Annotated in this window: 56 protein-coding genes, 1 rRNA gene and 1 pseudogene (1 of these 58 only partly in view); 34 read left to right on the top strand and 24 right to left on the bottom strand. The window is 41.7% G+C overall.

Going from position 1 to position 57,318, the window contains the following annotated elements:
• The first annotated feature begins 170 nt into the window (after window positions 1-170).
• The 4 genes and pseudogenes from rrf (at window position 171) to HUS62_RS05745 (ending at window position 4,087) form a co-directional block, all read left to right on the top strand.
• Window positions 171-285, top strand: a 5S ribosomal RNA gene (gene rrf, locus HUS62_RS05730).
• Window positions 286-484: 199 nt separating this feature from the next.
• Window positions 485-1,439: pseudogene (locus HUS62_RS05735) on the top strand (IS630 family transposase).
• 483 nt (window positions 1,440-1,922) lie between these two features.
• Window positions 1,923-2,537: a trimeric intracellular cation channel family protein gene (locus tag HUS62_RS05740; RefSeq protein WP_175078853.1), complete on the top strand. Its 615-nt coding sequence runs from the start codon at window positions 1,923-1,925 to the stop codon at window positions 2,535-2,537.
• A 38-nt stretch (window positions 2,538-2,575) separates the two neighbouring features.
• A complete protein-coding gene (locus tag HUS62_RS05745; RefSeq protein WP_175078930.1) occupies window positions 2,576-4,087 on the top strand; it encodes a YifB family Mg chelatase-like AAA ATPase in 1,512 nt (503 codons plus the stop codon).
• A gap of 8 nt (window positions 4,088-4,095) precedes the next feature.
• On the opposite strand, the gene HUS62_RS05750 is transcribed toward HUS62_RS05745, so the two are convergent.
• Window positions 4,096-4,800, bottom strand: a complete 705-nt coding sequence (locus HUS62_RS05750; RefSeq protein ID WP_062564684.1) for a response regulator transcription factor — start codon at window positions 4,798-4,800, stop codon at window positions 4,096-4,098.
• A gap of 165 nt (window positions 4,801-4,965) precedes the next feature.
• On the bottom strand, window positions 4,966-7,461 hold the full coding sequence (locus tag HUS62_RS05755) for a S9 family peptidase (RefSeq protein ID WP_175078854.1): 2,496 nt from the start codon (window positions 7,459-7,461) through the stop codon (window positions 4,966-4,968).
• Between the two features lie 144 nt (window positions 7,462-7,605).
• On the opposite strand from HUS62_RS05755, the gene HUS62_RS05760 reads away from it, so the two are divergent.
• Window positions 7,606-8,670, top strand: coding sequence for a hemolysin family protein (locus HUS62_RS05760; protein ID WP_166338889.1), 1,065 nt, complete (start codon window positions 7,606-7,608; stop codon window positions 8,668-8,670).
• On the opposite strand, the gene HUS62_RS05765 is transcribed toward HUS62_RS05760, so the two are convergent.
• Window positions 8,667-9,887 (bottom strand): EAL domain-containing protein, encoded by a 1,221-nt coding sequence (locus tag HUS62_RS05765; RefSeq protein ID WP_175078855.1) that lies wholly within the window; start codon window positions 9,885-9,887, stop codon window positions 8,667-8,669. The two genes, HUS62_RS05760 and HUS62_RS05765, sit on opposite strands and share 4 nt — an antisense overlap.
• Window positions 9,888-10,062: 175 nt before the next feature.
• On the opposite strand from HUS62_RS05765, the gene HUS62_RS05770 reads away from it, so the two are divergent.
• From HUS62_RS05770 to HUS62_RS05790, 5 genes are all read left to right on the top strand, one after another.
• Window positions 10,063-11,079 carry a metalloprotease gene (locus tag HUS62_RS05770; RefSeq protein ID WP_175078856.1) on the top strand — a complete coding sequence of 339 codons (1,017 nt, stop codon included), beginning with the start codon at window positions 10,063-10,065 and terminating at the stop codon, window positions 11,077-11,079.
• 195 nt (window positions 11,080-11,274) lie between these two features.
• Window positions 11,275-12,519, top strand: coding sequence for an HlyD family efflux transporter periplasmic adaptor subunit (locus tag HUS62_RS05775; RefSeq protein ID WP_175078857.1), 1,245 nt, complete (start codon window positions 11,275-11,277; stop codon window positions 12,517-12,519).
• Window positions 12,520-12,736: 217 nt separating this feature from the next.
• On the top strand, window positions 12,737-12,943 hold the full coding sequence (locus HUS62_RS05780) for a hypothetical protein (RefSeq protein WP_175078858.1): 207 nt from the start codon (window positions 12,737-12,739) through the stop codon (window positions 12,941-12,943).
• Between the two features lie 312 nt (window positions 12,944-13,255).
• Window positions 13,256-15,418 (top strand): peptidase domain-containing ABC transporter, encoded by a 2,163-nt coding sequence (locus tag HUS62_RS05785; protein ID WP_175078859.1) that lies wholly within the window; start codon window positions 13,256-13,258, stop codon window positions 15,416-15,418.
• 129 nt (window positions 15,419-15,547) lie between these two features.
• A complete protein-coding gene (locus HUS62_RS05790; RefSeq protein ID WP_175078860.1) occupies window positions 15,548-15,694 on the top strand; it encodes a hypothetical protein in 147 nt (48 codons plus the stop codon).
• A gap of 540 nt (window positions 15,695-16,234) precedes the next feature.
• Here HUS62_RS05790 and HUS62_RS05795 read toward each other — a convergent pair.
• Both HUS62_RS05795 and HUS62_RS05800 read right to left on the bottom strand, forming a co-directional pair.
• A complete protein-coding gene (locus tag HUS62_RS05795; protein WP_175078861.1) occupies window positions 16,235-17,548 on the bottom strand; it encodes a short-chain fatty acid transporter in 1,314 nt (437 codons plus the stop codon).
• Window positions 17,549-17,663: 115 nt separating this feature from the next.
• The gene (locus HUS62_RS05800; protein ID WP_175078862.1) at window positions 17,664-18,617 is read right to left on the bottom strand and encodes a chemotaxis protein CheV; all 954 of its coding nucleotides are present in this window, start codon (window positions 18,615-18,617) and stop codon (window positions 17,664-17,666) included.
• A 145-nt stretch (window positions 18,618-18,762) separates the two neighbouring features.
• Between HUS62_RS05800 and HUS62_RS05805 the strand changes: the two genes are divergently transcribed.
• Both HUS62_RS05805 and HUS62_RS05810 read left to right on the top strand, forming a co-directional pair.
• On the top strand, window positions 18,763-19,827 hold the full coding sequence (locus HUS62_RS05805; RefSeq protein ID WP_175078863.1) for a potassium channel family protein: 1,065 nt from the start codon (window positions 18,763-18,765) through the stop codon (window positions 19,825-19,827).
• A 3-nt stretch (window positions 19,828-19,830) separates the two neighbouring features.
• A complete protein-coding gene (locus tag HUS62_RS05810; RefSeq protein WP_054563926.1) occupies window positions 19,831-20,043 on the top strand; it encodes a hypothetical protein in 213 nt (70 codons plus the stop codon).
• Window positions 20,044-20,069: 26 nt separating this feature from the next.
• Here HUS62_RS05810 and HUS62_RS05815 read toward each other — a convergent pair whose 3' ends face one another.
• Both HUS62_RS05815 and HUS62_RS05820 read right to left on the bottom strand, forming a co-directional pair.
• On the bottom strand, window positions 20,070-21,101 hold the full coding sequence (locus tag HUS62_RS05815) for a cytosolic protein (RefSeq protein ID WP_175078864.1): 1,032 nt from the start codon (window positions 21,099-21,101) through the stop codon (window positions 20,070-20,072).
• An 85-nt stretch (window positions 21,102-21,186) separates the two neighbouring features.
• Window positions 21,187-21,648, bottom strand: a complete 462-nt coding sequence (locus tag HUS62_RS05820; RefSeq protein WP_175078865.1) for an EVE domain-containing protein — start codon at window positions 21,646-21,648, stop codon at window positions 21,187-21,189.
• Window positions 21,649-21,727: 79 nt separating this feature from the next.
• Between HUS62_RS05820 and tesB the strand changes: the two genes are divergently transcribed.
• Entirely contained in the window at window positions 21,728-22,585 is an 858-nt protein-coding gene (gene tesB / locus HUS62_RS05825) for an acyl-CoA thioesterase II (RefSeq protein WP_054552365.1), read from the top strand.
• On the opposite strand, the gene plsB is transcribed toward tesB, so the two are convergent.
• Window positions 22,582-25,032, bottom strand: a complete 2,451-nt coding sequence (gene plsB, locus HUS62_RS05830) for a glycerol-3-phosphate 1-O-acyltransferase PlsB (RefSeq protein ID WP_058583715.1) — start codon at window positions 25,030-25,032, stop codon at window positions 22,582-22,584. The two genes, tesB and plsB, sit on opposite strands and share 4 nt — an antisense overlap.
• Window positions 25,033-25,464: 432 nt before the next feature.
• Here plsB and rpsJ point away from each other — a divergent pair, with 432 nt between their 5' ends.
• The 11 genes from rpsJ to rpsQ are packed head-to-tail and all read left to right on the top strand — an operon-like array spanning window position 25,465 to window position 30,432.
• Window positions 25,465-25,776, top strand: coding sequence for a 30S ribosomal protein S10 (gene rpsJ, locus HUS62_RS05835; protein ID WP_002957900.1), 312 nt, complete (start codon window positions 25,465-25,467; stop codon window positions 25,774-25,776).
• Window positions 25,777-25,803: 27 nt separating this feature from the next.
• Window positions 25,804-26,439, top strand: a complete 636-nt coding sequence (rplC, locus tag HUS62_RS05840; protein WP_036974218.1) for a 50S ribosomal protein L3 — start codon at window positions 25,804-25,806, stop codon at window positions 26,437-26,439.
• A gap of 17 nt (window positions 26,440-26,456) precedes the next feature.
• Window positions 26,457-27,062 carry a 50S ribosomal protein L4 gene (gene rplD / locus HUS62_RS05845; protein ID WP_062568199.1) on the top strand — a complete coding sequence of 202 codons (606 nt, stop codon included), beginning with the start codon at window positions 26,457-26,459 and terminating at the stop codon, window positions 27,060-27,062.
• Window positions 27,059-27,361 carry a 50S ribosomal protein L23 gene (gene rplW, locus HUS62_RS05850; protein WP_054552368.1) on the top strand — a complete coding sequence of 101 codons (303 nt, stop codon included), beginning with the start codon at window positions 27,059-27,061 and terminating at the stop codon, window positions 27,359-27,361. The genes rplD and rplW overlap by 4 nt, the downstream gene beginning before the upstream one ends.
• Window positions 27,362-27,378: 17 nt before the next feature.
• A complete protein-coding gene (gene rplB, locus HUS62_RS05855) occupies window positions 27,379-28,203 on the top strand; it encodes a 50S ribosomal protein L2 (RefSeq protein WP_058583716.1) in 825 nt (274 codons plus the stop codon).
• 16 nt (window positions 28,204-28,219) lie between these two features.
• Window positions 28,220-28,498 (top strand): 30S ribosomal protein S19, encoded by a 279-nt coding sequence (rpsS, locus tag HUS62_RS05860; protein WP_010376377.1) that lies wholly within the window; start codon window positions 28,220-28,222, stop codon window positions 28,496-28,498.
• Window positions 28,499-28,512: 14 nt separating this feature from the next.
• The gene (gene rplV / locus HUS62_RS05865) at window positions 28,513-28,845 is read left to right on the top strand and encodes a 50S ribosomal protein L22 (RefSeq protein ID WP_004588690.1); all 333 of its coding nucleotides are present in this window, start codon (window positions 28,513-28,515) and stop codon (window positions 28,843-28,845) included.
• 11 nt (window positions 28,846-28,856) lie between these two features.
• Window positions 28,857-29,558, top strand: a complete 702-nt coding sequence (gene rpsC / locus HUS62_RS05870; protein WP_054552370.1) for a 30S ribosomal protein S3 — start codon at window positions 28,857-28,859, stop codon at window positions 29,556-29,558.
• 12 nt (window positions 29,559-29,570) lie between these two features.
• The gene (rplP, locus tag HUS62_RS05875; RefSeq protein WP_036974208.1) at window positions 29,571-29,984 is read left to right on the top strand and encodes a 50S ribosomal protein L16; all 414 of its coding nucleotides are present in this window, start codon (window positions 29,571-29,573) and stop codon (window positions 29,982-29,984) included.
• A complete protein-coding gene (gene rpmC, locus HUS62_RS05880; RefSeq protein WP_054552371.1) occupies window positions 29,984-30,175 on the top strand; it encodes a 50S ribosomal protein L29 in 192 nt (63 codons plus the stop codon). Before rplP ends, rpmC begins: the two co-directional genes overlap by 1 nt.
• Window positions 30,175-30,432, top strand: a complete 258-nt coding sequence (rpsQ, locus tag HUS62_RS05885) for a 30S ribosomal protein S17 (RefSeq protein ID WP_054552372.1) — start codon at window positions 30,175-30,177, stop codon at window positions 30,430-30,432. The genes rpmC and rpsQ overlap by 1 nt, the downstream gene beginning before the upstream one ends.
• Window positions 30,433-30,627: 195 nt before the next feature.
• Here the strand turns inward: rpsQ and HUS62_RS05890 are convergent, their stop codons facing one another.
• The 5 genes from HUS62_RS05890 to HUS62_RS05910 form a co-directional block, all read right to left on the bottom strand.
• Window positions 30,628-31,512: a hypothetical protein gene (locus HUS62_RS05890; RefSeq protein ID WP_175078866.1), complete on the bottom strand. Its 885-nt coding sequence runs from the start codon at window positions 31,510-31,512 to the stop codon at window positions 30,628-30,630.
• Between the two features lie 129 nt (window positions 31,513-31,641).
• Window positions 31,642-32,835, bottom strand: coding sequence for a dipeptidase (locus HUS62_RS05895; protein ID WP_175078867.1), 1,194 nt, complete (start codon window positions 32,833-32,835; stop codon window positions 31,642-31,644).
• A gap of 60 nt (window positions 32,836-32,895) precedes the next feature.
• Window positions 32,896-33,153, bottom strand: a complete 258-nt coding sequence (locus HUS62_RS05900) for a YheU family protein (protein ID WP_054554495.1) — start codon at window positions 33,151-33,153, stop codon at window positions 32,896-32,898.
• Entirely contained in the window at window positions 33,150-34,130 is a 981-nt protein-coding gene (locus HUS62_RS05905; protein ID WP_054563919.1) for a hydrolase, read from the bottom strand. The genes HUS62_RS05900 and HUS62_RS05905 overlap by 4 nt, the downstream gene beginning before the upstream one ends.
• Window positions 34,131-34,272: 142 nt before the next feature.
• Window positions 34,273-34,413 (bottom strand): DUF3149 domain-containing protein, encoded by a 141-nt coding sequence (locus HUS62_RS05910; RefSeq protein WP_119852677.1) that lies wholly within the window; start codon window positions 34,411-34,413, stop codon window positions 34,273-34,275.
• Between the two features lie 472 nt (window positions 34,414-34,885).
• Here HUS62_RS05910 and HUS62_RS05915 point away from each other — a divergent pair, with 472 nt between their 5' ends.
• Together HUS62_RS05915 and HUS62_RS05920 are read left to right on the top strand one after the other, a co-directional pair.
• Entirely contained in the window at window positions 34,886-35,608 is a 723-nt protein-coding gene (locus HUS62_RS05915) for a hypothetical protein (protein ID WP_175078868.1), read from the top strand.
• A gap of 67 nt (window positions 35,609-35,675) precedes the next feature.
• Window positions 35,676-35,990 (top strand): hypothetical protein, encoded by a 315-nt coding sequence (locus HUS62_RS05920; protein ID WP_175078869.1) that lies wholly within the window; start codon window positions 35,676-35,678, stop codon window positions 35,988-35,990.
• A 60-nt stretch (window positions 35,991-36,050) separates the two neighbouring features.
• On the opposite strand, the gene HUS62_RS05925 is transcribed toward HUS62_RS05920, so the two are convergent.
• Window positions 36,051-37,691 (bottom strand): endonuclease, encoded by a 1,641-nt coding sequence (locus HUS62_RS05925; RefSeq protein ID WP_175078870.1) that lies wholly within the window; start codon window positions 37,689-37,691, stop codon window positions 36,051-36,053.
• Window positions 37,692-38,039: 348 nt separating this feature from the next.
• On the opposite strand from HUS62_RS05925, the gene HUS62_RS05930 reads away from it, so the two are divergent.
• The 5 genes from HUS62_RS05930 (at window position 38,040) to HUS62_RS05950 (ending at window position 43,763) form a co-directional block, all read left to right on the top strand.
• Window positions 38,040-39,854 (top strand): assimilatory sulfite reductase (NADPH) flavoprotein subunit, encoded by a 1,815-nt coding sequence (locus HUS62_RS05930; protein WP_175078871.1) that lies wholly within the window; start codon window positions 38,040-38,042, stop codon window positions 39,852-39,854.
• 48 nt (window positions 39,855-39,902) lie between these two features.
• Complete coding sequence (gene cysI / locus HUS62_RS05935; protein WP_119853731.1) at window positions 39,903-41,600, top strand: assimilatory sulfite reductase (NADPH) hemoprotein subunit; 1,698 nt, start codon at window positions 39,903-39,905, stop codon at window positions 41,598-41,600.
• A gap of 38 nt (window positions 41,601-41,638) precedes the next feature.
• Window positions 41,639-42,379, top strand: coding sequence for a phosphoadenylyl-sulfate reductase (locus HUS62_RS05940; RefSeq protein WP_062566680.1), 741 nt, complete (start codon window positions 41,639-41,641; stop codon window positions 42,377-42,379).
• Window positions 42,380-42,479: 100 nt separating this feature from the next.
• Complete coding sequence (locus HUS62_RS05945) at window positions 42,480-43,208, top strand: ABC transporter substrate-binding protein (protein ID WP_175078872.1); 729 nt, start codon at window positions 42,480-42,482, stop codon at window positions 43,206-43,208.
• 12 nt (window positions 43,209-43,220) lie between these two features.
• Window positions 43,221-43,763 (top strand): DUF4124 domain-containing protein, encoded by a 543-nt coding sequence (locus HUS62_RS05950; RefSeq protein ID WP_175078873.1) that lies wholly within the window; start codon window positions 43,221-43,223, stop codon window positions 43,761-43,763.
• Here HUS62_RS05950 and HUS62_RS05955 read toward each other — a convergent pair.
• The 5 genes from HUS62_RS05955 to HUS62_RS05975 all read right to left on the bottom strand — a co-directional run bounded on the left by HUS62_RS05955 (window position 43,760) and on the right by HUS62_RS05975 (window position 48,998).
• Window positions 43,760-44,005, bottom strand: a complete 246-nt coding sequence (locus HUS62_RS05955; RefSeq protein WP_058584005.1) for a hypothetical protein — start codon at window positions 44,003-44,005, stop codon at window positions 43,760-43,762. The two genes, HUS62_RS05950 and HUS62_RS05955, sit on opposite strands and share 4 nt — an antisense overlap.
• 81 nt (window positions 44,006-44,086) lie before the next feature.
• Entirely contained in the window at window positions 44,087-44,974 is an 888-nt protein-coding gene (locus HUS62_RS05960; RefSeq protein WP_175078874.1) for a hypothetical protein, read from the bottom strand.
• 188 nt (window positions 44,975-45,162) lie between these two features.
• The gene (gene acnA / locus HUS62_RS05965; RefSeq protein WP_175078875.1) at window positions 45,163-47,913 is read right to left on the bottom strand and encodes an aconitate hydratase AcnA; all 2,751 of its coding nucleotides are present in this window, start codon (window positions 47,911-47,913) and stop codon (window positions 45,163-45,165) included.
• 220 nt (window positions 47,914-48,133) lie between these two features.
• Window positions 48,134-48,553, bottom strand: a complete 420-nt coding sequence (locus HUS62_RS05970; protein WP_054563443.1) for a hypothetical protein — start codon at window positions 48,551-48,553, stop codon at window positions 48,134-48,136.
• Window positions 48,554-48,623: 70 nt separating this feature from the next.
• The gene (locus HUS62_RS05975) at window positions 48,624-48,998 is read right to left on the bottom strand and encodes an RNA-binding S4 domain-containing protein (protein ID WP_054563502.1); all 375 of its coding nucleotides are present in this window, start codon (window positions 48,996-48,998) and stop codon (window positions 48,624-48,626) included.
• 234 nt (window positions 48,999-49,232) lie between these two features.
• Between HUS62_RS05975 and HUS62_RS05980 the strand changes: the two genes are divergently transcribed.
• A complete protein-coding gene (locus HUS62_RS05980; protein WP_062566674.1) occupies window positions 49,233-49,520 on the top strand; it encodes a hypothetical protein in 288 nt (95 codons plus the stop codon).
• 53 nt (window positions 49,521-49,573) lie between these two features.
• Window positions 49,574-50,236, top strand: a complete 663-nt coding sequence (locus HUS62_RS05985) for a hypothetical protein (protein WP_175078876.1) — start codon at window positions 49,574-49,576, stop codon at window positions 50,234-50,236.
• Here HUS62_RS05985 and HUS62_RS05990 read toward each other — a convergent pair.
• The 5 genes from HUS62_RS05990 to glnA form a co-directional block, all read right to left on the bottom strand.
• Window positions 50,233-50,691: a cyclic nucleotide-binding domain-containing protein gene (locus HUS62_RS05990; RefSeq protein ID WP_054563446.1), complete on the bottom strand. Its 459-nt coding sequence runs from the start codon at window positions 50,689-50,691 to the stop codon at window positions 50,233-50,235. The two genes, HUS62_RS05985 and HUS62_RS05990, sit on opposite strands and share 4 nt — an antisense overlap.
• A gap of 25 nt (window positions 50,692-50,716) precedes the next feature.
• Window positions 50,717-52,102: a nitrogen regulation protein NR(I) gene (gene ntrC, locus HUS62_RS05995; protein ID WP_062566672.1), complete on the bottom strand. Its 1,386-nt coding sequence runs from the start codon at window positions 52,100-52,102 to the stop codon at window positions 50,717-50,719.
• Between the two features lie 18 nt (window positions 52,103-52,120).
• The gene (glnL, locus tag HUS62_RS06000; RefSeq protein ID WP_175078877.1) at window positions 52,121-53,191 is read right to left on the bottom strand and encodes a nitrogen regulation protein NR(II); all 1,071 of its coding nucleotides are present in this window, start codon (window positions 53,189-53,191) and stop codon (window positions 52,121-52,123) included.
• A gap of 80 nt (window positions 53,192-53,271) precedes the next feature.
• Window positions 53,272-53,793 carry a DUF4124 domain-containing protein gene (locus HUS62_RS06005; protein ID WP_282658451.1) on the bottom strand — a complete coding sequence of 174 codons (522 nt, stop codon included), beginning with the start codon at window positions 53,791-53,793 and terminating at the stop codon, window positions 53,272-53,274.
• Between the two features lie 133 nt (window positions 53,794-53,926).
• Entirely contained in the window at window positions 53,927-55,333 is a 1,407-nt protein-coding gene (gene glnA, locus HUS62_RS06010) for a glutamate--ammonia ligase (RefSeq protein ID WP_175078879.1), read from the bottom strand.
• Between the two features lie 508 nt (window positions 55,334-55,841).
• On the opposite strand from glnA, the gene typA reads away from it, so the two are divergent.
• Window positions 55,842-57,318, top strand: the 5' portion of a protein-coding gene (gene typA / locus HUS62_RS06015; protein WP_063529660.1) for a translational GTPase TypA. Its footprint extends 347 nt past the window's final position; 1,477 of the gene's 1,824 nt are visible here — the first part of the coding sequence; the start codon lies at window positions 55,842-55,844; its stop codon lies beyond the right edge, outside the window.

The following is a 57,318-nucleotide window of genomic DNA, read 5'->3' on the forward strand; positions in this document are numbered from 1 at the left end:
AGCCATTAAGCTAACCTGTACTAATTACCCGTGAGGCTTAACCATACAACGCCAAACGCGTTTTATGACAGCGTAACGAACAGAAGTTAAGAAACTAAAGTAGACATTTACTTGATATCAGATTTCCAGATTTATTAATTTGCTCAAAAGAGCGAATTAAACCAAATTTGCTTGGTGACAATAGCGTTTTGGACCCACCTGACCCCATGCCGAACTCAGTAGTGAAACGAAACAGCGCCGATGATAGTGTAGCAGCTGCTATGTGAAAGTAGGTCATCGCCAGGCTCCAAATAAGAGAAAGCCCGATTCGAAAGAGTCGGGCTTTTTTGCGTTTAGAGCTGTTAGCTTTCAGCCGTCATACCATTCCGCTTAAATGTCTGATCTAATATAGGCTATATAAAATCAACGGCTAATAACATTGAACCCAAACATATCTGAACAACTTTTAGCGCTTTCTCGAAAAGAACCAAATGCACGAAAACGCATGCGATTGCTCGCAGTGTCTTTATTTTATGATGGTAATAGCCGAACCGATATTGCAAAACGTCTAAACACAGCAAGAAGTAGTGTGAATAAATGGGTTTCTAGTTACCTAGAGCATGGACTGGGTGGTTTAGACAATAAGCCTATTCAAGGACGTCCATCAAGGCTGTAACCGCAGCAACTTGAACAACAGTCTGAATTTATAAAGCGCACGAACACAGAACTTCGTGGTGGCCGCCTTACCGGCGAAGACATTGTGCATTATATTCACGCTGAATTTGGTGTTCATTACCACTTAAATCATGTCTATAAAATTCTAAAGCAACTTAGCTTTAGTTGGATCACAAGCCGCTCTAAACACCCAAAACAATCATTACAGAGCCAAGAGGCTTTTAAAAAACTTCCAACTGGAAACGATCCTTCACACACCAGGACACCTTCCTCTTGATGGTATCGACGTATGGTTTCAGGATGAAGCACGATTTGGCCAGCAAAATCCGACTACGCGCATTTGGGCTGAAACAGGCGCTCGGCCACGGATTGTAAAACAACAGCAATTTGACTATGGGTATTTATTTGGTGCAGTGTGTCCAGCCACAGGCCAAACAGAAGCGTTAGTAAGCCCATTCGTAAATAAAGAAGCGATGACGCAGCATATGCGCGCGACACCTGTTGGAAGGCATGCTGTCGTGATAATAGATGGCGCAGGCTGGCACACATACGATACAGCTGCAGAATTTAAAAACCTAACCCTGATAAAGCTTCCACCTTATTCACCAGAGCTAAATCCAATAGAGCAAGTATGGAGTTGGATACGACAACATTGTTTATCTAATAGAGTGTTTTCGGGCTATGACGAAATTGTCGATGAAGTGTCAAAGGCATGGAATCACTTTATTTCGATACCGGATCGAGTGAAGAAAATGTGCAATCGGGAATGGATTAAATTGATTTAATCTTTAAGCGGAATAGTATTAGCAGCTTAAAAGAGCATGCGCTAGATGTGATCACTAAACCATTTAATAGAGAAGAGCTCTTTTTAAAAGTAGAGAACTGGATACATTGGGTTAGCTTATATTCGCCAGAAGCAAAATATGGCATGACGGCGAAAGAGTATCAATGTCATTACATATAACTGGCTGTTAATTATGAAAATGTCGCATTTGAGTACATTTTTGTCGGCATAATGCATACATATTTTCTACAGTTAACCTAATCTAGTTATATCTTCGTAGTTTTGGGGCTCTTTGTTTATCATTGACGGGCAAACATGACTGAGTACAGATTATGGTTAAGGACTACAGCGAGCCCCATCTATTTTTTACTTCCTTTGAGTTAAGGCTCTTAAATTTTCAAGAGCCGATTTTTATTACAACTTCGCTTAAAAGATTGAAAAGTTTATGTTACAACGGCACTAACATTACTTTTTAGTTACAAACATGACTGAACTTTACCATTGGTTTGATTTATTCGGCGTAGCCGTGTTTGCAGTTTCTGGAACGCTACTGGCGTACAACAAAAAAATGGATGGCTTTGGGGTTGTTGTGTTAGCCACAGTCACTGCTATTGGCGGTGGGACTGTACGTGACGTTATTTTAGATGTTCCTGTATTTTGGCTACATGATCAAAGCTATTTCTGGGCTATTTTATTGTCTGTATTTGTCACCACTCGATTAATCAATAAGCAGCGTTCTATTTCACTTAATGCGCTGCAAGTTGCTGATGCTTTCGGTTTGGCATTTTTTGCGGTGATGGGCACACAAAAAGCCATGCTCGCAGGTATGCCAGATACCACGGCGATTATCATGGGTGTAATAACAGCCTGTTTTGGCGGTGTTATCCGTGATGTGCTGGCTGGAAATATGCCGATGCTATTAAAAGGCGAGCTCTATGCCATTGCTTGTATCGCTGGTGGCATTGTTTATACATTAAGTATTTCGCTGGGTTTAGTGACCGAAGTAGCTATGATATTAGCCATGCTAATGACCTTATCACTGCGTTTAGCTGCAATGAAATGGAAACTGACATTACACGTTTTTAAATATCCCGACTAAACTTAATTTAAGGATGAATGATAGGGACATCATGGATCGTGTCTTTAGCTAGAATATTTTCACGCGCACAAGTGGGTGTGCAAGCTCCTGAAGTGATTGTTGAAGTACACTTAGGAAATGGCTTGCCAGCTTTTCATATCGTTGGCTTGCCTGAAGCGTCAGTCAAAGAGTCAAAAGATAGAGTGCGTAGCGCACTCGAAAACTCTCAGTTTGGTTTTCCAGATCAACGAATAACCGTCAACCTTGCGCCTGCTGATTTACCTAAAGAAGGTGGCCGTTTTGATCTGGCTATTGCTGTGGGTATTTTAGTCGCCTCTGGGCAAATAAACTGCCCTGATATTCATCGTTATGAGTTTTACGGAGAGTTGGCTTTAAATGGTGAGGTAAGAGGGGTTAACGCTATTTTACCTTCGGTGTTAGGAGCGAAAGAGCAAGGTCGCTGTTGTTTCTTACCCGCTGAAAACGATAATCTCGCAAGCCTTGTTTCGGGCGTTTCTCGAAAAGCCGTTTACTCCTTACAAGATGTTTGGAATGACTTATTAAATCAGCAACCTCTGCCACTTAATATTAGCTATCCTGAGCAGCAGTCGCAGCGTGACTCGCTACTCGATTTAAGTGATGTGAAAGGCCAACCTGGTGCCAAACGAGTACTCGAAATAGCCGCCGCTGGTGGCCATAATTTACTGTTTCTTGGCCCTCCTGGTACTGGCAAGTCAATGCTTGCCCAGCGTATGTCAACGATTATGCCAACCATGTCGGATGATGAAGCAATTAGCACTGCCGCGTTATATTCGATAATTGGTCAATCGGTTGATTTATCGAATTGGCGTGAACGCCCCTTCAGAAATCCACATCATACTTGCTCTGCTGTTGCCCTTGTTGGTGGCTCTTCGAATCCTAAACCGGGGGAAATTTCTCTTGCTCATAATGGCGTATTGTTTTTAGACGAGCTGCCCGAATTTGAGAGAAAGGTGCTCGATTCACTGCGTGAACCAATGGAAACGGGCGTGGTGACTATATCGCGAGCGGCACGACAAATGGAATTTCCATCGCAATTCCAGCTGATCGCCGCATTAAATCCAAGCCCTACAGGAAGTCATACTGATAAGCGTGCAACGCCTGATCAAGTATTGCGCTATTTATCTCGAGTATCTGGACCATTTATCGATAGGATTGATTTACAAATTGAGCTGCCGAGACTCACCAGTAGCCAATTACAGAGCACGAAAGTAGAAGAAAGCAGTGAACAAGTAAGAGCCAGAGTTGAAAGAGCTTATGCAATTCAACTTAACCGGCAAGGCAAAGTGAATGCGCGCTTGAATAATAAAGAAATGAGCATTCATTGTGAGTTGGCAGCTGCTGAGCTGCAGTTTTTAGCAAAAGCCAGCGAAAAACTGGCTTTGTCACCACGCTCGTATCATCGTGTTATTAAAGTTGCGCGTACCATTAGCGACTTGAAAGCACAGCCAGCAATTACCTTAAATGAATTAAAAGAGGCGCTGAATTATCGCGCCTTTGAGCGGTTAATTAGTCAATTAACGCAGTATTAGATAACTTGCTAAATAGACAGCATGTAACCTTTGCCGCGAACGGTAACGATACGTTTTTGGTCTTTTTCATCGCTTAATTTTTTACGTAAGCGGCCAATAAGTACATCAACGGTACGATCACTTGGGCTCCAGTCAGGTTGACCAATTTCTTCGGAAATTTTTTCACGCGATGTCGCTTTACCTGCATTTGCAATAAGGCAAATAAGTACCTTGTGCTCTGCTTCGGTGAGACGAGACTCTTCACCATTAGGGGTCACTAATGTGCGGTTATCTGGGTGCAGTTTAAAGTCGGCATATTCAATAAACTCTTCACTCTCATCATCTTGCTGAGAGCCTTTTATGCGCTTAAAAAGAGCGCGCATTCTTAGTTCAAGTTCAAGTAAGTCAACCGGCTTGCAAATATAGTCATCGGCACCTTGTGCAAGGCCTGCAATACGGTCAGCTTGCGAGTCACGACTAGACAGCACAATAACACCAATATCTGTTAGTGCATTAAGTTCTTTGGCAAGCAAAAGCCCATCGCGTTTTGGTAACACAATGTCGATAACGGCTAGAGAAACTGCTTCTTTAGTTGAAGCACGCGATTGCACAATGCTTAATGCATCGGCCCCCGTTGAATCTACCTCAATATTAAACTCAGTTTCTTTAAAATGATTAAGAATGCGTTTAACGAGTAGTTCGTCGTCTTCAACCAATAAAACTTGAATAGTCATTCGCTTTAATTTCACACTTGATTTGTTGTTATGTTAGCACTGTATGGCAAAGGCTGAGAAGTGTCATAGCGAGGTTTGTAACTATTTCTTACAATTTAATGGCTTAGCAATAGTTGAAAAGAATGAAAGCTGAGCACTCACATCGTGCCCAGCCAAATGATTAAACTACTTTTCAGGATAAAGGTATTGCCACCATTGTGGCTGATCTTTTAAGTTTTTATCGAAATAAGCCAACATGGTATTCCACCAGTCGAAACGTTTATCTCGAGCAAAAATTTGGTGATCTGCACCTTTGTACTCAATCAGGTCAACATCTTTACCTAATAACTTTAATGCGGTGTACATATTGTGACTTTCACCAACCGGTACGTTGGTATCTGAATCACCATGAAGGAGTAATAACGGCGTTGTTACTTTGTCAGCATGAAACACCGGGCTGTGTTGGCTGTAAAGTGTAGGATTGTTCCACGGGTAGCTATTTTTAGATGCCTCAGCTGAGTATAAGTAACCCCACCAACCTTGACCCCAATACGAGGTGATATTTGAAATCCCTGCATGGGCAATCGATGCACTGAAAATATCTGTTTTAGTTGCGAGTAGCATGGTCATAAAGCCACCGTAAGAGGCTCCTAAATTACCCACACGTTTACTATCTACAAAGCTATATTTATCTAAAAAGGCTTTTGTGCCGTCGATGATGTCGTTGGCGGTGTATTCACCCCATGCGTTGACGTGTTTAGCTGAGAACTCTTGGCCAAAGCCGGTTGCGCCAGTAGGCTGTACAACGTAAACAACATAGCCATGCTCAGCCCATAGGTTAAATGGGTAGCGACCGGTAAAACCACGAGTTACTGGCGAAGTGCCACCATAATAATAAACCAGCGCAGGATATTGTTTATTGCTATCTAAATCATGCGGTAAATAAACGCGACCCTTAATTTCAATGCCATCTTTATTAGTAAAGTTAAACTCTTCCAATGAGGCTACTTGCGTATTTTCATAGCCAATTGGCTTAGAGTCCCACATTACTTTAGCGCGGCTCTTACCTAAGCTTAGTTGTTTTAACTGCTGAGGTGTTGACGCTGTGGTGCCGGTAACCAAAATGCGCGGGGTGCGTTCGTGTGAGTAGCTAACTTGCTCAACAACATCAAAACCCGTATTCACTTTATTAAAACGCTTTTTGCTTAAGTCGAATTGATAAAGTTGTACGGTATCTTGCTCGGTAACTTTAATAAGCGCATCACCGTTTTTAAGCACATTTAACTGGCCGATAGCCGGGTTAAACTCTTTACTTAAAGGGGTTGCTTTTTTACCGTCTCGGCTGAGTAAATAAAGTTGACCGTCATAGTTATTAGCAAGCATCCTTTCAGGAAGGTTACGACCTAAGCCGTTATTAAAATCTGGTCCGGCAGTGACATAAATTCCGTCGTCAGTATATTTAGCCTGATTAAATGTATTGTATTGACCAAGTACCGAAGTAGTCGATGTAGCTAGGTTTAGCTCAACAAGTTCTGTTGCTGGCTGTGGTGATAGTTGCATAGCTTGTGCTGAGCGGCTCATTAAGACGCGACCGCTTTTAGCGTCAAAATCTTCAAGTGAATGGCTAAGTGGGCCTTGGCTTAAGATTTTGCTAAGACCTGTTGGTATATCGAGTAAATAGACTTGCGATGTAGTACGAGCATAAGACCAACGGTCTTGCAGGCCTTGGTAATGCTTAGTGAGCTTGCCATTGTCTGTTGGAGACTTCGACCAACTAAAAATTAAGCTGTTGTTATCAAAAAACTGAAAGCCACTTGCACCAGAGAGGTTTTTAGCAATGACGCTAAGTTGCATGGTTTTTAGGTTTAAACGCTTAAGCTCGCCATTTAATAAATACACTAAACTTTTGCTATCTGGGCTCCAAGTAATGTTACTTGGTTGGGCTGACTCAAAGCGATAAAGTGTATTGTTTTTTTCGTCTTTAAGTTCAGTAACATATTGCGCTTGATTAGCCGTTGCATCTTCGTAATGACGTTGGCTAGTAATGAAGTAATCACCATTTGGTGCCATTGAAATATAACTGACTGTTGGCGCATCAAATAATTGCTTAGCAGACAAACCGTGTTGTTGTTTAGCGCTAAATTGCACAGTATCTAGTTCTGACTTAGCCGTAAAATCAAGCTCAACCTCATTCCAGTTGGCTACTTGCTCAGTGATGATAACAAACTGATGATCGCCTTGGCTTAAAGCTAGTTCATAGCTTTTATTTTTTTCTGTTTGCTTTTCACCATCAATAAATAGCTGTGCGTTCTCAATGCCTCTAAGTGTTAATGAGCCTTGGCTAAAACGTTCAGTTGAGGCGGTAAATTTGAGTGCTTGTAAACCACCAAGTGTTAGCGCACTCACTTTGTCGAATGATTGCCAGTCAAGCTCATTACCAAAAACGCGTATGCTATCGGTGCTTTTTTGCAAGCTAGGTAATAGGTTAGCAATAATGGCATCGCGATGATCCGTTTGATATGGCTTAAGTTGCATATCTGCGCCAAGAGGGCCAATAAATTGCACCGCTGATTTATCAATGGCAGCGGCCATCGCTGTGTTACTTAACGCACATAACGCTAAGGCACTGATTGTTGTTTTTAGCTTGGCTGATTGGCTTAGCCAAGTAGTTGAAAGTGTCATAGTTTCGCCTGTTGAAGGTAATTTAAACCAATATAGCACGCTGCAAATTACCCAAAAAGTGCTCTGCGTTAGATTGCAGTCGGGTTTGAGCTTGTGGTTTTCAATTGCTATGGTGAGCAGGTTAACTTTTTAAGAGGGCTTACAGTGACATTGTTACTTGTTTATATGTTTGTTGCCATTACGGTTTCGTTTTTGTGCTCAGTGATGGAGGCGGTACTGTTAAGTATTACGCCAAGTTATGTTGCCATGCTCAGAAAACAGCAACCACAATTGGCAAAACGTGTTGGTAAGCTTAAAGACAACATAGACCAACCGTTGGCGGCAATACTCACGTTAAATACCATAGCGCACACGGCTGGTGCCGCTGGCGTTGGCGCACAAGCTGCGGTGGTGTTTTCAGATGCTGCGGTTGGGGTTGCCTCTGCAATTATGACGTTATTGGTACTGGTGCTTTCTGAAATTATTCCTAAAACATTAGGAGCTAATTATTGGCGAGGATTAACACCCATTGTTAGTGTGAGCCTAATTTGGTTGGTGTTTATTCTAAAACCCTTTGTGTGGTTTGCAGACATTTTAACGCGCTTTTTGGGGCGTAATTACGATGAAGCCTATTATATTCGCCAAGAGATTGAAGCCATGGCTGATATTGGTACTGAGTCTGGAGCGCTTGGGCAAGATGAATCTGAAATCATTCGTAGCCTGCTGCATTTTCGTCATGCCAAACTCGATACCTTAATGACACCACGTACGGTGCTTTTTAAAGTGCATAAAGACCTAACCGTAAACCAATACTTGGCGGAGCATGGTTCTTCTTCGTTCTCTAGAGTATTGGTTTATGACAAAAATGGTGATGATATTATTGGTTTTGTGCATAAAAATGACATTATGCTGGCTTATCACCGCTTGGGTGAAGACTATAAAATTAGCAAGCTTGTTAAGCCTATTTACACCGTACCAGAAACCTTGCATGTGCCGACCTTACTCGAAACCTTACTATCTGAGCGCACGCATATTTGTTTAGTCGTGGATGAATACGGTGATGTGCAAGGTATTGTCACTCTTGAAGATTTAATTGAAGCATTAATGGGACTTGAAATTGTTGATGAACATGATCAATCAGCCAATATGCAAAAAGTCGCCAAACAGCGTTGGCGACAACGTTTAGCATCGAGTAATACCATCGTCAGTGACGATAAGCGTAAACCTTAGCGGCGATGTCCTGCTGCAGTTTTTACCATTTGCCGCCATGAAAGTGACCAATTTAAAAGGTCTTCTTTGGCTTTCGGGCGGCACAGCAAAAAGCCCTGCATTAAAATAAACTCTTTGTAGCGGTCGAGGTATTCAAGTTCTTCAACGCGTTCAATGCCCTCGGCCACAATAGCGAGATCTTCTTGTATCGCTATATTCACCAAGCTACTAACAATCACTTGGGAAAACTGATCGGTTTCAATATTGCTAATTAAGGTGCGATCGATCTTAATTTCGGTAAACGGCAGCGTTTTTAGCTGCTGAACATTAGTAAAGCCAGTGCCAAAGTCATCAAGTGAAATACCAAAACCGCGCATTCGTAAACGGTTGAGTGTTTCGAGTTGTGCAGTGCTGCGTAGAGCATACTGTTCAGTAATTTCTAAAATAACTTCACTGGGGGTTAGGTTGTTAAGATGCAGTATTAAAGCCAGTTTATCTGGGCAGCTTAAGTCCTCGAGCTGCGAAGGGGATAAGTTAAACGCCAGTTTTAAATTAGGATCAAACTGCTCTTTGATTTCTGCAAAATCGTTAGTGGCTTTTTCAAACAATTGAAAAGTAATAAGGTTTATTAAATCTAGGTCTTCAGCGATACAAATGAAGCGCTCCGGTAAGATAATTTCCTCTTCTTGGCTTGTGTTGATACGGGCAAGCACCTCTATACTTTCAATCCGATTATCGTGGCGATTTATCTTAGGTTGATAAAACGGAATAATCTCATTATGACTGATGGCATGTAGTAGCAGTGACTCAGAAATAGGGGTTTTTGTGCGCTCAACATGAATGGCAAAGTGCTCAAGCTTTTGCAGTAGTAAATACACTTGATTAAGTTGCACGGGTTTAGTGACGTTACCAATTAAGTGAGCGTTATGCTTACGAGCAAGGTCTGCGGCAAGGTCTATAACTTTAGGATCCATCTCAGAAATAATGGCAATTGCACCTTGGTACTTCATAGCGCCTAAGTGGCGAATAAGCTCCATACCATCCATATCTGGCATATTGAGATCGGTAAAAATGGCATCAAAGAATCGAGGTGCTTTTTTAATTTTTTCTAAAGCTTCTTCTGCACTTAGGCAGGTTGTGATGTGCGGAACCTCAAGCTCATTCAAAATGGCATGCATAACAATCAGGATGGCTTTTGAGTCATCCACTACGAGAATGTGTCTATTTGACTTCACCATATTCACTCCATGAACAAGAACGCTATAGTTAAAAGTAGTAGATAAATGGTATTTCGTCATGTTTTTTGCCTGTTTTGTGGTGCGAAAAATATACCTCCTTGTACCTAAAGGAAATTCGTAATTTTGTAAGGCCTCAGTATAATAGCCGCACTTTTTATTCGTATTTATAAGAACTATGGTCAGACTTCAGCTGAGCCTCGCAGACGAAACCTTTATTTTGCATATAAACGGCTCACAGTTAATTCAGCTTTTTCATCAACAACAAGCTATTGCCTTCGATAATCCAGAGTCAGAACTTTATGAGTTTGATTTTCAGGGGCAGCGTATTGGCCTTGATACTAGTAAAGTGCACGAAAAAAGCTTAGCAATCTTTGTTAACCAGCAGCAGGTGAGCCAACTTGCTTTACCTGAGTTACAAGAAGCTGAACCAAAACGCGGCATTATTGGTTTGCTGGCACTGGGTTTTAAATTATTCAAAAGTGCAAAAGTCGTGAAAGCGGCTTTAGCGGGTGCCTCGGTGGCAGGCTATGCGTGGTTATTTTCCATTGAATTTGCCTTGATGCTAATTGCTTGCTTGGTGGTGCATGAATATGGTCATGTGCGTGCTATGAAATATTTTGGCATTAAAACTAAAGGTATTTACCTTATTCCCTTTGTCGGTGGTTTGGCTGTTTCTGATGATAAAATTACCACCAGATGGCAAGACGTGGTGATCTCACTCATGGGGCCCGCTTTTGGCTTAATTACCTCTGTGCTGGGAGTGGTGCTTTACTACGCCACTGAAATGGAAATATTCGCCGGGGTGGCGGTACTCAGTGCACTGTTAAACCTATTTAACTTGTTACCTATTTTGCCCTTAGATGGCGGCCATGTACTTAAAAGTATTAGTTTTTCGATGCGTTCATGGATAGGCCTTAGTGTGTGCTTATTAGGTGTGTTATTTGGCTTGTGGTTAAGTTACACCTTTGGCTTGATGCTACTGGTGTTTTTCTTATTTGTAGGGGCACTTGAGATTATCTTTGAGTGGCGCGGACGTCACTACTCACACCTCATCCCTCTCGATACTTATGGACAAGGTTTTTCAGCGGTAATGTACGCACTGGTTGTTGCAGGTCACGTTGCAGTAATGATGCACTTTGCCGACTCAGAAAGCCCAATCCTCAGCTTACCAATGAAGATATTAGCAAGTTAATTAACATTTAAGTACTAAGTTATATTCAGCTTAGTGCTTAAATTTAATTAATATATTTTAATTAAATTTCTATTTTATTTTAGTAATTAAACCTTTAATTTGTGCTGCGTTTCATATTTAGGAAAATTCTGATTTACAAAAATTAGAATGTCCCGCTAATTTTAAATTCAAGAGATATAGCAAAAGGATTTTGTTATGAGCTTGTTTAGAAAGGAAGCGATTGCACAGCAAAGTGAACGTTTAACTGGCGTAATCACTTTAGCGCAACCATTATCGATTAAATTAACTGTTGTAACCCTAAGCTCTGTTGCAGTTGCGGTTATAGTATTTCTTTTTACAGCAGAATATTCCCGCAAAGAAACTGTACGTGGTTTTCTCATGCCTAGTAAAGGCGTCATTCAAAGTTTTGCTAATCAAGGCGGAACAATTGAAAAACTTCATGTAAAAGAAGGTGACTCTGTCATTAAAGGACAAGCACTTGCTTCAATTGTTGTTCAGCAAAATGATAGTCAAGGTTTAGATCTCAGTTCACAGTTAGTTGAACAATTAACAGAGCAAATTAAACTTTTGAATCATGAGGTTATGCAAACGAAAGTGTTGCAAAAACAAGAAATACTAAACCTTGAAGCACAGCAAACGCTTTTAAATGAAGAAAAGCTTGCACTACAAAGTCAATTAACACTCGCAGATGAAAAGCTTGACCTATTGCAAAGTCAACAAGCTAATTTCAACCAGCTTAATAAGAGTGGCTTTTTATCGAATATAGAGCGTGAGCAGCAACAACAAGCTTTACTCGATGTTAAGCAAGAAAAGCAAAACTTAGCTCGAATACTGATGCAGCAAAATAATCAACTGAGTCAATTACGCTTTAATCTTGCTAACGTTCCACAACAATATGCACTTCGCATCAGTAACTTAAAACGAGAAATTTCAGATACACAAAACCAACTATCGCAGTTAAAAAGCAACTATAGCTACACAATTACGGCTAGCAATAATGGTGTTGTTACAGGCATCCAAGTAGTCGAAGGAGAGGTGCTAAGCCAAGCAAAGCTTTTACTGCATATTATACCTGAGGGTTCTGAGTTAGTTGCTGAATTACTATTACCAACGCGCTCCGCAGGGTTTATAGAAATAGGCAACGAAACTCGATTACGTTTTGATGCCTTTCCATATCAACGCTTTGGTTTTATCAATAGCACAATTAGCCGTATTGATAAGGCACTTATTACACCAAACGAAGTGAGGTTACCTGTTACATTGCAAGAGCCTGTATATCGACTTAGGGCTACGTTAAATCAGCAGCAAATGTCTGCGTATGGAAAGGTCTTTGCGTTAAAAAGCGGCATGCTGTTTGAGGCAGACATAATGTTAGAACAGCGCACATTAATTGAGTGGTTACTAGAGCCACTGTACAGTCTTAAGGGACGCGTGAGCTAATTGTCAGATATAGGTCAGGGTTTATTCCGAGGAGAAGCAAAATTCATCTGTTTAATTTGCTGTAATGAGCATTATTAAACAGAGAATAGAAAGGCCTGCTTTAGTTAACTTTAGTGAGCAGCTAAAGCTGGCCGTTTGAGCGCTCATCTTTAAAGAAAAATGGGCATATTAACAACCCGGCGATTATAAAAACGTCGGATTTATGGAGTGTATCATTATGCGTGAATTAAACGTAAATGAAATTCAAGTAATCAATGGTGGTCATCCTGCTATAAAGTCTTTTTTAATAGGTTATGCAGCATCAAAGCTTATAGATTATGCTTTAAGTTCTTATGTAAATCATATGACACAAGCAGTTGCTGGCGGCTGGGGGAGTAATCCAGGTATGCCTACAGGTAATAGTGCAGGCTTTGGTACTTTATAAACACGCAGTGTTATTTGAGGAGAGGGTGCTCTCCTCAAAACCATTTAAGGTTATCTTCATGAGTCATTTTATTATATGTTTTCTAATCACATACTTAATAACAAGAGTTGTTTTCTTTGTTTTTGATTTTTCAAGCTTTAAACCTGATGGTGTTACTTTTTATTTTATAGATTTTTCATTTTTTGCTCTAGTTTATTTCGTTGTTTATATGGTGGTTAACTTTATTTTTGATAGGGTAAAGGGGTAGGTTTATTATAAACTTTTAGTTTTCTATGGGTACATAATGTTTTGCAGTTTATAAAGCAAAATTCAATGGAAAAAGTGATGCATTACCTTAACAAGTCAATATCTTTTTCAGTAGACAAAACCACTCCTTTATTACTCCAATCCGAAATAGCTGAATGTGGTCTCGCCTCTATGGCTATGGTGGCATGCTATTACGGCCACCAGCTTGATATGCCTGCCATGAGAAAGCGCTTTTCGGCGAATTTAAAGGGTATGAATTTACAGCAGCTAATTGAGCTGGGGGATAGCTTAGGATTAGCGAGTCGTGCGTTACAGTGCCCGCTTGAAGAGGTACATAAACTTCAGACTCCTTGTATATTGCATTGGGATATGAATCACTTTGTAGTTTTGACTAAAGTTTCTGGGAAGGGAAAATCAGCTAAATTAGCGATTAATGATCCAGCCCTTGGGAAGCGGAATCTAAATAGCGAGGAATTTAGTAAGCACTTTACCGGTATTTGTTTGGAGCTCACGCCAACCAGTAAGTTTGAAGCTAAACAAGAACAGGCACGAATGAGGTTTAGTCAGCTTTGGAGTGCTGTTACTGGTCTCAAAACTGGCTTAATTAAATTAATTGCGCTGTCGCTGGTTTTACAGCTATTTGCACTGATGACACCCTATTATATGCAGTGGGTCGTGGATGAAGTGTTGGTGAGCTTTGATGAGTCTTTGCTCACGGTGCTTGCGCTAGGCTTTGCATTAATTGCGATCATTTCAGTTATTACTAATGCAGTGCGGAGCTGGTTGATTTTGAGGCTTTCGAGTCTGCTAAACATGCAAATGGGGGTTAATCTATTACGTCATTTACTGCGCCTTCCTATGAACTACTTTGAATCCCGCCACATTGGCGATATTGTTTCCCGTTTTGGCTCACTAGCACAAATACGTGAGCGTATTACCACAGGGTTTGTAGAAACATTTGTTGATGGCGTTATGGCTATCACCGTATTGATTATGATGTTGGTTTATTCACTTAAGTTGACAGCTGTTGTTGTAGGCGCAATTACCCTTTATACGCTTGTACGCTTAGTGTTGTATCGACCACTGCATCAAGCCACAGAAGAAATGATTCAAAACTCCGCTAAAGAGCAATCAAACTTTTTAGAAAACATTCGTGGTATGCAAACAATTAAATTGTTTGGTAATGAAGCGCAGCGCCAAGGTATTTGGCAAAACCGTTATGCTGAGGTAATAAATAGTGAAATACGTTTAGGGCGATTAAATATTAGTTTTGAGTCTTTTAATAAACTACTGTTTGGTCTTGAGAATGTAGTGGTTATTTACCTTGCTGCACTTTTGGTTATGAGTAATAGCTTATCTGTCGGTATGGTGTTGGCATTTATAGCCTATAAAAATCAGCTAACAAGTCGCTTTGCAAATTTCATCGAGCAAATTATTCAATTTAAAATGATGCGCTTACACCTTGACCGTATCGCTGATATTGCGCTTACTAAGCAAGAAGCGAATCGCGATGGTGACTTGACCTACAGAGGGAGTAGCGACAATAAAGTGAAAGGTAAGCTTAGCCTTGAAAATATCAGTTTTAGTTATAGCGATGATCAAGCACCTATTTTAAAAGGTATAAATTTAACGCTAAATTCAGGCGAGTCTATTGCTATTACTGGCCCGTCTGGCGCGGGTAAAACGACGTTAATGAAAATCATGTTGGGTTTATTACAACCCACATCAGGTAAAGTGTTACTTGATGGCATGGATATTACCCAACTAGGCCTTAAAAATTACCGCAAACAAATAGCCGCAGTAATGCAAGATGACACGCTATTAGCTGGCTCAATCGCCGATAATATTAGCTTCTTTGACCCACAACCTAATTACTTAAAAATAGAACAGTGCGCTCGTCATGCAGCAATTCATAGTGATATTACTAAAATGACTATGGGTTATAACTCATTAGTGGGCGATATGGGTTCTAATTTATCCGGCGGACAACTTCAACGGTTATTACTTGCCAGAGCGCTGTACCAATCTCCCAGCGTCTTATTTTTGGATGAAGCAACTAGTCATTTAGATCAAGAGAACGAAGCAAAAATCAGTGAGCAAATTAAGCACCTAGAGATGACGCGAATAATGATTGCTCACAGGCAAGAGACTATCAATATGGCGGATAAAGTGTTTGAGTTACAAGGTGGAGCTTTAACAGGTACAGTAGCTCAAAATGAAACTGCGTAATCGAATGTGATTTTAGTAGCTTGTATTTTACAAGCTACTAAAGCAAAGGCTAGGCACGTTAAATTTTGTCGGAAACGGCCTAACCTATTAACAATCCGGCAAAAAATGCGAATACATGGAGAGTATATTATGCGTGAATTAACCACAATTGAAATTGGACTGGTTATTGGTGGAGTGTTATCGAATACAACAGTTAATGAAGGAGACTTTGAAAGGAAAGATAGGCCTGGGTTTGGCATGCCACACTTGCCTGTACCAACAGAAACTGATGATTGAGTTATTTTTTAGATAAGGAGTAATGTTCTCCTTATCTAAATATCATTTAAAGAATAGTAACCTGGTTAGTAACTATCACATGCTTAAGTGAGTAGCTTTTATTACGCGCTTATTTTTATGCTGAAATGATTAGATGAGTTTGCTCTACTATTAGCTATTGAAAGTTCTGTTTATGAAAAAATTTTTATTAATTTTCTTTATCACTTACATCATAACCAGAGTTGCTTTTTTTACTTTTGATTTTTCTATTTCAAAAAGTAGTAGCTTGGTAGATTATTTTATCGATATATCTGCGTTCATTTTAGTGTACTTCGTTGTTTCTAAGATCGTTTGTTTTGTATTAAAAAGAGATAAAAGAAGCGAGAGCAGTGATTCTAACTTTAAGTGATAGACTGTTGTTTTGGTAGAATGAAGTACTGATTCAGCGGTGATTTAAGACCGAATGAGAGTTTTGGTTACCTTTGGTAAACAAACCGTTTTGAAGAGGGACTCTCGCTATGAGCTTTTGCCCCTCTCTAATAGGTGATGTTTATAAAGCTTTTAAGGGTAAAAACTCAGCATTAACGATATAAACACGCCAGTGATAATCAGCTGCACAAGGCAAAAGCCCATGATGTCTTTTGCTTTTAAGCCGGCAATAGCAAGTACGGGGAGTGCCCAGAACGGCTGAATAAGGTTAGTCCAAGCATCGCCCCATGCGACAGCCATAGCAACACGTGGCATGTCAGCGCCAAGTGTTTGTGCTGCAGGAATGACAATCGGCGCTTGCACTGCCCATTGTCCGCCGCCTGACGGCACAAATATATTCACAAACCCTGCGCTTAAAAAGCTCCAAAAAGGCAGCGTTTCGGCTGTTGCAATGGCAATAAACCCTTCAGAGATTTGTTGAGCAAGTCCCGTTTTTACCATAATGGCCATGATCCCCGCATAAAAGGGAAATTGAATCACAATACCTGCGCCACTAGGGATTGCTTGCTGTAAGCTGCTAAGTAAATTATGCGGCGTTTGATGCAGTAAAATTGCGCTAAATAAGAAAATAGCGATCACGCTATTTAAGTTTAAGCCGCCTCCGTTTAGCACAAAATAATAGAATAAATAGGCAAGACCAAAGGCACCTATACCCATACCTAGCAAACGGCTATGTTCAATTACTTCGGCGGGGCGGGTAGGTGTATCTGCTTGCTTTGATTTATCTTCAAGCTTTGCGGGGTCAACATAAACGCTGTCTTTTTCGCTTGGCAACATATAGCGATTTACCAGCGGCATGATAATAAACAAGCCCACAACAATAGCGATATTAAATGCCGAAAAAATCGTGTTTTCGGTGCCTATTACCCCAATACTTTGCTCTGCAAAGTGGCCATCGGTTGCGATTGTCAGCGGCACTGAACCGGCTAAGCCGCCATGCCAAACAATAAAGCCCGAATAGGCACTGGCCACTAACAAACGGTAATCTACGCGGGTTTGCTTCGCAATTGCCTTGGCGAACAAAGCGCCAATTACTAAACCAAAGCCCCAATTTAGCCAACTTGCTAATAAAGACACGAGCGTAACGAGTATGATCGCTTTAGCAGGGCTGTTGGCAAGAGTCGCGAGTTTGTTGAGTATACTGCGCATCACCGGGGTACTCGCTAGCATGTAGCCCGTTAGCAGTACTAGCAGCATTTGCATGGCAAATTGTAATAGGTTCCAAAATCCACCACCCCAAGCCGCGAGCACTTGCGTGGGCGTTGACGGCGTAAAGAGGCTCGCAACGATAAAGCTCAGCAAGGTGAGTAATATAACAAATACAAACGGGTCGGGTAGATAACGCTCTACTAGTTTAGTGAATGGTTTAGCAACGCGATTTAGCATAGTTTTTATTGTTGTCGTCGAATCGATAATGCCAATAAATCATGATTAACGATGATTGGCAAATTGCGACGTCGTTGCTTTAGCTTATGCCTTTAAAAACTGATGCTAAATGCGCTTACTGTGAATCTTGCTCTAGCATGGCTTTTAAGCGGGCTTGAACTTCTTCTACTAACAGTATTGGCTGGAATTTTGATAAGAAGGCATTACAACCAACCTTCTCAACTAAAGCTTGGTTAAAGCTACCACTCAAAGATGTATTAAGCACAATATGTAGGTTCTTCATGCGGCTATCGTTACGAATTTCGTGTGTTAAACGGTAGCCATCCATTGCTGGCATTTCAGCATCGGTGATCACCATGAGTAGCTCTTTCTCAACATCTTTGCCTTGATCAGCCCAGCCTTTTAGCATTTCGAGTGCTTCAAGTCCGTTACGAGCAGGTATGATTTCGATGCCAAGTTGCGACAAGGTATCGCTTACTTGCTTACGAGCAGTTGGCGAATCATCGGCGTGAAGAATCTTGCGGCCTGCAAACTCGTTCACGATGCTTTTATCAAGAATGTCTTCAGATATTTGGACTTCGTACTCAACGATTTCTGCAAGCACTTTTTCTACATCGATAATTTCAACCAGCTGCTCTTGGCCATCGCGTTTTATTTTCGTTAAGGCTGTTAGGTAATGATTTTTACCAATTGCCGTTGGCGGCGGCATGATATCTGACCACGTCATATTGATGATTTGATCAACTTTACCAATTAAAAAGCCTTGCACGGTACGATTGTACTCGGTGATAACGAGGTTTGTATCTTCGATGTGTTTAGCTTCAGGCATGTTTATCGCTCTGCGCAAATCAATCACCGGAATTGATTCGCCACGAATATTTACAACCCCAGAAACTTTAGGGTGGGCGTGAGGAATTTTGCTAATTTGCGGTAACTTCACCACTTCTTTAACTTTAAACACATTGAGAGCGAATAAGTGGCGACTGTGTAGGTAAAATAGTAAAAGCTCTAAGCGGTTTTCACCGACCAGTTGCGTACGCTTATCGACGGAAGCAAGAACACCTGACATATTTCACCCTAAACACCTAATACAGAGATAGTATAGTCTACTATCATTTTTCATCGACATGCATTAGTAATTTTCCATCAGTTGCCAAAATGCAAGCATTACAGTACCGTATCGATAATTTCTTCCACTATAAATCGCAAGGATCATGCATCATATATTTAATCGTTTAGTGGTACTTATTCGCAGTCACATTGATCAAGTAAGTTGGCAGGCTGTGGTATTTACTACGCTTTTGCATATGCTACTTATTTGGTGGCTGCTTATGCTTGCAGGAGAGCAAGCGCTCACACCACTTAGTACTTATTTTTATTATTATGTAGTAACTACATCTACAGTTGGCTATGGCGATTTTAGCGCAAGCACCGAGCTTGGCCGTTGGATTGTCGCATTATTGCAAATACCTTTTGGTTTAGCATTATTTGGCGTTCTGTTAGGAAAGACAGGGCAAACAGTAACTTATTTAATTAGGCGCGCTATGACGGGTGATAAAAGCTTCGCACATATAAACAATCACATTATTATCTTTGGTTGGCACGATACACGTACTAAAAAGATGGTTGACTATATCTTGGCCGATCATAAACGCTTAGATCGTCGTATTTTATTGGCGGTTACTGAACAAATGGAACATCCGTTTTTAGCAAATCCTATGGTTGATTTTGCTCGTCTAAGTAGCTTTACTGACTTAGATGAGTTGAAAAGAATTGCCATTGATCGCGCCGATAAAATTATCATTGATGGCCAAGACGATGACCAAACGTTTACAACAGCCCTGCGCATTAGCAAGTTGGTCAATGAACAGTGCCACATTAGCGCGCACTTTACTGATGAAACTAAAATCGAAATGCTACATGAGCATTGCCACAATGTAGAATGTAGCAGTGCTAAGTCAGCCGAGATCTTAGTGCGCTCAATGCAAGACCCAGGTTCAAGTCGTGTGCAAGAAGAGCTGTTATCGACACTACATGGGGATACTCAATTTAGTTTACCAATTCCAAAAGGCGTGCAAGCAATGGAGTTTGGCAAGCTGTTTCATCACTTTAAATATAGTCATGATGCTATATTACTGGGTGTCGCACATAATTTGAGTGCAAAAAATATGGACTTAAACCCGCCACTTGATTACGTGGTAAGTGAGGGAGATATTTTGCATTATATTGCTGCGGAGCGTGTTTTGAGTGACGAAGTTGATTGGTCAACGTTGGTATAATTTATGAACGAAGTTGTGTTTTTAATTATTGTACTCAGTGCCTACATTTTACCTGTGGTCATTGTGCTCAATAGTAAACGCACTCAAGGCCACGAAAAGAATGCTTGGTTAATCGGTATCATCTTCTTTTCGTGGTTAGCTTTAGTAATGTACTTAACAATCATCCCTAAGCACGGACGGGTCAAGAAACACCGTAAAGTAAAACCAAAGGGTTAACTCTCCTCAAATTGACAGCTGCTGTGTCACTTCAACTGTTTTAGTTTATGGTCTATCACAGGATCATCGGGTGAGAGTTGCTGCGCTACTTCTAAGACCTTAATTGCATCGTTTGGGTGCTCATCTTGATGTTTGATTGCAACATCAATCAGCGGTTGTACATCAATCGCATCTTTTTGCTCTTGCATGTGCTCGGCTTTTTCTTCAGCTAAAATTGTATGCGCGGTGCTTAGTAAGGCTAAACGATGTGGCGAACTCTTGTTTGCCTTATTTAGACGACGATAATAGTCTTCTTTAAAGCGCAGCGTTTTGGTTTGCTGGCGGAATTGGGCTACATCAACTTGCTGGTGGCTAATAAAATCAACAGCAACATCTTTATAAAAGCCAAACTTATTTAAATATGTTGCATGAACACTGTGGCCCATACCAAACACGCGTAAGTGGGTTAGTTGTGGGTAACGTTTAGCATGAGCTCGGTCGATGCGATTAGTTGGGTCGTAAATAATATAACCCTTTGCATGGCCTAAATCTAAATCGTGGTAGTCACCGTTCCAATCAAATTTTTGCGCGATGTCGGTACTTGAACGATCATCCCATGGCGCTTTTTCTTTATTTTTTGTGCTAACTGGGTGAAAGAGTAAAACCTTGTCTAGCTTTAATAGATTGGCAAAGGCGCCAACGGCAAAGCCTCCTCGACTCAATCCATAACCTAACCGCTCTTTGAACCCGCCAATCAGTGGTGCTAGCTGTTCAATAAAAAACAACAGGTTACGGTGCCTAAACCAGTTGCTAATGCCTAAATGTTGAAAGGCGATGATATTCACATCTTGCTTTTTCGCGAGCTTATAAGCCCAAGGCGAAAAATCATCAGTGATATCATGTTCTTGATAATTTGTTCCAGCAGGAGAGAAGGTAATTAGCAGGGGCTTATTGGCATCAATGATATGGTATTTCACATAAACATCACCGAGCAAATCACCACCAGTCATAGGCACAAGGCTTTGTTGCTCATCGCGTGGCAGGTTGGTCCATTCCTCTAACCAATACAATAATTTCATACATCCCCCACGTTACCTCTAAAATAAAGGGGCAAAATTATAGCAAAAATAGCAGCTAATTAAAAATGGCTTCCATTTTAGAGTCTTAGCTTTCGCTCATTGCGATGATCTGTTGCCAGTCATGTTCGGTGACAGGCATTACTGACAATCGGCCGCCTTTTTTAAGAGCGATTTCGGTAATTGACTCATTGGCTTTAATCGCCTGTAGGCTAACTAGCTTTTCAAGGTGTGCTTGATATTGCACATCGACTACAAACCAGCGCGGGTTATCAGCAGTTGCTTTAGCATCGTAGTAATCGCTATTTAAATCAAACTGTGTTGGGTCGGCATAAGCTTCGCGAGTCACCGTAGCGATACCTGCAACACCCACTTGCTTACAACTTGAATGATAAATCATTACCAAGTCACCATGCTTGATACCATCGCGAAGAAAGTTGCGGGCTTGATAATTACGCACGCCATCCCACATAGAGGTTTGCTCAGGTGCGTTTTTTAGATCATCAATTGAAAATGCATCGGGTTCGGTTTTAAAAAGCCAATAAGCCATAATGAGGTGCTCTTACAAAGATTTACTTCCAATTAGTCTATAGTATCATTAAACGCTTGTCGGGATTGAGGATAAATAAATGAGCCAAGTATTAGATGACCTACTGTCATTAATGTCGTTAGAAGAGATTGAGCAAGGCTTGTATCGCGGGCAAAGCCAAGATTTAGGATTTAGAGCTGTATTCGGTGGTCAAGTAATGGGCCAAGCTCTATCTGCCGCAAAAGAAACATTACCACAAGGGCGTATTGTTCACTCTTTACACTCTTACTTTTTGCGCCCAGGTGATGCTGCAAAGCCGATTGTCTATGATGTAGAAAATATCCGTGATGGTAAAAGTTTTAGTACTCGCCGTGTAAAAGCAATTCAATATGGTAAGCCGATTTTTTACATGACAGCTTCTTTCCAAGGTGAAGAAGAGGGCTTATCACATCAAGCGCAGATGCCTGATGTACCACAGCCTGAAGAATTAAAGTCATCGCTTGAATTTTACCAAGCAAATGCAGAGCTTATTCCTGAACCAATTCGAAATAAGTTCATCCGAGAAGTACCAATTGAAATGCGTCCTGTGACCTTTCATAACCCATTCAAACCACAAGTGATGGAGCCAGTTAAGCATATTTGGTTTAAAGCTAATGGTGAGATGCCTGACGATCAGCGTATTCATAATTACTTACTTGCGTACGCATCTGACTTTGAATTTTTACCAACTGCATTACAGCCGCATGGGGTATCGTTTATGCAGCCGAATATGCAGGTTGCAACAATTGACCATGCAATGTGGTTTCACCGCCCGTTTAGACTAGACGATTGGATTTTATATTCGATTGATAGCCCAAGTGCGAGCTCTGGTCGTGGTTTGGTGCGAGGTCAGTTCTTTGACCGTCAAGGCAATTTGGTTGCCTCAACGATCCAAGAAGGGGTTATGCGTCAGCGTTAATCTTTTGTGTGCTGAGCTTGGCTTTGCACTATATCGTCAATTGACTGCCAGACCCGTGCTGGCAGCAATGCTTTAAGATATAAATACACTTCACACAGCTCATTGCTACCCGTTAAGCCTTGCTCTGTTTCGGTAATTAGCTTTTGCTCTCGCAAGCTTGAAATAAAACCAATAAGTACTTTTTTGTCGAAGAACTCAGGGGTTTTAATGCCGTGCAAGGTACCTAAGCGCTCTGCTAACACTTGGCTTTCGTGTTCAAGTTCTTCACGCTCAATACCACTGCTAGTTTGAATAAAACCAACCACGATAGCGTAGCGTTGTAGTGTTAAACTTAAGGCGCGACCGAGCATTTCGAGTTTCGCTAAACAGTCGTTGCTGTTTGTGATCTTGATATTATCGCCATCAATTTCAATCAGGTCTTGATCAACGAAGCTTGCGAGTACGCGAGTAATGTAGTTTTCATCTAACTCATGCAAGAACCACTCTTTGGCAAACAGTGGGTAAAAACGTGCGATCAAGGCTTGGCAATCAGCCATGGTAGTTTGATGTGCTTTGAATAAATGCAGCGCCAATAAGCTCGGTACTGCAAATAAGTGCAACACGTTATTACGGTAGTAGTTGAATAGTGTTTTTTCTTTATCGTTAATCGCGATAATTTCGCCAAACTCATCACTGATCACATCAAACTTATTAAGTTTAAGTGCATGCTCTAGCAGCTGCTCGGCGCTTTCGTCTGGTGTGGTCACCTTTTCGCTGTAGCTTGCGCTTCGCTGTAAATGTAAGTAAAACTCAAGCTGAGCAATCAGCTTAGGTTTACTTAACGCGTGTTTATCATTTACCAGTAATATCATCGCAAGTAGATTCACTGCATTGAGTGCAGCGGCGCTATTAATATTAACCATTACCTTATCAGCGAGGTTAGCGACTTGTGGTCCAAGCCATTGTGGCTTTTGCACGTCGGTTGGGTGGATCGACTCTCGCCAATCAGGTTGTTGATCATTGAGATATTGGTTTATTGATATAGGGTCGCCAAAGTTTAAATAACCACGACCATAGTTTTTAAGGTTTTTAATTGCTTTAAAGATACCTAATACCGACTCACCTTTTTTATCGTTACCGGCAAGCTCTTTTAAGTAAGTATTAATTTCCATTACGTGCTCATAACCAATGTATACAGGCACAATTGAAATAGGGCGGTCTATGCCACGTAACATGGCTTGTAATGTCATGGCGAGCATACCTGTTTTTGGCGGTAACAAGCGACCAGTACGGCTACGACCACCTTCAGTGTAAAACTTTACTGAATAGCCTTTGATAAATAACTGGCTCAGGTACTCTTTAAATACTGACGAATACAATTTATTGCCCGCGAATGAGCGGCGAATAAAGAAAGCACCACTGCGACGGAAAATCCCCCCTGCCGGGAAGAAGTTTAAGTTGATACCGGCAGCGATATGAGGCGGAACTAAGCCTAAATGGTAAATAGAATAGGTCAGCAATAAGTAATCCATATGCGATCGGTGACATGGCATATAGATAATCTCGTGGCCTTTATCTGTAAGCTCATGCACCTGCTCAGAAAATTTAATATCAATCCCGTTATAAAGCTTATTCCACAGCCAAGTTAAAATACGGTCTGCAACACGAATGGTGGCATCGCTGTAATTGGCGGCAATCTCATCAAGTAGCTTCAGCGCATTTTGGCGAGCTTGCTCTTGGCTGATGTTTTTTTCTTTCGCTTCTATTTGAATTGCTTTTTTTATTGTTGGTGAGGCAAGTAGCGAATTAAATAACTGCTCACGTGATGGCATTTTCGGGCCTGTCGCTGCCAATTTTTGGCGACGAAAGTGTACGCGGGCTACACGTAAAAGCTTATGTGGTAGTTCATCAACCTCAGCTTTTTCATTGACCAATAAAGATAAATCGAGCGGCTGACTAAAGCGAATAAAGTTATCGCGCCCAGAAAATAGCAACACAAAGAATTTACGAAACCAGCTGGGTGTTAATGAATGAGACACCAAAGTACCTAAACCTGGCTTTTCTTTGCCTGGGTTTCGGCCCCATAAAATCGTCACCGGGATCACTTGGACGTTTTTCTCACCTGATTGCATCAGGTGGTCAATAATTTGTTTGCCTTGCTGCAGGGCATTGCTTGGCTTGCTTTTATTACCAAATAGCGGTGGTGGGTTTTGAATACCGATAAAGCGATCAAGTTCTGCATTACCTAATAACTGCTCTTCGGTCGGGTTAGGTAAGCCGTATTTTTTACATACCCTTGCCAGTGCCGCTAAATCAGAGCGTGCATTTAGCCTAACAATATAAAAAGTAGGGTTGGCTGGGTTTAGATTGTATTGTTCAATCGGATTTTCTGGCAGCACCTTACTTTTTACAAACAAGCGGTTCATACCGGCAGAAATGAAATTTAAACAACGATTAATGATTCGCATCAACTCACCAAAGTTATTAGTAGATATTAAATAGACCGAGTCTGGTCAAAAATAAGCGGCATAGAATAACAATTATTAACTGGACTGACCATTTAAAAGCGATTTTCTAGCCTCTTTACTCGCACAAGTATAATTTAAAGACGCTAATGTTATTGATAAAGTTCGAAAATTAAACAAAATTTAATTTAGACCTTTGAGATTTTCAAAATAGTTGTTGCATTTATCACCAATCTATCTATAATACGCAGGCTTTCAAAATTCCCTCGGGAACTTGGAAGGAAAGATTAAGCTTGGATTTCAAGCTAATAAACAGGAATTCCGATTTGGAATTCATCGTAGATATAAGAAAGCAGCCGACATCTTAGTTATTAAGATTGTTTCGGTCGTTTTTTTTATGCTCTTTTTAAATGCTCTTTATATTGAGGTTTAAGAATGTCAAATCAACGCATTCGTATTCGCCTAAAAGCTTTTGACCACCGTTTGATTGACCAATCAACGGCGGAAATCGTGGAAACTGCGAAACGCACTGGCGCTCAAGTACGTGGTCCAATCCCACTACCTACACGCTTTGAACGTTTTACTGTACTAACTTCACCGCACGTTAACAAAGACGCGCGTGATCAGTACGAAATCCGCACCCATAAACGTCTGATCGACATCGTAGAACCAACTGACAAGACTGTTGACGCTCTAATGCGTTTAGATCTTGCTGCTGGTGTTGATGTTCAAATCAGCCTGGGTTAATCGGAAGATTAGAGAGGTTTTAGGAAAATGGCATTAGGTCTAGTCGGTCGTAAAGTGGGTATGACACGTATCTTCACTGAAGATGGTGTATCTATCCCTGTGACAGTTATCGAAGCGACACCTAACCGCATTGCTCAGATCAAATCTGAAGCAACTGACGGTTATAACGCGCTTCAAGTAACCGCAGGCACTAAAAAAGCAAGCCGTGTAAACAAAGCAGCAGCGGGTCACTTCGCTAAAGCTGGTGTTGAAGCGGGTCGCGGTCTGTGGGAATTCCGCCTAAATGGTGGTGAAGGCGATTTTGAAGTAGGCGCTGAGCTTACTGTTGAATTATTCAACGAAATCAACAAAGTTGACGTAACCGGTACTTCTAAAGGTAAAGGTTTCCAAGGTGGTGTTAAGCGCTGGAACTTCAGCATGCAAGACGCTACTCACGGTAACTCTCTATCTCACCGTGCTCCTGGTTCAATCGGTCAAAACCAATCACCTGGTAAGGTGTTTAAAGGTAAGAAAATGGCCGGTCACATGGGTGCTGAGCGTGTAACGACTCAAAACTTAGAACTAGTTCGCGTTGACGCTGAGCGTAACTTGCTTTTAGTTAAAGGTGCAGTACCTGGCGCTATCGGCGGTGACGTTATCGTTAAACCAGCTGTTAAAGCATAAGTCCTGGAGATTTAGTGATGGAATTAGCAATTAAAGACGCTTCTGGCGCTCTTGAAGTTTCTGAAGCTACTTTTGGACGTGAGTTTAACGAAGCATTAGTACACCAAGTAGTTGTTGCTTACGCAGCAGGTGCTCGTCAAGGTACTCGTGCTCAGAAGACACGTTCTGAAGTTAGCGGTGGTGGTAAAAAACCATGGTCTCAAAAAGGTACTGGCCGTGCACGTGCTGGTACAATTCGTAGCCCAATTTGGCGTTCAGGTGGCGTTAGCTTCGCAGCTAAACCACAAGATCACAGCCAAAAAGTAAACCGTAAAATGTACCGCGGTGCGATCAAAAGCATCTTATCTGAATTAGTTCGTCAAGAGCGTTTAATCGTTGTTGAGCAGTTTGGTCTTGAAGCACCAAAAACTAAAGAACTAGTTGCTAAGCTTAAAGAACTTGAGCTTAAAGATGTTCTAATCGTGACTGAAGAAGTAGATGAGAATCTTTTCTTATCGGCACGTAACCTATACAAGGTTGACACGCGTGATGTAGCTGGTATCGATCCTGTAAGCCTAATCGCTTTCGATAAGGTACTTATTACAGCTGCTGCTGTTAAGCAACTTGAGGAGGCGCTAGCATGATCCGTGAAGAACGTCTTTTAAAAGTGATCCTTGCTCCACACATCTCTGAAAAAAGCACTATCGCTGCTGAAGAGAACAACACGATTGTTTTCAAAGTAGCTTCTGATGCAACTAAAGCTGAAATCAAAGCTGCAGCAGAAAAGCTTTTTGAAGTAGAAGTAACTGGTGTTCGCACACTAAACGTTAAGGGTAAAACAAAACGTACTGGCATGCGTTTCGGTCGTCGTTCAGACTGGAAGAAAGCTTACGTTACTCTTAAAGAAGGTAGCGAGCTAGACTTTGTCGGCGGCGCCGAGTAATAAGGGGAGTTAGAATTATGGCACTTCAAAAGTGTAAACCAACTTCTGCGGGTCGTCGTCACCTGGTTAAAGTGGTTAACCCAGATCTACATAAGGGTAAACCTTACGCACCACTACTAGAGAAAAACTCTAAGTCTGGTGGTCGTAATAACAAAGGTCGTATCACGGTTCGTCACATCGGTGGTGGTCATAAGCATCATTACCGTGTAATCGACTTTAAACGCACTAAAGATGGCATTCCAGCTGTTGTTGAGCGTCTAGAGTATGATCCAAACCGTAGCGCAAACATCGCTCTTGTATTATATGCAGACGGTGAGCGTCGTTACATTATTGCACCTAAAGGCTTAAAAGCTGGTGATTCAATCCAATCTGGTATTGATGCACCAATCAAAGCTGGTAACACGTTACCAATGCGTAACATGCCTGTAGGTTCGACTGTTCACAACGTAGAATTAAAACCAGGTAAAGGCGCGCAAATCGCACGTTCTGCTGGTGCATACGTTCAAATCCTTGCTCGTGAAGGTCAATACGTAACTCTACGTCTTCGTTCTGGCGAAGTTCGTAAAGTTCCAGCTGACTGTCGCGCAACACTTGGTGAAGTAGGCAACTCTGAGCATATGCTTCGTTCACTAGGTAAAGCTGGTGCAAATCGCTGGCGTGGTATCCGTCCGACAGTTCGTGGTGTTGCCATGAACCCGGTAGATCACCCGCACGGTGGTGGTGAAGGTCGTACATCTGGTGGTCGTCATCCTGTGTCTCCATGGGGTAAGCCGACTAAAGGTGCTAAGACACGTAAGAACAAGCGTACTGATAAATTTATCGTACGTCGTCGTACTAAATAATAGTTGAGGAATAGCCATGCCACGTTCTCTCAAGAAAGGTCCTTTTATTGACCTACACTTGCTGAAGAAGGTAGAGAAAGCGTTGGAAAGCGGTGACAAGAAGCCAATTAAAACTTGGAGCCGTCGTTCAATGATCATACCTAACATGATCGGATTGACCATCGCTGTCCATAATGGTCGTCAGCACGTTCCTGTGTTCATCACAGACGAAATGATCGGTCACAAACTAGGTGAATTTGCACCAACTCGTACTTACCGCGGTCACGCTGCGGATAAGAAAGCGAAGAAACGTTAAGAGGGGAATGATAAATGCAAGCATTAGCTAAACATAAATTCGCCTCTGGTTCGGCGCAAAAAGCACGTCTAGTTGCAGATCAGATCCGCGGACTTCCGGTTGATCGCGCTCTAGAAATCCTGGCGTACAGCCCTAAAAAAGCGGCTGTATTAGTTAAAAAAGTACTTGAGTCTGCTATTGCTAACGCAGAGCATAACGAAGGTGCTGACATTGATGAGCTTCGTGTAACTACGATCTTTGTGGACGATGGTCCAACAATGAAGCGTATTATGCCACGTGCTAAAGGACGCGCAGACCGCATCCTTAAGCGTACAAGCCACATCACTGTTGTGGTTTCAGATAGCTAGGAGTATAAGTAATGGGACAAAAAGTTCATCCTACTGGTATTCGCCTAGGTATCTCTAAACCTTGGGTTTCTACCTGGTACGCGAATTCAAAAGATTTCTCTGATCAGCTTTTTGGCGATCACAAAGTACGTACTTTCCTTACTAAGGAATTAAAAGCGGCTTCTGTGTCTAAAATCGTTATCGAGCGTCCAGCTAAATCTATCCGTGTAACAATTCACACAGCTCGTCCTGGTGTTGTTATCGGTAAAAAAGGCGAAGACGTTGAAAAACTACGTCAAGCAGTAACTAAGATTGCAGGTGTTCCGGCTCAGATTAATATCGCTGAAGTTCGTAAGCCTGAACTTGATGCACAACTAGTAGCTGACGGTATTGCGTCACAGCTAGAGCGTCGTGTTATGTTCCGTCGCGCTATGAAGCGTTCGGTACAAAATGCAATGCGCATTGGTGCAAAGGGTATCAAAGTTGAAGTTAGCGGTCGTCTTGGCGGTGCTGAGATCGCACGTTCAGAATGGTATCGTGAAGGTCGTGTACCTCTACATACTCTTCGTGCTGATATCGACTACGCAACTTCTGAAGCCTTAACCACTTATGGTATCATTGGTGTTAAAGTTTGGATCTTCAAAGGCGAAGTTATTGGTGGTTTACCACTAGTACAAGAGCAAGAGAAGCCAGCTAAACGCGCGCCAAAGAAAGCCAAAAAAAGTGCTAAGTAGAGGTAGCGAGTAATGTTACAGCCAAAACGTACAAAATTCCGTAAAATGCACAAAGGCCGCAACCGCGGTTTAGCGCAAAACGGTAACAAAGTAAGCTTCGGTACTTTCGGTTTGAAAGCTACTGGCCGTGGCCGTATGACTGCTCGTCAAATCGAAGCAGCTCGTCGTGCTATGACACGTCACGTAAAGCGTCAAGGTAAAATCTGGATTCGTGTATTCCCAGATAAGCCAATTACGAACAAACCATTAGAAGTTCGTATGGGTAAAGGTAAAGGTTCTGTTGAATATTGGGTTGCTGAAATTCAACCTGGTAAAGTACTTTACGAAATGGAAGGTGTTTCTGAAGAGCTTGCTCGTGAAGCATTTAACCTTGCAGCGCGTAAATTACCATTCACAACAACTTTCGTAACTCGGACGGTGATGTAATGAAAGCTAGCGAACTAAAAGACAAAAGCGTAGAAGAGCTAAATGCTGAACTTCTAGGACTTCTTCGTGAGCAGTTCAACCTGCGCATGCAAGCAAGCACTGGTCAGTTAGCTCAGACACACACGCTAAGAACAGTACGTCGCGATATCGCGCGTGTAAAAACAGTTATTAACCAGAAGGCAGGTCAATAATGAGCGATAAAATCCGTACTCTTCAAGGCCGTGTAATCAGCGACAAGATGGATAAATCTTTCACTGTTGCTATCGCACGTTACGTGAAGCATCCAGTATATGGTAAATTCATCAAACGTACGACTAAACTACACGTACATGACGAAAACAACACAGCTCAAACTGGTGACGTAGTTACTATTTCTGAGTGTGCTCCTATTTCTAAGACTAAGTCTTGGACTTTAGTAGACGTTGTTGAGCGTCCAAAGAAAGCTTAATTTTTAATTAAGTTTCCTTACTAAAAAGCCCCGGCATCCGCTGGGGCTTTTTGTTATAAAAAATAGCTGGAAGCTTTCAGCTGTCAGACGTCAGATTAGATCGAGAAGGGGCTTTCATTTCAGTGCAAGAAAACAAGTTAATAGTTACTTCAGGATAAACTGGATTTAGTTTGTCCTAGCACCTAGCACCTTCAATCATTTCCCCAGCGCTTTATCTATTTCTTCTCTTAACCGTGGGCCTTTTAGGTTTTCAGCCATGATTTCGGCAACTTTTGTATTGCTACTATTTTCAAGAGTGGTAATTCGTTCTGCTAAATCACTGGCATAACTATTATTGCCGTCTCTTGTGGCACGAAAAAATTGGCCGATGAGGGCTGTGGCAGAAATATTGCGAACATAATCATTATCGTCAGTTTGTAACAGTTTTTGAAAATGCTCAGCGAGCTTAGGCGATACGTTATTTTGGCGAGATAAATTCTCTAAAGTACTGACACGAATCTTAGGATCATTCGTGTATTCGCTAATGCTTATCATGGCATCGATTACTGCATTTGCTTGGCTGTCGTCCAAGTCGCGTCTGAGCATACTGAGGGTCATTTTTAGTTGCCCGTAGGCAGCTAAGCGCTCATTTTCGGACTTACTCAAATTGAGTAAGGTGGCAAGAGCTTCATTTATTGAGCTGTCGGCATATTGTGGGTCTGCTTTGATGCGTTCGCGGTAGTCATCAGGTAAATTACTTAGCCAGCCAAGCGCCGGATTTCTTTTTTCAATTTCGACTCGTCGCTCTTTTTCTTGCTGTTCCATTGCTTGTTTAACTAATGAGGCAAGTCGCTCAGGATCAATTGTAGGCGCTTTATTTTCAAGCTCGTGAATGCGTGTTTCGAGATCTAAAATATAGCCATGTAAGGCGACTAGATTTTCTCTGTCTTGCTCTGGAATGGCCAACTCTTTTAAGTTAGGTTTTGCTTGCTGAATAACTACAGGCTTGTCATTAGAGTTTGCTTTTGTATAGCTATAAATTGATAAGCCAAGTGCAATGCTTGCAAATGCCAGCGCAGTATTCCCTTGCCAAGTCGACATATCACATCATCCAAGTTGCTTTGTAATATCAGCAGATTAAAACAAGCTATTTGTATTATCAAATACTTATGATGATAAAAATAAAAAGCGCAGCTAGTTAGCTGCGCTTTTAAATAGAGTTTATGCCGATTAATGGGCTTTTGCGTATGCTTCAGCTTGTTGCCATACACGTAGCATATTGCCACTTAAAATCTTTTTGATGTCTTTATCACTATAACCACGGTCCATTAGACCTTGCACAAGGTTAGGATAGCTAGATACATCTTTTAAGCCAGTAGGTAGAGAGTCGCCTACACCATCGTAATCTGAGCCAATCCCCACATAATCGATACCAATTAGCTCAACTACATGGTCAAGGTGATCAAGTACTTGTTCTAAGCTTGCAAATGGAAACGGGTTTTTAGCGCGATAAGCAGCATCAAAATCTTTGCTTAGCTTAGTACCGTCTTTTTTCTTTTCAGCCTTTGCTGATTTAAGTTGATCGTACCAAGAGCCTGCTTTTGCTGTAACAAAGCTTGAACCGAAGTTAATTTGAATAACACCACCATTCTTTTTAAGAGCTAACAGCATGTCGTCATTCATATTACGCTCAAAGCCAGGAGTGTATTTACGCAGTGACGAGTGTGAAGCAATCACGGGTACTTTCGATATTTCCATCACTTGGTAAAACGCATCATCAGAAATATGCGATACATCAACCAGCATACCAATGTTGTTCATTTCTTTTACTAGCTCTTTACCGAATGGGCTAAGGCCTTTCCACTTACGACGAATATCATAAGATGAATCAGAAATGTGGTTACTCTGCGAGTGAGCTAGCGTGATGTAACGTACGCCACGCTCATAAAAATGCTTAAGGTTTTTAATGTCGCCTTCGATAGGTGAGCCGTTTTCCATGCCCATAGCAATCGACATTTTACCTTGTTTAAACTGCTCTTTAATATCGGCAGTTGAGTCAGCAATAGCGAATTTACTTGGTGCGCGTTGCACAATCGCTTCCATAGAATCGATTAGCTGATTTGCTAATTGATAGCTTTTACCTTTGCCTTCAAATTCTAGGTTTGCAAGAATGTAAATTGACATGAAAGGAGCGTTCAAACCACCTTGCACAGCACGCGGATAATCAAAGTCACCGTCGCTTGTAGCTTTGGTTACGTCAGCCCACTTGTTATGAATGCGGTAAGGCACATCGATATGGGTATCGATTAAAATAGTGTCTTTTGCCAGTTTAATGGCTTTATCTGATGCAGTAACCTGATCTGCATTTGCTTGACCAATTAAGGCCAAAGAAACTGCGGCAACCAGTGAGCTTAGTTTTTTCATTTTTTAATGGCTCTTTAAGTTAAAAAGCCATTGTGAAGGGTTACAGTGTAACTTACAAGTTTAGTCGTTAAACGACGCTTGGTACTCTGGGTCAGCTTGTAGAGCAATGAATTCAGCTTTGGATATAATCGTCACTGACTCATGTAACTCAGAAAAAAACACCATGGCTTCACCATTTTTAAGCTGTTGATGAACCTGCGCTACTTTGCTTTCAATGCTAAATTCTTGTTCGCCGTAATCAGTGCCTTCACGTAAAACATAACTTTCGATTAAATTATACAGAGTCTCTTTATCGAGGCGTTCGTGGGGAATGATCATAACTGCTCTTTTTTAACTAATTGTTGAAAATACTCAGGCACAATTCGTTCAAGCCAATATTCGGGCTTAAAAGGGTTTTTACCGCTAATAAATCCAACATGGCCCCCTTGTTCTGAGATGCGCAGCGTAACATGTTCACTCACATCTAAGCTATCTGGCACGGCTTTTATTGATAACATCGGGTCATCTTTGGCGTGCACAATCAGCGTAGGTGTTGCAATGCTTTTTAAAAATGGTTTTGCACTCGCTTGCTGATAGTAATCTTCAGCACCGGCAAAGCCATGCAATGGTGCCGTGAGCATATTATCGAATTGCCATAAGTCATCAATCGCCATGAGCTTTTCTGGCGTTAGGCTAATTTGCTGTTCGATTTGTGGTAGCTTTCTTTGCATCGACTTTTTCATACGGTCGAGTAAATACTTTTGATAAATCTTACCTAAGCTTTTACGAATAACTTCGCAAGATGATGACAAGTCAAATGGTGCAGACACAACGGCTGCGCCAGTTAAGTTTGATTTAGTACCTTGCTCACCTAAATACTTTGCCAGTACATTACCACCTAACGAAAAGCCTACGGCAAATAACGGGCGTTTTGGAAACTTGCTCTTCAGGTGGTTGATGAAAAAGCGCAGGTCTTCTGTTTCGCCGCTGTGATAAGCACGTGCCAAACGGTTAACTTCGCGAGAGCAGTTTCGAAAATGCATTAATACCACCGCAAAGCCTTGCTGCTTAAGCTTTTTCATCATGCCTTTAGCATAAAAGCTGTTTATATTGCCTTCTAAACCATGCAATACAATAGCGAGGGGTGCTTGCTCGTTATGAGGTGTTGCCCAAGCCAGTTCTAAAAAGTCGCCATCTGGAGTATCGATTGTCGATAAGTCGTAGCGGGTATTATGAAAAGGGCGAAAAAAGCGCGGCATTATGGTTTGTAAATGGCGATTGCGCATCCACCACGCAGGCTTAAACTCAGGTAACATAGCTGACACTTTCGAAACAAAATAAGCGCCTATTGTAGCAAGTTTTTGCTTTTTGAGAACCGCTACAAGATTTTAGCTAGCTGCAAATAAAAAGCCCCTAAACAATAAATTGGATAGGGGCTTTGTGCGTCGTGCTTAATTCTTACTTAGGAACTTCTGCGTCGTGTATTTTCTTAATAAAGAAACCAACATAGAAAAGGCATAAAACGATAACAACTGCCAAAATGCCGAATGACATAAATAAAACTGGGTCGCTAAAAAAATCTCTGAAGAATACGTTCATGGTTGTGCCTCCTAATGTCTATGAGTTAATCATAGGCTGGCTTGAGGGCGGCTGATATGATCCAGATCAAGCTATTTTCCTGATGCTAAATAAGCCGATTTAATAGTTGATTTGGATCAAGTTTATTAGGGTAGGTTGGTTTGAGCGCAGCGAAACCCAACGTAAATAGAGCTATCAGCTTTCAGACGTCAGATCAGAAGAGTGGGGTTGGTTAGTGTGGTGTCTCACTCAGTATTTGCCCTGTTCACTCTTCGGGTAGGTTGGTTTGAGCGCAGCGAAACCCAACACAATCCATGTAAACCTTTTCTTTGGTAAACCCAAACCACATTAAAGCACTCCCAAGGTTATGCTTGACCTAGAACCTAGAACCTAGAACCTTTACCCTCGCTAACTCGCTAACTCGCTAACTCGCAACTTTCCTATGAACTAATTCACTCATTTAGCACTCTTAAAAATAAAACGAGGCGCTAGGGTGTTAAAAGGGAATTACAAAGCATGGATCATCTCGATTGCGCTACATGCTGTGCTTTTATTGCTATTTGCTCGATATGGAAAGTTTGTGAAACTCCCCGCAGTCGCTGAACCGCCAAAAGTAATCAACGCGTATGTGAGTGTTGATTTAACTTCGTTACCTAGCTTGCAGAAGATCCAAGAAAAACCTTCACCTGAGCAAACAGAAGGAATGCCTGATGAGGTTAATTCTTTGCCAAAAAACGAAAAAGCTTCGCAGAGTAGCTCTGAGCAGATAAGTGATTCTAATACAGTTAATCCTACAAAAGATGAACCAAAAAAAGCTACCTCGGAGGTTGTAGGACCTAATCAGGCACTTGAGAATTCAAAAATAACCGAATTACCCTTTAAAAAGCTTAACCCGTATGCGCCAATCCCACAGCTTAATTTTGAAAATGGTTCTGCTAATGCGTCTTTGTTTGAGCAGGATGAAGCCGCTAATGATAAATCGCCTACAGGCAGGGTTACGGTGCCCGCACAATTAACCGTCTCTGATAAAGCAACTGTCGTTTGGCAAAATGGCGATGGCAGCAAGCGTATCGAGGTACTAAATGGCATGTGTTACGGCATAGATTTTAATTCGGTGTTTGGTAAATCTGGAGTGCCAAGCGGATCCCCAAGACCCTGTGAAGATAAAGAAGCAAAACTATTTAAAGATATAATGAATAAGTGGAGTAAAAAGTAATAACAAAACACTTTACCTCAACTTAACTTGAGCTTTTAAAGTAGCGTTTTTTGTAATGGATATCGCTATGAACTCACTAGAAAACTATTTATTAAGCCTACAAATCAATTGCTATCACACATCAGTGATACAGGTTTCTCAAGTACAAATGCGTATTTGGCAGTCATTACAAAATAGTTCTAGTTATGCAAATAGCGTAATCGAAGAATTTGAATTAAGCGGACAACCTCTTAGTTATCAACATGCCGCCCTATTTACGCTGGTTTTACAGCAGCTCGGTTATAAAATAAAGCCAACAGCAGAAAATACTTTGTCGGTAAGGCATAACCATTTGTTACATGACATTCGCCTTGTCGAGCAGTTAAACCCTAATGAGGCTTAAGTCATGCTTTACCGTATAAAAAGGCACTTAGCCGAAACTAAGTGCCTTGGCTTAACGAAGTTACCAAATCATTTCTACAAATTCTGGGTGATCCACAAATGGGTTGCGGTTACCTTGATGTTCATAAGCAGCTTGGTTACGGTCAAGCTCTAATTGGCTCACTGGATCCTCGTTATGCCACTTTAATAACATAGTAACGACCCAGCTCTCAAAGACCTGATCAGATGAACCATTCAGTACAGCGTTACTGTAAGTTGTGTTGTTTTGCCATGAGCCAATCACGTTTTCATAGCGTGTTGCCATATAGAAATAGGCTCTTGCAAAGTCACCTTTAAATTCATCAATAGGTTCAAAAACCGTTCCTGAGTAATTTAATGAGCTAGCAGCGCTGCCTAATTTGCTGCCGTTACTAGAGGTATAGCTTGCACTAGCTACTTCACCAAATGGGTAGTTACTGCGTTTTGAATTGACATAACCATCAGTGGCAAAAATGTGATGTACGTCTGAATTCATTGGCTCAACTGTTCCACCAAACCAACTTTTTGGGAAAGAATGCTCACGGTTGTAGCAATCTGCTTCGCTGTTGTATGTACCACATTGGTCGCTCACAGCAACATAGTTGTAGCTGTCTTGGCCTGCAGGGTTTTCTGAATAACGGTCTAAAATAGAGTTGTCGTTTTCAAAATACTTATCGCGTGAAGCAACATCATAAAAACTCCAAATAGCTGAATAGCCCTGCGAGTTGTGACCTTTGATAATGTTGTATAGTTCTGTTTTCAGTGCATAACCACTAAGGCCTTGGGTTGTTACATAGTACCCCGTTGGCTCTGTTGGGGTTGTACCACCGCCGTTACCGCCACCTGAGCTATCACCTAAACTAAACGACGTAGCGTCTGAGCTTTGGAAGCTTGCACCACTGGCAAGTACTGTTTGACCGAATGAAAGGCTATAGCTACCGTTACCGTAAGAGCAGCATATGCCATCACCATAGCTATCAAAAATAGTAAAGGTATAGTCACCATCAGTTAAGCATGCTTGCTCACTGTATTGAGTATTTGCTGCATAGCTGCCGCCTGATGCTACTGCACTACCTTGGCTATTGGTGATTTGCCAACTGGTTTCTTCCCCATAATTATCGGTAGTGAGGGTTAAAGACACTTGGTTATCGGCGCAGCTGCCCGTAGGTGGTGGAGTTGAGTCTGTATTTGGTGCAAAGTTATCTACATAAACGACTTCGCTGCCATCAAAACCAGTTACATCGTAAAAGCGCAGGCCAACATTAATTGATGTGGTCGCAGAGGCTGTGTACTGATAACTGATTTGTTGCCATTGATTGGTTAATGCTGAGTTAGAATAGCCTTGATAGCCATCAACTACTAAGCGAGCTTTTACGCCACCTTCTGTATGGTAAACCCAAGCAGAAAACTCATAACTTTCACCCGCCACTACCTCTACTAATTGTTGTAAATCGGTATTACTTTGGGTGCCAGTATTAACCACGACTTGTGCTGAGTAATTACCTGAGTAAACCACATTAGTATTAGCGCTAAGACTAATACCGCTATCAATAGTGCTCCAGCTTGCAGGGGTATTTGCTGACCAGCTTTCGAAGTCGGCGTTACTAACATTTGCCAATGCTGAACTTGCTAAACAAAGTAAGCTACTGGCTAGCATATATTTTTTACATGTCCCGTGTGACATTGTATTTTCCTTTTTATATTTTAATAGTTTTTGCTGTTCTCAAAATGAACACAGCGAGTATAGGCTAATTGGCTTATGTTGCAATAATGTTAATTAATAAAAGGTTTCTTATTTGGGAATTTTTGCTTTTAATATGTTTTTTTTGGATAAATACTAAATTAATAACTAAATGGAATATCAAAGCAGATTCTATTCTTTTTTAATCGCCTCAGACCTCGTTATTCTTCACGCTCAGATAAACCTTTAAAGCATTTCTATTGAGTCTTTAAAGTCGAAAAAATTGTTCGCGAAATGACAGTAGCAAGTTCGTTTCGCAGTTAACTTTTCAGGGTTACGAGGAATAAATTCATGTTGTTAAGTCAACTAAATGCAGCGGCGAGCCCGCTATCGCAAGAGCAAGTACAGAAGCTGCAAGGCTTAGTGGCTGAACTTAATCCAATTCAGCAAGCGTGGGTAAGTGGTTACTTAGCTGCGAATGCCAACGCAGGTGCATTAACCGGTGGTGTTGCTGCCACTCCAGCTGCAGGTGAAGCACCGCCGCTAACTATTTTATACGGCTCGCAAACGGGTAACGCAAAAGGCGTGGCGAGCAAGTTAAAAGAGCAGGCAGAGTCGCGCGGTCTAACTGTTAAGCTAGTAAACATGGCTGACTACAAACCAACAGCCCTGAAAAAAGAAAAGTTTATCACGGTTGTTGTTTCAACCTACGGTGAGGGTGAGCCACCAGAAGACGCTGAAAGCCTTCATGAATTCTTAACAACTAAAAAAGCACCTAAACTAGATGGTGTTAAAGTGGCTGTGATTGGCTTAGGTGATTCAAGCTACGAGTTCTTCTGCCAAACAGCAAAAGATTTTGAAGAGCGTTTTAACAAGCTTGGCGCAGAAACTATTTTCCAGCGTGCTGACCTAGATGTAGATTACGATGATGAAGCAGCTAAGTGGATTGATGGTGCACTTGATGCGTTTGAGCCTGATCTTAAAGCGCAGCAACAAGCAAGTGGTGGTCAAGTTGTGGCTATGCCATTTGGTGCAGCGGCACCAGCAGCAAGCCAATACACCAAGCAAAACCCATTTGCTGCAGAACTAAGTGTTGTGCAAAAAATTACCGGCCGTGATTCAACCAAAGATGTGCGTCATGTTGAAATCTCATTAGAAGGTTCAGACATTACCTATACACCTGGTGATTCGCTAGGTGTTTACTTCTTAAATGACGAAGCGCTTGTTGATGAAGTACTTACGCTTACACAAATCGATGCATCTAGCACGGTTAAACTCGGCGACGAAGAGCTAACTATTCGTGATGCATTAATCGAAAAATTAGAATTAACTCAGTCGTATCCAGGTTTTGTTGAAAAATACGCAACAGCAACTGGCAGCCCTGATTTATTAAAGTTAGTTGAAGATAAAGCGGCAATGCGTGAGTACATCGAACCTCGCCAAATCTTCGATATTATTCGTCAAAACCCAGCTCAGCTTGAAGCACAAACCTTAGTAGACTGCTTACGTAAACTACAAGCACGTTTATATTCGATCGCATCTAGCCAAGCAGAAGTTGAAGAAGAAGTTCACTTAACTGTGGGTCTGGTTGAGTTTGATGCATTTGGTAGCGAGCACTTAGGTGGTTGTTCTGGTTATTTAGCACGTCGTGCTGAAGAAGGCTGCAAAGTAAAAGTATTTAGCGAGCATAACGATAATTTCCGTTTACCGGCTAATGATGAAACGCCAATTATCATGGTAGGTCCGGGTACGGGTATTGCCCCATTCCGTGCGTTTTTACAAGAGCGTGATGCTCGTGAAGCAAGTGGTAAAAACTGGTTATTCTTTGGTAACCCACACTTTACTCAAGACTTTTTATACCAAGTAGAAATTCAAGGTTACTTGAAGTCAGGCTTACTGACTAAAGTGGATGTGGCGTTTAGCCGTGACCAAGCGGAAAAAGTATATGTTCAAGACAAACTTCGCAAAAACAGCCAAGAAGTATTTGCTTGGTTAGAAGCGGGTGCTCATTTCTATATCTGTGGTGATGCAAACCGTATGGCGAAAGATGTTCATCAGGCGCTTGTAGACATTATCAAAGAAAATAGCGGCAAAGATGATGAACAAGCTGAGCAATATTTAAAAGATTTACGTAGCGCAAATCGCTATCAGAAAGACGTGTACTAATCACGTTTAAAGCTAACAGCCGTCACTGTAACAAATTTAGGAAATACCATGAGCGAACAAGACAAAAACGTAAAGCTTTCTGATAACGAGCGTTTGAAAAGAGAAAGTAACTTTTTACGTGGCACCATTGAGCAAGATTTAAAAGACGAGATAACCGGTGGTTTCACTGCTGATAACTTCCAACTGATCCGTTTCCACGGCATGTACCAGCAAGATGACCGTGATATTCGCCCTGAGCGCGCTAAACAAAAATTAGAGCCGTTACATAATGTTATGTTACGTGCTCGTATGCCTGGCGGTATCATCAAGCCAGAGCAATGGTTAGCGATTGATAAGTTTGCTGAAGAGAAAACCAGCTATGGCAGTATTCGTTTAACCACGCGTCAAACGTTCCAGTTCCATGGTGTGCTTAAGCCAAACATTAAAGGCATGCATCAAATGCTTAATAGCGTGGGTATTGACTCAATTGCAACGGCGGGCGACGTAAACCGAAACGTATTATGTACAACGAACCCAGTTGAATCTGAGCTTCACCAAGAAGCGTACGAGTGGGCAGCGAAGATCTCTGAGCACCTATTACCAAAAACTAAAGCATACGCTGAAATTTGGTTAGATGGTGAAAAGAGTGAAACCACAGAAGAGCCAATTTTAGGTTCAACTTACTTACCACGTAAGTTTAAAACCACAGTAACAATTCCACCGAACAATGAGGTGGATGTGCATGCGAACGACTTAAACTTTGTGGCAATTGCAGAAAACGGCAAGTTAGTTGGTTTTAACGTGTTAGTGGGTGGTGGTCTTGCGATGACTCACGGTGATACAGCAACGTATCCTCGTAAAGCAGATGACTTTGGTTTTATTCCACTTGAGCACACGTTAAAAATTGCTGAGCACGTGGTGTCTGTACAACGTGATTGGGGTAACCGCTCAAATCGTAAAAATGCAAAAACTAAATACACACTTGACCGTGTAGGTTCTGATGTATTTAAAGCAGAAGTTGAAAAACGTGCCGGTGTTCAATTTGAGCAAAGCCGCCCGTATGAGTTTACTCACCGTGGTGACCGTATCGGTTGGGTTGAAGGTATTGATGGTAAGCATCACTTAACGCTGTTTATCCAAAGTGGCCGTATTTTAGATTACCCAAATCAACCTCTTAAAACAGGCTGCCGTAAAATTGCGGAAATTCACCAAGGTGATTTCCGTATGACTGCAAACCAAAACTTGATCATCGCAGGTGTTCCGGCTGATCAAAAAGCGGTAATCGAAGAGATTGCTCGCAACCATGGCCTGATTGATGACAGCCATACAGAGCAGCGTAAAAACTCAATGGCGTGTGTGGCATTACCAACGTGTCCGTTAGCGATGGCTGAAGCTGAGCGTTATTTACCAAGCTTAATTGAGAAAACTGAAGCGTTATTAGCTAAGCACGGTATCAGCGATGACAACATTATTATGCGTGTTGTGGGTTGTCCGAATGGCTGTGGCCGCGCCATGTTGGCAGAAGCGGGTCTGGTTGGTAAAGGTCCGGGTAAATACAACGTGTACTTAGGTGGTAACCGTGAAGGCACGCGTATTCCTAAATTGTATTTAGAAAATGTTGGCGAAGACGTATACCTAGAGGCATTCGATAAACTTATTGGCCAATGGGCAAGTGAGCGTAATGAAGGCGAGTGTTTTGGTGATTTTGTAATTCGCAAAGGCATTGTTGCTGAAGTTAAAGTTTCAGTAACTGATTTTCACGCATAATTTTATAAGCGACACCGCTTTAAGGTTTGGAATTAACCATGAGTGAATTTAAAAACATCTTAACGATGAGCAAAGAAGACCAAACAGCCATGCTGGCTGATATAAATGGCCTTCTGGCTGATAAAAGCGCAGAAGAGCGTGTTGCATGGGCACTTGAAAACTTACCAAGCACACACTTTTTGTCGTCGAGCTTTGGCATTCAAGCGGCGGTGATGTTGCACTTAGTAACATCGCAGCAGCCAGATATTCCTGTGGTACTGACTGACACTGGTTATTTGTTCCCTGAAACCTATCAGTTCATCGAGCAAATGACGGAGCGACTATCGCTTAATCTTAAAGTTTATAAAGCTGAGCTTAGCCCTGCGTGGCAAGAAGCGAAGTTTGGTAAGCTTTGGGAGCAAGGTGAAGAAGGCATTAAGCAGTACAATCAACTGAATAAAGTTGAGCCAATGACTCGTGCCTTAAACGAGCTGGGTGCAGGTACTTGGTTTAGTGGCTTGCGTCGCGATCAGTCATCTAGCCGAGCTGATAAGCAAATTGTTGAAATCAGCCGAGGGACTGTGAAAGTGTATCCGCTTATTGAGTGGAACAACCGTGATATTTATCAGTATCTAACTAAGCATGATTTGCCGTATCACCCACTTTGGGAGCAAGGTTATGTGTCGATGGGCGATGTTCATACAACCCGTAAACTTGAACCGGGCATGACAGAAGAAGAGACACGTTTCTTTGGTTTAAACCGTGAATGTGGCTTACATATCGATGGTGATGGTATCTAATCCTAAATTCCTATCAGAATTTTCGTAAAGCGCAACCTAGGTTGCGCTTTTTTTGTGTTATTTATATACAATCCCTGGCTCAATTTTATGAGAGAAAATTATGAGTCGTGTTATTGCTTTTTTATTGTTGCTATTTATTGCGCCTTTAGTGCGAGCAGAAACTTTGAGGGTTGCGCTTTATGACACGGATTACCCGCCATATCATTTTGCTGACAGAAGTAATAAAGGGCTTGTTGATGAGTTATTAATTCGTTTTGCTGAGAAATATAATCATGATATTCAATACATGCTGGTACCTGAGGTGCGTTCACAGCATTTACTTGATGAAGGCAAGGTTGATGTGCGCTTAGAGTCTGAGCAGTGGTATCGCGGAAATAAGCAATACTATTGGAGTGATAGTATCGCTGTTGTAGAAGATATTTTAGTGATGCCGAGTGGTTGTCATATTCCAGCAATTGGTGAGCTCGGCGGTTATGTGTTAATGGCCCGCTTTGGTTATACCTACCCGCAATTTGAAGCATTGTTTGCTGCTGGCAAGTTGCACCGTGAAGACTTTTACTCTGAAATAGATATGCTGAAGGCTTTAGTTGATATGCAGCAAAATCAACGTGTTGCTGTTATCGCAAAAAACACACTGCAGTGGTATGCCTCAAAAAATAATGCTTTTAAAAAATTCACGGTGAGTGATTACAGTGTTGGTAAGGCGTCGATGCAATTACAGTTTGCTTACAATGAAAAGGGTAAGCGTATCAGCGAGCAATTTAACGAATTTATGAAAAATCTTAAATCATCCGGTGAATTTGCTAAGATTGAGAGTAACTACCAATAATCGGTAAATCGAATGATTAAGCGTTTTTGTTATCTTGCGGTTATGTTGCTACTGACCAGTGTTGCCCTGCTGTTTTATATTAAAAAGCCAGACGGTAAACCTTACCTAGAGCTGAGCATGTTCGAGCGTTACTCAGACAAAGTAAGTGGTGATGTGAGTGATTTTGCTTCGCAAAGTGCCGATACACTTACCAGCCAAGCAAAAAAGCTCACTGAGAAGTTGAGCTTGAGCAAAGACGCAAACTCATATGTCGTCGTGTATAAATGGCAAGATGAACATGGTCAGTGGCACTATGCTGATACCCCTCACCCTAATTACGTAAGTACTGCGGTAAGTTTAGATCCTAACGACATAACAGTGTTACCCGCAGAGACATTTCAAGCTGATGAAGAGCAACCAGCAACCGTTAAAGCTAACGAAGCACCTTCAGCGCTTGGCGTATACGACCCTAAAAATGTACAAAAGATGATGCAAGACGCTGAGCAAGTAAAACAGCTTATGGAGCAACGTAACAAGCAACTTGAACAGCAGCTCAAAGAGCAAGGTGGAAATTAGCTCTGTTTGTTATGTGCTTTTAGATCGCTTTCCATTTTCATAAGTAAAATAGTGAGATAAATTTTAGTGGGCAAAGAGAATAACACACCAACAGCAATACACGCTGCGCTGATCATAATGCCATGTATACCCATGCTATCACTTAAGTAATTGCCGGCTAATAAAGAGTGCCCCAATATAATTAGGCAAATACCTAAAATAATAAAGGTTTTTAAGATTCGAATGATGGTTTGTTCAGTCATACAAGCACCTCACTTTAGCCTTAATTAAAGTGTAGGTGCTGTTGTCATTAATAGGATTGTTCTAAATCAAGCAATTGTTGATTATCTATCCAATTTTACTGGGCCGTTGATGTTATCGATGCTTAAATCACCTGAACCCGCTTCGATAATAGTTAGGCCGAGTGTGTCATCCACATAAATGCTGCCAGAGCCATCGGTAATGGTAACCAGCCCTTTGATTTGTCTTACATCTATATCGCCAGAGCCATCTTCGATAGTAAGCGCACCAGCCAATGTTTTAATGCTGATACTACCTGATTCATCAATAATACGTGCAGGGCCTTGGCTGTTTTCGATGCGGATATCACCAGAGTCATCTTCAATATCAATACGCCCTTGCCCTTGGTCTATCATAATTAAGCCAGAATCGTCTTCAATGCTGATATTGCCGCTGACATTGCTAATGCGAATATCCCCCGAGTCATCATCAATATTAATAGTGCGACCCCCTTCGATCACAATTGAGCCTGAATCATCATCAATGCTGATATCGTTTTGCATTGCACGTATCACGATATCACCTGAGTCATCATCGATATCCAAGTTAAGGGTACTAGGCACAGAGACGATTAAATCAATATGAGGTGATGAGCCACTGTAAAACGATAAGCTACCATTATTGAGCTTACTGATAAGCTCTGCGGTGTCGCCGTGCTTTTCGAGGGTTAGTGTATAAGTTTCATCGCCTTTAGCCGCATAGATATTAGCATTCACTGTGATAGCCGTGGCGTTGCTGTCGCCTTTGATGATCAGTGAACCGGCTTCGGCATCAATTTTTAATTCGTTGATATTTGCAGCCGACACGCTTAAGTCTTGTTGTTTTTGTTCTGCGATTTGACCCGGAGAGACATGAATAACACAGCCTGTTAATAATAAACTTGATGAGATGGCCGTTGCGCAAATGGCGCGTTTGAATGATGCAATAGTCATAGGGATTCCAAAAATTATTGTGATTTTTATCTGGTTAGCATTTGCAAACTATGGTCCAATTTTAACATGCTGATTTTTATGTGCTTTTCATTTTTTGTAAGTAAGTGTGTTGGTCTAAACTGCAATTTATTAGTGATTTAAACAAAAAAGGGGCTGAAAATTCAGCCCCTTAGTTAACTTAACAGCTATTACTGCTCAGCCAGCATATTACGCAGTACATACTGTAAAATACCGCCGTGTTTGTAGTAATCCCACTCTTTCGGGGTATCTATACGCACATCAACACTAAAGCTAATTTGTTTGCCTTCACTGTTAGTGGCAATCACACTGACTTCATTGGTTTTGTCATATAAGCCTTCAAAGTCGAATGATTCTTGGCCGGTTAGACCCAGTGACTCATAGCTTTCACCTTCTTTAAATTGTAGGGGTAAAACACCCATGCCAATCAGGTTTGAACGGTGAATACGCTCATAGCTTTGTGCAATAACGGCTTTAACACCAAGTAAAAGTGAGCCTTTAGCAGCCCAGTCACGTGATGAACCTGTACCATATTCCGCGCCTGCTAAAATGATCAGTGGCGTGCCATCTTGCTGATATTGCATCGCTGCATCATAAATGCTGGCAAGCTCATCGCTTGGCTGCATACGGGTTACACCGCCCTCGGTACCCGGTGCTAATAGATTACGTAAACGCACATTAGCAAAGGTACCGCGCATCATTACTTCGTGGTTACCACGGCGCGAACCGTACGAATTAAATTGTGCTTTTTGTACACCGTGCTCTTGCAAGTAAAGACCTGCTGGTGCATCCGCTTTAATCGCACCTGCTGGCGAGATGTGGTCAGTGGTAACTGAGTCACCTAATTTTGCTAAACAGCGCGCACCACTAATGCTAGGAATGCCAGGAGGCTCAATCTCCATACCATCAAAGAATGGTGCTTTTTTGATGTAGGTTGACGCATCATCCCAATCATAAAGTTTGCCATCAGGAATTTGAATTTTCTGCCAACGATCATCGCCTTGATACACATTGCCATAGCTTGATGCGAACATTTCTTTGGTTACAGTTTCGCGGACGAGTTCGTTCACTTCACTAACACTTGGCCAGATATTTTTTAGATAAATGTCATTACCATTAGGGTCTTGCGCAAGCGGCTCGTTATAAACGTCTATATCTGTACGACCCGCAATTGCGTATGCAACCACAAGAGGTGGTGACGCTAAGAAGTTCATTTTCACATCTTGGTGAATACGCCCTTCAAAGTTACGGTTACCCGATAAAATAGAGCTTACAACCAGTTTATGCTTTTGAATTGCATCGGTGATTTCATCAGCTAGTGGGCCTGAGTTACCGATACAGGTTGTACAACCATAACCGACAAGGTTAAAACCTAATGCATCTAAATCATCCATTAAGTCGGCTTTTTTCAAGTAATCAGTCACCACTTGTGAGCCTGGAGCAAGTGAGGTTTTAACCCATGGTTTAACCTTTAAGCCCAGTTGCTTAGCTTTTTTAGCCACCAGGCCAGCAGCTAAAATAACACTTGGGTTTGACGTGTTTGTACAACTTGTAATTGCAGCAATGACACAGGCACCATCATTAAGCTCAAACTCTTCGCCTTTAAAGTTAACCTTAGCTGCGCCCATAAACTGAGCTTCGTTCACTGGCTCATCAGGGTTAGTTGTTGGGCCTTCATCCTCAATGCGCGCCTCTTGAACATCGCTTTTATCGCGATGTTGCATACGCTCTTCTTGAAAGCCTTTTAAGTGCTCACCAATAATGCTACCTGCTTTATCAAGGGCAATTCTATCTTGCGGGCGCTTAGGTCCAGCAAGGCTTGGCACAACATCATCAAGTGATAACTCTAGTGTGTCGGTATAATGAGCTTCATCGCCAGGGTTACGCCATAAGCCTTGGTGCCTTGCATAGTCCTCGATGAGTTTAAGTTGCTTGTCATCGCGGTTTGTTAAACGTAGGTAGTTAATGGTTTCATCATCAATTGGGAAAATACCGCAGGTTGCACCATACTCAGGCGCCATGTTTGCAATAGTTGCACGGTCTGCAAGCGGTAAATCAGCAAGACCATCACCATAAAACTCAACAAATTTACCCACTACGCCATGGTTACGCAGCATTTCTGTTACGGTTAGTACCAGGTCGGTTGCAGTTGTGCCTTCTGGCAGGCGACCATTGAGCTTAAAGCCAATGACCTGTGGAATGAGTAAACTGATCGGTTGACCAAGCATTGCGGCTTCGGCTTCAATACCACCCACACCCCAGCCTAATACCCCAAGACCATTGATCATGGTGGTGTGCGAATCGGTTCCGACTAGGGTATCTGGGTAGGCGAGTGATTTACCATTTTTACTATCGTTAAATACCACGCGGGCTAAATATTCTAAGTTAACTTGGTGTACGATGCCAGTTGCTGGTGGCACGACTTTCAAGTTATCGAAGGCCGTTTGCCCCCAGCGTAAAAATTCGTAACGCTCTTTGTTGCGCTCATATTCAAGTTTCGCATTTAAGTCGAATGAGCCATCTTCACCGTAGCCGTCAACTTGCACTGAGTGGTCAATAACAAGCTCAGCAGGTGACAGCGGATTAATTTTTGCAGGGTCGCCGCCAAGTTTTTCCATGGCATCACGCATCGCGGCTAAATCGACAATGGCGGGTACGCCGGTAAAATCTTGCATTACAACGCGAGCAGGCGTAAACGCTACTTCTGCTGATGGTTTCGCTTGAGGGTCCCAGTTTAGTAAAGCATCGATATCTTGCTTTTTAATATTAACGCCATCTTCATTGCGCAACAGGTTTTCAAGTAAGATTTTTAGAGAGAATGGCAGACGTTTTGCTTTGTCACCTAAACCTTGTAAAGAGTGAATATGGTATTGCTCACCATTAATCGTAAGCTGTTTTTGGGTATCAAAACTGTTATTCATTATTTGCCCCTGTGGTTTGAGCAAGCAATTTGGCTTGCTTTGTTGTTTCCTTTTCGAAATAGACACAGTGTTATTGCAAACTTAATACCAGCTGAGAAATTCATCTAGTTGATGAAAAAATATGCTACCTGATATAGTTGCTGCTGATGTGATTTATTTCAAGGGAAGGAGGCAGATAAAAAGGGTAGTCACTTTAAACTACCCTCAGAAATAAGTGTTTTTAGTTAAGCCAGTTTTGTTGTTTACCTTTATGACTAATAAACAGTAATAGTAAACCAATAACGATAACACACAATGGCATTGCTAATGCGCTAGTACCAAACATAGCAAGGCTATCTATCACCACAAAATTATAATATTGCTGGACTAATACGGCGATAAACGAGATTAAAAATAACTCGCGCGCAAGGGCTTTTTTTGCCAGTAATAAGATGCTCGCGAAGCTTGCTGCAAACACGGCTATCGCAAAGGCAGCCGTTGACCAGAGCGGTATGTCGCGGTATGCGGCTTGTTGTGCTTCGGGGAGTTGGTTAATCATTTCGGGTGTGATCAACAGTTGCATTACGAACGCAATGACACCTAAAAGATTCCATACAAGGGCTGCCCAAGCAAGTGGCTTGAGCCAAGCTGGAGGGTTCATAAATCACCTTTTATTGTTGTTATAATCGCATTCAATTAAAGGTGATTTATGCTAACTAAGCAAGCTCTAGTTAACCAAACGAGATAGGGCGGCGACCGGTTTTTTCGTCTACTTTTGGCTTTTTAGTACGTTTACGCTTTGATTTTTTTGGCGCTTCTTCAGCGCTTTGTGGTTGTGCTTTTTGTACAGGTTCCGGTGGGCGAGGATTTGGTGTTGCATCTTCGCTTAGTGTCAGTTGGAACAACTCACCATCGAATGCCAACACGTCACCACTGTATAATTTTTTCCGTTTTATTGTACAAATTTCATAGTTAACCCCAACATAACCTTCACCAATTAAGGCTTTTGCTTGGCCGCCTGTTTCGACTAGGTCGAGCACTTTTAGCAAGTTACATAACTCTATTGGCTCTTCTTCTAGTTCAATTTCGATGAAATCTTCGTTCATGTTGGTCTCTCTTAATTCAATCGCAGCCATTATAAAGCCTAGCACTCAATTGAACCAAGATTAAATTTTTAAGCTCTTCAGCGGTTAAAATTTGCAGCAATAAATAATCTGACATTTTTATAAACAGTAAAAAAACTGCAGTATTTACTGGGTACACTGCGCGCGTTTGGAATTGGTGTACAAATTGCTAAATGCATGTCCGTTTCATTTTTTATTCGTTCAGGAGAAGTTGTAATGGGCGTAAGATCAGCGCTAAGAAAAGAGTTAATGGGTTTGCAAGATTCGTCATTGCTTGCTGCAGATGATGTGCGAGCTTTGTTAACGCAAACAATTAAGTCTCAGCCTGAAAAGTCAGAACAAGGTTTTGCGTTAATTTCGCGCTTTAATGATAACCATAGCCAGTTAAGTTCAGGTGAAACAAACAAAGAAAAGCTGCTTCAGCATCAAACTCACCGTTTATTTAAAGATATTCTATATACCCGTCAAAGTGTTAATAGTTGGCTAAAAAAACATCTTAATTGATTTATTGTTTTTCTCACTTTAGACTACGTTTGTAATCCAAAGTGAGAATGAACATGAAAAGGATAATTTCAGCAGCCATATTTTTAATTTTGGCAGGTTGTCAGCAAGCTACAGTCTACGTATACACAGAAAACCTTGAACAGTCGCAGTTGCAATCATTAGAGCAAGCATTAAATAAACAAAGCTTACCCTATGAATATACCCAGCTTCCTGTGCCAAGAGAGTTTACTGATGCAACCTTAATGCTATCGAGCGATAAAATTCTTACTCATGAAGCCGAGCAACTAGCTGAAATTATGCAGGGACTGGGTTATCAAGCTGAAATTAAGTACACCGCAGATGCCAATCACTTTTACAATCATGGCAATATTGGCTTTTACTTAAGAGCTAAAAATACCACCACCAGTTTTACTATGCCGGCTCGTGTACTCACCACTGGGTGCGTTGAAGACAAGTATAATGATCTTGCAGTTACATTTAATGATAAGCAGGCGCACATTACCCTTACAAGTGGTAGAAAAGTCTCCCTAGATTGGGATTATTTATATGGCTACCTAGTCATTTATTATAAAAATTATTCGCAAACATACAGTCATTTAACGCCAGAAGTGAGCACTCCTTTTGGTATGAAACCATCAGATACTTACCGTTACACGGCACGTGTTAATAGCCCAAGTTGGTTAAATTGCTCATTACAAATTGTCTATATGGACTAGCTTCGCGACTCAAGGTAATTACTAAGCTTAGTAATACGCTCACTCATGCCTTCGATTATGCGATCTTTAATTTTCTCACGGATCACATTGGGTAAGCGGGTGAGTGCTTCAGGGGAAATAGCTAACAAAATGGTATCGACTCTAGCGCGTGCACTGGTACTGTGCTCTCGGTTATTGATAAATGCGCCTTCCCCGATAAATTCACCGGGCTCAATGGTGCCAAGTTCGAGTAAATGACTTTGTTTGAATACCATCAGTGAGCCGCTAAGCACGATATAAAGTCGTTTATCAGCATCATACTGTTTGAAAACAGCACGGCCTTGTTTGACCAAATACAAATGACTGAATGACTCTAATAACACTTGTCGTTCACTGAGAGTAAACTCTCTAAAGAACGACAATCTGTTAATAATTTCCATTTGTTTAATTAGTGGAATGTGCTCGATTAACTTCATTGACTCACATAGGTATAGCGCGAAATTAGCTAATATTGCGCTCTTTTAGCTTGCGGGTCAATGTATTGCGGCCCCAACCAATCTTCACTGCGGCTTCTTGCTTGTGGCCAGCACAGTTGGCAAGGGCGGTTTTAATCAAACGAGTTTCGAGTTGTGCTTGAATGGCAGGCCAAATATTTTCTTTGCCTTGTTTAAGTTCAAGGTTAAGCCATTGTTGAAATGCATCCAGCCAATCACCTTCTTGCTCAGTCGGTGCAACAGCAACAATCTCTGGTGGTAAATCTTGCTCGCTGATCAGCTCACCCGGTGCCATAACCGTTAACCAGCGGCAAGTATTCTCTAATTGGCGCACGTTACCTGGCCAATTGAATAAGCGCAGTTGCTCAGTAGCTTTAGGGCTTAAAATTTTGCTTTCAACCTGCAGCTCTTTGGCACTTTTATGTAAAAAGTGTTGTGCTAGTCGTTCAATATCTTCAGTACGCTCACGTAGCGCGGGTAAGCGTAAACGCACAACGTTTAAGCGATGGAATAAGTCGTCACGAAACTTACCTTGTTTTACCAAGTCTTCGAGGTTTTGGTGTGTTGCAGCAATAATACGTACATCAACTTTAATGCTTTGATGGCCACCAACACGGTAAAACTCACCATCGGCTAACACGCGTAATAAACGCGTTTGTACATCGAGTGGCATATCACCTATTTCATCTAAAAATAAGGTGCCGCCATTCGCTTGTTCAAAACGGCCTTTACGAATACTGTCGGCTCCAGTGAACGCGCCTTTTTCGTGACCGAATAACTCTGACTCGACCAATTCTTTTGGAATGGCAGCCATATTCAAAGCTATAAATTGGTTTTCTTTACGAGGGCTGTGGTTATGCAGGGCACTTGCCACTAGCTCTTTACCTGTCCCTGACTCACCATTAATCAGCACGCTCATACTTGATGCTGATAATTTACCAATTGCCCTAAACACCTCTTGCATAGCAGGCGCTTCGCCTATGATATGCGCATTGGTTTGTGGTGCTTGCTTACGTTTAGTTTTTTTCGTTGAATTAGCACGGCATGCGCTTTCAACCAGCGCGACAGCTTCATCTAAATCGAACGGTTTAGCGAGATACTCAAATGCCCCTTTTTGGAAAGCATTTACCGCCGAATCTAAGTCTGAGTGAGCGGTCATGATGATCACTGGCAGGCCAGGGTTTTGCTCAGCAATAGTCTCAAGTAACGCCATGCCGTCCATACCCGGCATTCGTACATCAGATACTAATACCGTTGGCTGGCTAAACTTTAATGCATTAAGCACATCTTGTGCGTTCGCATAGCTTTCAGTTTCAAATCCTGCACGTGCCAACGCTTTCTCTAGTACAAAGCGAATCGAGGCATCATCATCAACTAACCAGACTGTTTTCATGACTACTCCAAAAAACCATTAATCCGTAAAAGGCAAATAGATATTAAATTCTGTATGGCCTGGCCAACTGTCACAATCAATGTGGCCGTCATGTTGGTCAACCAAGGTTTGCGCTATCGATAAACCAAGCCCTGATCCATTTTCTTTGTTGGTGATCATTGGGTAGAACAAGGTTTCACGTAAGCTCTTGTCTATACCTGGGCCGTTATCCGAAATTTGGATCAGCAAGGTTTTTTTCGGCGCCTTACCTGGGCGCCTGTGTTGATGATTGATGCGGGTTTTTATTCTTATCTCGCCACCATCAACCAGTGCCTGTTGTGCATTACGAATAATGTTCAGTACCACTTGTTGAATTTTACTTTGGTCAATGTACACACTCGGTATACTTGGATCATAGTCTTTCACTAAAGTGATATTGGCATTGTTATCTAACATGCTCAGTTTAATCACTGACTCTAACGCTTGGTGAATGTTGCCATAGGATTTATGTGGCAATTGATTCGGACCAAGTAAGCGGTCTACAAGCTCGCGTAAACGGTCTGCTTGTTCAATGATTAATTCGGCACATTGATCACGTTCTTGCTGATCAACCTCATACTGCAATAATTGCGCCGCTCCGCGAATTCCACCTAAAGGATTTTTAATTTCGTGTGCTAAACCACGAATTAGGTTACGTGCTGCTTGATATTGATGCATTTGATTCGAAGCTTGATCGTGGCGAATTTCATCATCCATTTGGCGGCATTCAAACAAAATATAATTTTCATCATGGTTGCTTATTCGGCGCGTGCTAATGGTCAGTTTGGCATGGCGTGAATCGACGAAAACCACGTCAGCTCTATGCTGGTGGCAATCAACACCATCGAACAACGAATACTGAGCAATGCGTTTTAAGTCTATCGAGTGGTAATTGAATAGGTTATCGAACGGTTGGTTGATAATGCGCTTGGGCCCTAAACCTAAAAGCTCACTGGCGCTATCGTTTGCATAAACCAGTTTAAAATCTCGGTCGAGTAAAATGACAGCAGTACTTAAATTTTTCCAAATACTGTCGAGCAGTTCAGAGTTAAAATGTGTTTCACTGAGCATGGTTGCACCATTTTAGTGCGTTTCAATTTAGTGCAGCTTAGCATACTCTTTTTACTTTGCGAGAAGTCATGTCAAAAACCTTAGTTTCCGCCATAAATTGAGGTTCTGTGCATGAAAAAGGTGCTGACTGGGCTAACCGAAACGAGTTTATTATTAGCATCATAAAGTTTAGCTTGTAATGTGTGTTCTCCACGCTCGACCTCTCTTAGTGCAAAGGTCGTGCTATTACTTGGTGCACCATGGGCAGAACCATCAAATAAAAGTTGTACTTTAAATCCGTTTTCAAAGCGTGGGCTAATTCGAGCAGTGACATACACTGAACCGGTATTTTCTCGCACGGTCGCTTCATTAGCAGGAGAAGCAATACTGACTTTAAATTTGACAGGTGTCGCACTTGGTGCGCTATCAAGTATGCTGGTGTCGGTAGCTGGCATGGTCAGGTTTTGGGTATTCATCTTTACTTCGGTAGCGCCAGGGCGCGGTGTATCAGAAAATACTAAAACGCCGTTTTTATCTTTCCAAGAATACACTTTCTGCGCTGCGCTATAGCCAAAAAAGCTTATAAAAATCAGCGTTAGTACCAATAAAGTTGTGCTTTTCACCCTGCAACCCTGCATTTTTTAATCTAAATAAAACTGTAGAGTAGAACCCGCTCAATTACCATTAAAAAAGCCCGCAGAGCGGGCTTGAGAACACACATTTATTATCTTTCAGATAATTCTGGTACAGCGTGTGTTACACGCTGTAGTACATTTCGAACTCAACTGGGTGAGTTGTCATGTTAAGTTTTTCAACTTCTTGACCTTTAAGCGCGATGTATGCATCGATTAGGTCATCAGTGAATACGCCACCTTGAGTTAAGAACTCACGGTCAGCGTCTAATGATGCAAGTGCTTCTTGTAAAGAAGATGCAACTTGTGGGATCTCAGCTGCTTCTTCAGCAGGTAGATCGTATAAGTCTTTGTCCATTGCATCGCCAGGGTGGATCTTGTTTTTGATACCGTCTAGGCCAGCCATAAGCATTGCAGAGAATGCTAAGTATGGGTTAGCTGTTGGATCAGGGAAACGTACTTCGATACGACGTGCTTTTGCAGAAGGTACCACTGGGATACGGATTGAAGCAGAACGGTTACGTGCAGAGTATGCAAGCATTACTGGCGCCTCGAAACCTGGTACTAGACGCTTGTATGAGTTAGTTGACGCGTTAGCGAATGCGTTGATTGCTTTAGCGTGCTTGATGATACCACCGATGTAGTAAAGTGCTTCTTCAGATAGACCTGCATATTTGTCACCAGCGAAGATGTTTACGCCATCTTTACCTAGAGATTGGTGACAGTGCATACCAGAACCGTTATCACCTACGATTGGCTTAGGCATGAATGTCGCTGTTTTTCCGTAAAGGTGAGCCATGTTATGGATAACATATTTCATCTCTTGGATTTCGTCAGCTTTTAATACCATTGTATTGAAGCGAGTTGCGATCTCATTTTGACCTGCAGTTGCTACTTCGTGGTGGTGAGCTTCTACTACTTGACCTAGTTCTTCAAGAACTAAACAAGTCGCTGAACGCCAGTCATGTGATGAATCAACAGGTGAACACGGGAAGTAACCGCCTTTAACACCTGGACGGTGACCCATGTTGCCACCTTCGTAATCTTTATCTGAGTTCCAAGCAGCTTCTACAGAATCGATTTTGTACATAGAACCAGACATGTCTGATTTGTATTTAACGTCATCAAAAAGGAAGAACTCTGGCTCTGGACCGAATAATACAGTGTCAGCAATACCAGTAGAGCGCATGTACTCTTCAGCGCGTTTTGCAACAGAACGTGGATCACGCTCATAACCTTGAAGTGTTGAAGGCTCAACTACGTCACAACGTACGATTAGTGTAGCTTCTTCAGAAAATGGGTCCATTTTCGCAGACTCAGGAACAGGCATAAGTACCATGTCTGATTCGTTGATACCTTTCCAGCCAGCAATTGAAGAACCGTCAAACATTTTGCCGTCTTCGAAGAAATCTTCATCAATTTGATGATGAGGAATAGAAACATGCTGTTCTTTACCTTTGGTATCAGTAAAGCGTAAATCAATGAACTTAACGTCATTTTCTTTGATAAAATCTAAAACCGATTGTGACATGTGTCCTCCAATTGTTGGGTTTTATTTTTTGCTGCATTATTGCTTTTCGCTTATATAAGCTGGTTTCGTGCCATTTTTTTAACACCTTGTTTAGACTTGCAAAAAACAAACAAGGCTTTGTTTTGTTAACTTCTATTGCACCAAGCTGGTGCGTGAAAAGATCATTCTGGTGCGTAAAAAGTGCGACCTTGTTTTGCACAATTATTGAGCGTGCCAATTTTTCTGTTATGAACACGATTTAGTGCCAAAATATGGTTCAAAAACGAAAATTTCGCCAGTTTTGAGCTAAGATTCACTTTAATTTTCATAAATTTGTCATTTATAAAACAGATACTTATAAAAAGCCTGAAGAAAGTTTATAAATTTATATTGGATAAACTTTCATCCATGCCATTATTAAGGGATAATATGCGCCCTTTTAAATCCTATGCTGGGACATCTGGTGAAAACGCAGGTGAGTGCGTAGATCTTGCAGGATCAATGAGATTCAATTTCTCTGAGAAAAAATATGAGCATCGAAAAGTTAAGAAATATAGCGATTATCGCCCACGTTGACCACGGTAAAACAACTTTGGTTGATAAACTGCTTGAGCAATCAGGCACATTAGAAACGCGCGGCGGTAACGAAGAGCGCGTAATGGACTCAAACGACATTGAGAAAGAGCGTGGTATTACCATTTTAGCTAAGAACACAGCTATCTCTTGGAACGATTACCATATCAATATCGTAGACACCCCAGGACACGCCGACTTCGGTGGTGAAGTAGAACGCGTACTTTCGATGGCTGACTCAGTATTACTACTTGTTGATGCTCAAGAAGGTCCAATGCCGCAAACGCGTTTCGTAACGCAAAAAGCATTCGCACAAGGTTTAACGCCGATTGTTGTAATCAACAAAATCGATAAACCAGGTGCACGTCCAGACTGGGTTATGGACCAAGTTTTCGACTTATTCGATAACTTAGGTGCAACTGATGAACAGTTAGACTTTAAAGTAATCTATGCATCAGCTATCAACGGCTGGGCAACAATGGATTTAGACGAGCCATCAGATAACATGGAACCAATGTTCCAGATGATCGTTGACGAAGTATCTCCACCGGATGCAGATCCTGAAGGTGCTTTCCAAATGCAAATTTCTCAGCTTGACTACAACTCGTACATCGGTGTTATCGGTGTAGGTCGTATCAAGCGTGGTACTGTTCGCCCTAACCAACAAGTAACAATTGTTAGTGCAGATGGTACTAAGCGTAACGGTAAAGTTGGCCAAGTAATGAGCTACTTAGGTCTTGAGCGTCATGAAGCAGAATCAGCAGGCGCTGGCGATATTATTGCTATCACAGGTCTTGGTGAGCTGAAAATCTCAGACACTATCTGTGATGTAAATACCGTTGAAGCATTACCACCGCTAAGTGTTGATGAGCCTACAGTAACAATGACGTTCTCTGTAAATACATCACCATTTGCAGGTAAAGAAGGTAAATTCGTAACTTCACGTAACATCCTTGAGCGTTTACAAGCTGAGCTTGTTCACAACGTTGCATTACGTGTTGAAGAAACTGACAACCCAGATAGCTTCCGTGTTTCTGGTCGTGGTGAGTTACACTTAGGTATCTTAATCGAGAACATGCGTCGTGAAGGTTACGAGCTTGCTGTATCTCGCCCACAAGTAATCCTTCGTGAAGTTGATGGTCAAAAAGAAGAGCCATACGAAACACTTACAATCGACTGTCAAGAAGAGCACCAAGGTTCTATCATGGAACAAATTGGTCTTCGTAAGGGTGAACTAACAGACATGTCTCCAGATGGTAAAGGCCGTGTACGTATGGACTTTATGATCCCAAGCCGTGGCTTAATTGGTTTCCAAACTGAATTCATGACATTAACGTCTGGTTCTGGTCTTCTTTACCACACATTCGATCACTACGGTCCACATAAAGGCGGTACTATCGGTGCTCGTAAGAATGGTGTAATGATTGCTAACG

The organism is Pseudoalteromonas sp. 0303, from assembly GCF_013349995.1.
Lineage (GTDB): Bacteria > Pseudomonadota > Gammaproteobacteria > Enterobacterales > Alteromonadaceae > Pseudoalteromonas.

What these genes read in the sequence shown, in the direction of transcription:
- HUS62_RS05740 (WP_175078853.1), top strand. Translation starts at nt 1,923, where the DNA reads ATGACTGAACTTTACCATTGGTTTGATTTATTCGGCGTAGCCGTGTTT.
- HUS62_RS05750 (WP_062564684.1), bottom strand. Translation starts at nt 4,800, where the DNA reads ATGACTATTCAAGTTTTATTGGTTGAAGACGACGAACTACTCGTTAAA.
- HUS62_RS05755 (WP_175078854.1), bottom strand. Translation starts at nt 7,461, where the DNA reads ATGACACTTTCAACTACTTGGCTAAGCCAATCAGCCAAGCTAAAAACA.
- HUS62_RS05765 (WP_175078855.1), bottom strand. Translation starts at nt 9,887, where the DNA reads ATGGTGAAGTCAAATAGACACATTCTCGTAGTGGATGACTCAAAAGCC.
- HUS62_RS05770 (WP_175078856.1), top strand. Translation starts at nt 10,063, where the DNA reads ATGGTCAGACTTCAGCTGAGCCTCGCAGACGAAACCTTTATTTTGCAT.
- HUS62_RS05775 (WP_175078857.1), top strand. Translation starts at nt 11,275, where the DNA reads ATGAGCTTGTTTAGAAAGGAAGCGATTGCACAGCAAAGTGAACGTTTA.
- HUS62_RS05780 (WP_175078858.1), top strand. Translation starts at nt 12,737, where the DNA reads ATGCGTGAATTAAACGTAAATGAAATTCAAGTAATCAATGGTGGTCAT.
- HUS62_RS05785 (WP_175078859.1), top strand. Translation starts at nt 13,256, where the DNA reads ATGGAAAAAGTGATGCATTACCTTAACAAGTCAATATCTTTTTCAGTA.
- HUS62_RS05790 (WP_175078860.1), top strand. Translation starts at nt 15,548, where the DNA reads ATGCGTGAATTAACCACAATTGAAATTGGACTGGTTATTGGTGGAGTG.
- HUS62_RS05795 (WP_175078861.1), bottom strand. Translation starts at nt 17,548, where the DNA reads ATGCTAAATCGCGTTGCTAAACCATTCACTAAACTAGTAGAGCGTTAT.
- HUS62_RS05800 (WP_175078862.1), bottom strand. Translation starts at nt 18,617, where the DNA reads ATGTCAGGTGTTCTTGCTTCCGTCGATAAGCGTACGCAACTGGTCGGT.
- HUS62_RS05805 (WP_175078863.1), top strand. Translation starts at nt 18,763, where the DNA reads ATGCATCATATATTTAATCGTTTAGTGGTACTTATTCGCAGTCACATT.
- HUS62_RS05810 (WP_054563926.1), top strand. Translation starts at nt 19,831, where the DNA reads ATGAACGAAGTTGTGTTTTTAATTATTGTACTCAGTGCCTACATTTTA.
- HUS62_RS05815 (WP_175078864.1), bottom strand. Translation starts at nt 21,101, where the DNA reads ATGAAATTATTGTATTGGTTAGAGGAATGGACCAACCTGCCACGCGAT.
- HUS62_RS05820 (WP_175078865.1), bottom strand. Translation starts at nt 21,648, where the DNA reads ATGGCTTATTGGCTTTTTAAAACCGAACCCGATGCATTTTCAATTGAT.
- tesB (WP_054552365.1), top strand. Translation starts at nt 21,728, where the DNA reads ATGAGCCAAGTATTAGATGACCTACTGTCATTAATGTCGTTAGAAGAG.
- plsB (WP_058583715.1), bottom strand. Translation starts at nt 25,032, where the DNA reads ATGCGAATCATTAATCGTTGTTTAAATTTCATTTCTGCCGGTATGAAC.
- rpsJ (WP_002957900.1), top strand. Translation starts at nt 25,465, where the DNA reads ATGTCAAATCAACGCATTCGTATTCGCCTAAAAGCTTTTGACCACCGT.
- rplC (WP_036974218.1), top strand. Translation starts at nt 25,804, where the DNA reads ATGGCATTAGGTCTAGTCGGTCGTAAAGTGGGTATGACACGTATCTTC.
- rplD (WP_062568199.1), top strand. Translation starts at nt 26,457, where the DNA reads ATGGAATTAGCAATTAAAGACGCTTCTGGCGCTCTTGAAGTTTCTGAA.
- rplW (WP_054552368.1), top strand. Translation starts at nt 27,059, where the DNA reads ATGATCCGTGAAGAACGTCTTTTAAAAGTGATCCTTGCTCCACACATC.
- rplB (WP_058583716.1), top strand. Translation starts at nt 27,379, where the DNA reads ATGGCACTTCAAAAGTGTAAACCAACTTCTGCGGGTCGTCGTCACCTG.
- rpsS (WP_010376377.1), top strand. Translation starts at nt 28,220, where the DNA reads ATGCCACGTTCTCTCAAGAAAGGTCCTTTTATTGACCTACACTTGCTG.
- rplV (WP_004588690.1), top strand. Translation starts at nt 28,513, where the DNA reads ATGCAAGCATTAGCTAAACATAAATTCGCCTCTGGTTCGGCGCAAAAA.
- rpsC (WP_054552370.1), top strand. Translation starts at nt 28,857, where the DNA reads ATGGGACAAAAAGTTCATCCTACTGGTATTCGCCTAGGTATCTCTAAA.
- rplP (WP_036974208.1), top strand. Translation starts at nt 29,571, where the DNA reads ATGTTACAGCCAAAACGTACAAAATTCCGTAAAATGCACAAAGGCCGC.
- rpmC (WP_054552371.1), top strand. Translation starts at nt 29,984, where the DNA reads ATGAAAGCTAGCGAACTAAAAGACAAAAGCGTAGAAGAGCTAAATGCT.
- rpsQ (WP_054552372.1), top strand. Translation starts at nt 30,175, where the DNA reads ATGAGCGATAAAATCCGTACTCTTCAAGGCCGTGTAATCAGCGACAAG.
- HUS62_RS05890 (WP_175078866.1), bottom strand. Translation starts at nt 31,512, where the DNA reads ATGTCGACTTGGCAAGGGAATACTGCGCTGGCATTTGCAAGCATTGCA.
- HUS62_RS05895 (WP_175078867.1), bottom strand. Translation starts at nt 32,835, where the DNA reads ATGAAAAAACTAAGCTCACTGGTTGCCGCAGTTTCTTTGGCCTTAATT.
- HUS62_RS05900 (WP_054554495.1), bottom strand. Translation starts at nt 33,153, where the DNA reads ATGATCATTCCCCACGAACGCCTCGATAAAGAGACTCTGTATAATTTA.
- HUS62_RS05905 (WP_054563919.1), bottom strand. Translation starts at nt 34,130, where the DNA reads ATGTTACCTGAGTTTAAGCCTGCGTGGTGGATGCGCAATCGCCATTTA.
- HUS62_RS05910 (WP_119852677.1), bottom strand. Translation starts at nt 34,413, where the DNA reads ATGAACGTATTCTTCAGAGATTTTTTTAGCGACCCAGTTTTATTTATG.
- HUS62_RS05920 (WP_175078869.1), top strand. Translation starts at nt 35,676, where the DNA reads ATGAACTCACTAGAAAACTATTTATTAAGCCTACAAATCAATTGCTAT.
- HUS62_RS05925 (WP_175078870.1), bottom strand. Translation starts at nt 37,691, where the DNA reads ATGTCACACGGGACATGTAAAAAATATATGCTAGCCAGTAGCTTACTT.
- HUS62_RS05930 (WP_175078871.1), top strand. Translation starts at nt 38,040, where the DNA reads ATGTTGTTAAGTCAACTAAATGCAGCGGCGAGCCCGCTATCGCAAGAG.
- cysI (WP_119853731.1), top strand. Translation starts at nt 39,903, where the DNA reads ATGAGCGAACAAGACAAAAACGTAAAGCTTTCTGATAACGAGCGTTTG.
- HUS62_RS05940 (WP_062566680.1), top strand. Translation starts at nt 41,639, where the DNA reads ATGAGTGAATTTAAAAACATCTTAACGATGAGCAAAGAAGACCAAACA.
- HUS62_RS05945 (WP_175078872.1), top strand. Translation starts at nt 42,480, where the DNA reads ATGAGTCGTGTTATTGCTTTTTTATTGTTGCTATTTATTGCGCCTTTA.
- HUS62_RS05950 (WP_175078873.1), top strand. Translation starts at nt 43,221, where the DNA reads ATGATTAAGCGTTTTTGTTATCTTGCGGTTATGTTGCTACTGACCAGT.
- HUS62_RS05955 (WP_058584005.1), bottom strand. Translation starts at nt 44,005, where the DNA reads ATGACTGAACAAACCATCATTCGAATCTTAAAAACCTTTATTATTTTA.
- HUS62_RS05960 (WP_175078874.1), bottom strand. Translation starts at nt 44,974, where the DNA reads ATGACTATTGCATCATTCAAACGCGCCATTTGCGCAACGGCCATCTCA.
- acnA (WP_175078875.1), bottom strand. Translation starts at nt 47,913, where the DNA reads ATGAATAACAGTTTTGATACCCAAAAACAGCTTACGATTAATGGTGAG.
- HUS62_RS05970 (WP_054563443.1), bottom strand. Translation starts at nt 48,553, where the DNA reads ATGAACCCTCCAGCTTGGCTCAAGCCACTTGCTTGGGCAGCCCTTGTA.
- HUS62_RS05975 (WP_054563502.1), bottom strand. Translation starts at nt 48,998, where the DNA reads ATGAACGAAGATTTCATCGAAATTGAACTAGAAGAAGAGCCAATAGAG.
- HUS62_RS05980 (WP_062566674.1), top strand. Translation starts at nt 49,233, where the DNA reads ATGGGCGTAAGATCAGCGCTAAGAAAAGAGTTAATGGGTTTGCAAGAT.
- HUS62_RS05985 (WP_175078876.1), top strand. Translation starts at nt 49,574, where the DNA reads ATGAAAAGGATAATTTCAGCAGCCATATTTTTAATTTTGGCAGGTTGT.
- HUS62_RS05990 (WP_054563446.1), bottom strand. Translation starts at nt 50,691, where the DNA reads ATGAAGTTAATCGAGCACATTCCACTAATTAAACAAATGGAAATTATT.
- ntrC (WP_062566672.1), bottom strand. Translation starts at nt 52,102, where the DNA reads ATGAAAACAGTCTGGTTAGTTGATGATGATGCCTCGATTCGCTTTGTA.
- glnL (WP_175078877.1), bottom strand. Translation starts at nt 53,191, where the DNA reads ATGCTCAGTGAAACACATTTTAACTCTGAACTGCTCGACAGTATTTGG.
- glnA (WP_175078879.1), bottom strand. Translation starts at nt 55,333, where the DNA reads ATGTCACAATCGGTTTTAGATTTTATCAAAGAAAATGACGTTAAGTTC.